We start from the raw sequence: 55,275 nt of genomic DNA, 5'->3' as shown, positions 1-55,275 counted from the left end.
TGACCGTTTGTTCCCTGGCGCGGTAGCGCTTCTAATTCATGGGCGCGCCCAGACGTCCCATGATCGCGCGCTGATCCTCGGCGTAGTCCTGAACGACTTGGTGGGATTCCTGCCGTCGCCGTTCGTCCAGGGTCGGGACGGTGCAGATGCGCGCGGCGCGGCGCGCCAGTTCATCGTAATTTTCCGCCACCTTGCGCAGCACTTCCCGCGTCTCGGCGTACTCGCAATTGTCCGCCTTGGTGCGGAATTCTTCCGCCCGCATTCGCCAGTACCGCGGAGGGTGCATCCTTTCGGCGCCCATGGGCCACTCCTAGGTTGGGTCCAGCCAATTCCTGTTCGTTAATGGACCGCGCGTCCAGATGTTCCCGTCCCGAATCAAACGTAGACAGCGCAGCAAACTGCAACCAATGGCGGCAACGTCTCGCGGGACTGATCGACTTTAGTTCAAATGCAGCAAGGCACATTCGGCAGGATGCAATTCGTTCGCGCCATGCTGGAACGTGTCCCTTGCGAAAGACGCAATCGGGAAAGCTTCGGAGAGATCGTCGATGTATTACGTCGCCGCTGCATTGCTGGTGCTGTCGGGACTGTTCTATTCCGCAAGCCATCACGAGATCGGCTCGTTCGGCGTCACCATGTGCACCTATGGGAGCGCGTTCTGCGACAATCCGCTGATCGTCTTTTCCGGCGCCGCGCTGGCCGGCGCCTGGGGCATGTTCGTCAGCATCAAATAGTCCCGAAGCGTACTCGCTCAGGGGACAAACACCTCGCTGCTCTCCATGCGCACGTTGCGACGCGCGACAGCCGTCCGTGGTCGCCGGTTGCGCTACGGATGCGGGCAAAAGCGCGCACCGAGTGTTCTTCGATGATGCACTTATACAGGTGTTCTGCCCGACGAGTCAAAAGTCGATTAGCTTTAACAGAAATGAGCGAGAAGCCCGCTCATGCGCCGCTCGGAACCTTGTTCCCTCATTAGCATTTGCTAAGGACGCCCCCCGACCGAGGTCCCTCCTGCCATGACCGACAGTGCCCTCACTCCCCCGAAATCGGCGCCGACGCTGTTGCAAAGGCTCGGGCCGGGTCTCGTCACCGGGGCGGCCGACGACGATCCGTCCGGCATCGCCACCTATTCGCAGGCCGGCGCGCAATTCGGCTATGGCTTGCTCTGGACGGTGTTTCTCACCACACCGTTCATGATCGCCATCCAACTCGTCAGCGCCCGGATCGGCCGCGTCACCGGCAAGGGGCTGGCCGCCAACGTGATGCAGATCGCGCCGCGCTGGGCGGTGCTGACGCTCGTCGCCATGCTCGTCGCCGCCAACACCTTCAACATCGCCGCCGACATCGCCGCGATGGCTGAGGCGCTCTCGCTGGTGATCGGCGGCCTCAACCACGAGCACGCGCTGATCTTCGCGGCGGGCTCGACCCTGCTGCAGGTGTTTCTGCCCTATCGGCGCTATTCGCCGGTGCTGAAATTCCTCACTTTGGCGCTGTTCGCCTATGTCGCGACGGCCTTCACCGTGAATATCCCGTGGAGCACGGCGCTGCTCGCGGCGGTGTGGCCGAAGGCCAATGTCAGCACCGACTACCTCATGATGGTGGTCGCCGTGCTCGGCACCACCATCAGCCCCTATCTGTTCTTCTGGCAGGCTTCGCAGGAGGTCGAAGAGATGAATCAGGGCAAGCGCGACAAGCCGCTTCGCGCACTGAAGCGCGGCGGCAATCCCGAACTCGCGCGCATCAGGGTCGACACCCTCGCCGGCATGCTGCTCTCCAACGGCATCGCCTTCTTCATCATCCTAACCACCGCGTCGGTCCTGCACGCACATGGCGTCACCAACATCAACTCGGCGACCCAGGCCGCCGAAGCGCTGCGGCCGCTCGCCGGCGACTTCACCTTCGCCTTGTTCGCGACCGGCATCATCGGCACGGGCCTGCTCGCAATTCCGGTGCTGGCGGGTTCGGCCGCTTACGGCGTGGCGGAGATCTTCGGCTGGCGCGCGACGCTGGAGGCCAAGCCGGACGAGGCGGTCGGCTTCTACACCATCATCGCCGCGGCGACCATTATGGGCTTCGGGCTCGGCTTCACCGGGATCGGCTCAATTCAAATGCTGGTGTGGAGCGCCGTGCTCAACGGCATCGTCGCCGTTCCGATCATGGCGATGATGATGCTGATCGTCTCGAGCAAGGCGATCATGGGCCGCTTCAAGGCCCGGTCATGGCTCGTCGTACTGGGCTGGCTCGGCACCGCGTTGATGGCGCTGGCCGTGCTTGCTCTGCTCGGCTCTTCCGCGATCGGCTGACTAACCTTGCGACAATGGCCGTAAAACGTCTAGGGCCAGGCCCGCTGCGGGCTTCACGCCGATCCGTGGTTGGCCTAACAATTGCGACCAGGGCCGGGGCTTGCGACCGGGCCTCAAGAAAAAGCAAAGCCCGGCCGGGCGACGGGGAGCGACATGACCAAATCATCAAAAGCAACAAGTCTCGAAATTCTCGCCTGCGATGCCGGTTGGAGAAACTACCACTTCGTCAAGCTGACGACCGAAGACGGTATCGTCGGCTGGAGCGAGTTCGACGAGTGCTTCGGCTCGCCCGGCGTCGGCGCTGCGATCCAGCGCCTCTCCGCCCGCGTCATCGGGCAAAACGTTTTCCGGCACGAGCGAATCTACGCCGAGCTGTTCGCGGCCACACGTCCCGCCGCCGGCGGCGTGGTGGCGCAGGCGCTCGGCGCGATCGAGAACGCACTGCTCGATGCCAAGGCGAAGTGTCTCGGCGTGCCCTGCTACGAACTGCTCGGCGGCAAGATCCGCGACCGCGTCAGGGTCTATTGGTCGCATTGCGCGACATGGCGGATCAATCATCCGTCCTGGTACAAGCCGCCGATCGAGAACCTCGACGGCGTCAAGGCAATGGGACGCGAGGTGCGCGAGAAGAAGTTCACCGCGCTCAAGACCAACATCTTTTCCTACGACGACGGCAAGCCGACCGGTTGGCGGCCGGGATTCGGCTCTCCCTTCGCCCCCGAGATCAACGTCGACCGCAAAATCCTGCGCAACCTGCGCATGCATCTGGAAGCGATCCGCGACGGTGCAGGCCCCGACGTCGACATCCTGCTCGACTGCAACTTCAACGCCAAGACCGAGGGCTATCTGAAGATCCTGCGTACCATCGCGGACCTCGACATGTTCTGGATCGAGATCGACAGCTTCAACCCGGAAGCGCTCGGTTACATCCGCAGGCAAAGCCCGCATCCGATCTCGTCCTGCGAGACGCTATTGGGCCTGCGGGAATTCCTGCCCTATTTCCACGAGCAGGCGATGGACGTCGCGATCATCGACACGCCCTGGAACGGCGTCTGGCAGTCGATGAAAATCGCAGCCGCCGCGGAAGCGTTCGAAGTCAACGTCGCACCGCATAATTTCTACGGCCATCTCTGCTCGATGATGAATGCGCATTTCTGCGCCGCGGTGCCGAACCTGCGCATCATGGAGATCGACATCGATCGCTTGGCATGGGACCGCGAGCTGTTCACGCATGAGCCGGAGATTGCGAACGGGCATCTGGTTATTCCAGACCGGCCCGGCTGGGGCACCGAGCCGAACGAGGAAGCCCTTCGCGCGCATCCGCCAAAGGCCAGCGGCGGGCTCCTCAACTACGGTCGCAAGGATTGAGGCCGACTACGGCGTCACGGGGTTGATGGTCGGGGACGTGTTCGGCCCCGGCCGCTCCGGCTCGATCGGCGACTTCTGTTCGGTCGGGAGCACTGCCGCACCAGCGGCGCGCGCAGCTTCTCCCGTGGTCGCATACATCGCGACGTGAGCCGGCTGCGTCTTGGCGCGATTCCACGGCCCATGATCGACGATGAGCATCGCAGCAATCGTCACGCCGGCCACAATCAACGCAATCACGCCGGGATGGCGAAGCGCTGACAACATGGAGTTTGCGAAGCGATCAGTTGCCATCGTATGACCCATATTTTTTCCTCTCGCAGGTTAATTCAATGACGTCCCGCGAGTTCCACCATTCGCATAAGCAAGTTCCGAGCCACCGCGTGGAACCTGATCGCGACAAGGCCATCACTTTTTCACATCAGGCCGGGCATCGTCAACGAACCTGTCGCGGTTCGGCATGTTGACGGCCGCAAGCGATTTTGCATCGAGCGCCGCATCGGCTGCCACCAGCCCGTTCAGGTTCAGGATATAGGCGGACACCGCATAGACGTCCTCGTCACTCAGCGACTGCGGCGCGTTCTGCGGCATGGCGCGACGGATGTAGTCGAACAGCGTCGGCGCATAAGGCCAATAGCTGCCGACCGTTCGGATAGGCTTAGGAGTCCCGATCGTGCCCTGCCCTCCGACGAGCCGATCACCCAGTCCGCCCTCGCCTTGGTCGCCATGGCATGAAGCACATTGCTGGGCGAACACCTCGCGCCCGTGGCTGACTGAGCCACTTCCCTTCGGCAGATTGCTGCCGTCGCGCCCGATATCGATATTCCAGCCTGCGATCTCCGCAGCCGTCGCCGGGTGCCCGATGCCGTACAGGCTTTGCGCCTGCGCTTCGCTTGCAAAGACAGAGACCACGATTGCAACGGCGATGCTGCAAATCTCACGCCAGCGCATTGGTCACCTCACCGTCAGCCGCGATGCGCCAGGGCCAGATCGCATTGTTGTGGTAGAAATAGTTCTCGCCGCGCACCGCGAGCAGCTCGGACAGCATCGGCTGCACATAGCCGGTCTCATCGATGGCCCGGCTCTGGATCACGGCAGGTTTGCCGTCCCATCGCCACGGCAGACGGAAGCGCGTGAGAGCGCGCGTCAGCACCGGCTCCTGCAATCGCGCGTCCTGCCAGCTCTTGCCGTTATCGACGGATATCTCGACGCGCGCGATCTTGCCATGCCCGCTCCAGGCGATGCCGGTGATCTCGTGGAAGCCGGGCGCGTTCAGACGCTGGCCGCCCGAGGGCCGCGTGATGATCGACTTCGCCTCCATGAAGAACGAAAATTCACGTGCGGTGCCGTCCGGCAGGAGGTCGGTGTATTTCGAGGTCTCCTCGCGCGAATAGACCGGCTCCGCCGTCACATGCAGGCGGCGCAGCCACTTCACGCTCATATTGCCCTCGAAGCCAGGCAGGAACAGCCGCAGCGGATAGCCCTGCTGCGGACGTAGCCGCTCCCCGTTCTGGCTGTAAACCAACATTGCGTCCTCGAGGCATTTCTCGATCGGGATGCTGCGGGTCAGCGCAGCGGCGTCGGCGCCCTCGGCGACGACCCATTTGGCTTCCGGCTTCAACCCGGCCTCCTGGAGCACCAGCTTGAGACTGACGCCGGTCCATTCCGCACAACTCACCAGACCCACAAGGTCCGACGCTGTCTTGCCGTAAGGCTTGCTGTAGCCGGGATTGCCGGAGCATTCGAGAAAATGGACGCGCGATTCCGACGGGAAACGCCTGAGATCGTCCATTGTGAAGATCAGCGGACGCTCGACCAGCCCGTGCAGCATCAACCGGTGCTGAGCCGGATCGATGGTCGGAACGCCGCCATGATGCCGCTCGTAGAACAGTCCGTTCGGCGTGATGATGCCATCGAGCTCCTGCAATGGAGTCCGGCCGGAGGCCGATATGTACTGCTTAAGAGTCTTCGAGATGTTCTTGACGACGCCCTTCTCGAACGGTGACGGCGCGCCATAGGGCTGGCTTCCCATCGGTTCGCCCGGCGCCTTCATCCATTCGGGAATGTTGGGTGGAAGGTTGTCGGTCTCGGCGGCAGCCGATGCACCGGCGCCCATGACGGTGCCGCCCGCCACCGCAGCGCTGCCGCGCAGAAAGAGGCGGCGAGTCGTACCTGCGGATTTCTCGTCGGCGTCGAACGTGCTGCTCATTTGCGGATCCTCGGCTGAAGCGCCACCCGCATGAAACATTCTGCGACGTGCATTTGCAATTCGCAGCTGTTTCAAAAATAGGCGATTTCGACCTCGACTGATCTAAATAGCGCGGCGGCGACGGCAGTTCCCTTCTTCGCAACGCACAAACGGCTCGTGCGTCACTCACCCGGCGCGATTGCATTGCTTGGTGTCGGCCGGTCGGCGATCTGCTGGCCGAACAGGCTGCCGATCAGTTCAACCGCGGTCCGCGCGGTGCGGCCACGTTCGTCGAGGAACGGGTTGAGCTCGACGATGTCGACTGATCCGACCGCGCCGGAATCGTGCAGAAGCTCCATGATCAGATGCGCCTCACGATAGGTCGCTCCGCCCGGCACCGTCGTGCCGACACCCGGCGCGACGCAGGGGTCGAGAAAATCGACGTCGAAGCTGACATGCAGCACGCCGTTGCCGGCCCTGACGCGCTCGATGACGCGGCGGATCAGCACGGCGACGCCGAACTCGTCGATCTGTCGCATGTCGACAACCCTGATCCGGCGCGCGCGCATCAACTCCTTTTCGAGCTTGTCGATTGAGCGCGCGCCGAACAGGTCGAGCCTGTCGGGATCGATCGAGGCGCGCGGATCATCGCCGAGCAATCCGTCGAGGCCGGGTTCGCCGCACAGGAACGCTGCCGACATGCCGTGCATGTTGGCGGTAATCGTCGTCTCCGGCGTGTTGTAGTCGGCATGGGCATCGAGCCAGAGCACGAACAGCTCGCGTCCGCGCTCCTGCCAGTGACGGGCCATGGCGTTCACCGATCCCATCGACAAGGTGTGATCGCCTCCCAGGAAAATCGGCAGCGCACCGGTGTTCGCGATCTCGTAGCCTTTGCGGCTCAGCACGCGCGTCCAGCGCTGAATTTCGCGGTAGTGATTGGCTTTGTCGGGAGGCCTGTCCGCGAGGTCCCGGAGCTCGGCCACCGAGAGATCGCCGTAATCAGCGACGTCGAAATCCAGGCTTTCGAGCAGTGTCGCAAGGCCGGCGGTGCGGAGCGCCGCAGGACCCATCAGGGTGCCGCGTTGCGAAGCTCCCATGTCGATGGGAGCGCCCAGCAAGGCGATGCGCCGGGCTCGATCCGTCGGGGTCCGATCGGTCACAGCCGTCTCCTGAGATCAGCAAGATTGCACCAGCCTAACAGAGATTCGCACCCGTCGTTTCACGGGGAAGGTCCGCGTAGCGGCGTATCGACTCGGAACAAAACCCCGCGCGCCGAATTGCTCATCCACGGCCGGTACCCGCCGTAAAAACCACGGCGCCTGTCGCGGATAGCCAAAGGTCGTTTGACCCGCTGTTCAGAACGAGCGCTCGCGCGGATAGCCAAAGGTACCGGCCTCCGTCACATGATCAGCCTGGAGGTCGCGCGCTTGAGCACCGAGATTCCGCAGTCCACTTCCCATCCCGGCATGGCCGAGCGCGCCATCGATGCCGCGACGGACGTATCCCGCACCGTCGGTGAAGTCGCAGGCGGCTTGCATGCAGCTGTCGACCGCATGACCTCCGCAATCGATGAAGCGCGAAAGCCCGGACGGCCTCTCGCCACCGTCGCGGCAATCACGCGCGAAGCGCCGCTTGCGAGCCTGTTTGTTGCTTTCCTGTTCGGGGTCGCGGTGGCGCGTCGGCGCTAGAGCAGGGCCCGTTCAGGCGGCGTTGACGGCAGCGCACTCGACCGCGAGGAATTGCCGCTCGAATGCTTCCGCCGGCATCGGGCGGCCGAAGAAATAGCCCTGCCCTTCCTCGCATCCCATGCTCACCAGAAAATCGGCCGTAGCGCGATTCTCGATGCCTTCAGCTACGACCGTGAGTCCGAGTTGCTTGCTGAGGCCGATGGTCGACCCGACGATCGCGGCATCATCGGAATCCGCGAGCAGATCGAGCACGAACGACCTGTCGATCTTGAGCCCGTCGAGCGGAAATTTCTTCAGATAGCTCAGGCTCGCATAGCCAGTGCCGAAATCGTCGAACAGGACGCGGACGCCGAGCTGCTGGATGCGCTTGAACATGTCGAGCACGCGGCTTTCGTCGTGGAGCAGGATGTCCTCTGTGACCTCGATCTCGAGCAGCGACGGCGTGAGCCCCGTTGCGTCCAGAAGCGTCGCGACCGAATGCGCGAGATCGCCGGAGTGAAGCTGCGAGGGCGACAGGTTGATCGCGACGCGCACGCTGTTGCCGGACAGCTCCCAGGCGCGCGCCTGCCGGCAGGCGGTCTCCATGACCCCATTCGCGATCCGCTCGGATAGCGCCGAGGTGTTGACCACCGGCATGAACTCCCCGGGCGAAACGTAGCCGCGCACGGGATGCCGCCAACGGATCAGCGCTTCGGCCCCGATCAGGCTGGCGTCGATCAGGTGAACCTGAGGCTGGTAGAACAGCTCGAACTCGCCGCGATCCACGGCAAGCGCCAATTCACTCTCCAGCGTCAGCCGATTCTCCAGCTCCTGCCTGATCGCGCTCTCGAAGATCACATGGCCGCCCCGCCGCGTCAGCTTTGCCTTGCTCAGCGCGAGATGGCCATTGCTCAGGAGATCGTCCGCGTTGTGCCCGCCTTCCGGATAGACGGCGACGCCGATGCTGATCCTGACGCGATGCTGCCGTGTGCCAGTCGCAAGCGGTGCTTCGAATGCGCGCGCGATTCGCTCGGCGAACTCTGCGATCGGCTCGCCGCCATCAGAGCCTTCACGCGCAATGGCGAATTCGTCTCCGCTAAGCCGGGCAACGATAGCGCCATCCCCCGCCTGGCCCTTCAGGCGAATAGCGACCGCCTGCAGCACGAGATCTCCGGCGGAATGACCCAGCATGTCATTGATGCTCTGGAAACCGTCGAGCCCGATCACGAGCAACGCGACCTCGCAAGAGCGCTGCCCCGCGTCCGCGATCATGTCGACCAGTCCGGCATGCAGCGTGTTGCGGTTGGCAAGACCGGTCAGCGCGTCGTATTCGGCGAGATATCTGACGCGTTCGGCCTCGCGCTTGCGGAGCGAGATGTCGCGCAAGATGGCTCCGTACTGGAAACCGTCCGTTCCCTGCCAGCCCGAGAAGCTCGCCTCGACCGGGAAAGTGTCACCGTTCTTGCGCCGCCCTTCGAATTCGACGACGACCGCCCCGCCGGGCACGAGGAGCGCCTGGCGTGCGGCGTTGCGCATGGACGGCCTCGCGTCATCGTCCACCGGCACGGCGCAGAGCGTTTCAAACGGGCGGCCGATGATCTCGGCGGGCATATAGCCGAAGATCGCACTGGCGCCGGGATTCCACACCGTGATCAGTTGATCTTCGTCCGTGCAGACGAGGCCATCGCCGAGCGACATCGCGATCCGATGAAAGCGGCTTTCGGCGATGCGTCCCAGGAGACTACGGAAGTCGATTTCGTCCAGTGCGATCGCCGCCAGATAAGCGACAATCGCGATGTGGCACAGCGATGTGTCGATGATGAAGGGCCATCTTGCCTGCACGAGGATAGCGACCAGCTCGAAGGCCGCTCCGGCTGAGATCAAGATTGCGACGCGAACTCCCGGCGCGAAGCGGCGCCACGAATACATCATCAGCAGGCAGATCGCACTGAGGCCCAGGATCATGCCGATATCGGAGGTCCGGCGCACCATCCGGTTCTGGAGGATCGATTCTGCTGCCAGCGCCTGGAGGACGGGTCCCGAGACGATGCGCCCGTTAGGAACGCTGAACCGATCGCCGAGTTCGAGCGCCGTCGCACCAACGATGATTTTTTTATCTCTCAGCTTGTCGAGAGTGGCGGTATCGCCGCGGAGCACGTCGACATAGGAGACAGTCAGAATGGAAGCGCTTCGAATACCGAAATCGATCAGGAAAGGCGGCCGCCGATTGGCGTCATGCCCGGCCAGCACGACGGCCATCGACGGCATCAAGGCATCGCCGAGCTTCTCGCCGAACGGATAACGGCGCACGAGCCCGTCGGATTCGACCGCGACATTGACGACGGCGGGCCACGACTGGTTGCTGAACGGCTTCAGAGGCCGATTGATGTGAGCCCCGCCGCCATTCGGCGTCGGCTGCTTGAAGGACGGCAGGATCGTCGAGCCGCCGACTTCACGAAGCGCAGTGACCAACGCCTCGTCAGAGGCCGGATCAGATGGCGTGCTGAAATCGATGTCGAAGGCAACGTCCTGCGCCCCCGCCGCCTCGAGCCTGTGCAACAATTCCGCATGCAGCCGACGCGGCCAAGGCCATACCCCGATCTGGTCGATCGAGGGCGCGTCGATGGCGACCACGACGACGTTGCCGCTGGCGGCACGCGATTGCCATGCGAACCGCAGATCGGTCAGCGCGTTGCGAAGCGCACCGTGCCACCCCGTGGACAGCACCACCGCGAGTGCGGTCACGACAAGAATATGCGGCCGATAGCGTTTCACCCGATCCTCCTACACACCCGCTTCGGCGGGTGCGCCCCTCATCCCCTAGGAAATCGCCTCAGTGCTTGTTATGGCCGTAGGCATTGCCGTGACCATTGCTGCCATTGCCGTTACCGGTGGCGCCGTTGTTGCCGTTGCTTCCGTTTCCTGGACTTCCACCGGACACATTATCCGGCGGCCCAGCGGTGGTCGCAACGGTCGTCGCGCTTGCCGACGCCGATGTGGCACTGGCTGCGGATGAACTGCTGCTCACGCTGACTGCCGTTGTGTTGGAGCTATTGGCGGCTGCGGTCGTCGTGCTCGCCTTCGTATCACTCCAGACCGTCTCGGTACCGGCGCTGGCGCTGGCGTTCGCGTTGCGCACCTGCCCGGGAGCGACAGCGCCGTGGGCGAGTCCGTGCGTGACCTTGTGGACGTTCAGCTTGACCTCGCCGAGCGAAGTCGAGATGCGCACGACGCCAGCCTTGGGCGCGTGAACTCCGGCCGCCTGATGCGATTGCTTAGCTGCGCCGGCCGCCTTGGTGCCCTTGTCGAGCGGACCGCGCGCATGAATCGCATGGCCATTCGCTGCGTTGCGCGGAGCCGACAGGCCCGATTTCGGCACGGGGACGCGCTCGATCGTCGAGGCGCGCGGCTTGCCGTGCTCGATCGGATTGAAGGTGCCGGCACCGCTCAGGCTGATACCGGGCTTGCCGTGCTCGAAGGCGGTAGCCGCTTGTCCCGGCATGACCTGAGCGATCTGTCCTGTCTTGAAGTCGGAGACCTCGACTTGGCCGCGAAGCACGCCGACCTTGGTGCTGCCCGCATTCACAGTGACGCTGAACTGCGTTCCCTTGACCACGGCGGCGAGATAGGGCGTCTCGACCTCGAAATGCTTGACATTGCGCTTCTCGACCTCGAGCAGGATCGAACCTGCCTGCTGGATGATGGTGGTCGAGAGGCCCTCCTTCTTCTCGGCCGGCAAGCCGACCACCGAGTTGGGAGAGATCAGTATCGTTTCCTCGCCGCGGACGAGCAGCACGCGCCCGTTACGTCCGGTGCGAATGGTGTCGCCGGGCTTGAGCGCCTCCTGTTGGTTCAACGAAACCTGCTGAGCGCCGTTGGTGGCGACCCAGACGTCGCCGGTGGCCTTGCCGACCGACCAGACGCCATCGTCCGCGGCGGAGGCGCCGGAGGCCGTTCCCAGGATCAGCGCAGCCACCAAGGCGCACCGCATTCCAATTTTGACCAGCATGACGATCCTCAGTCCGCGTTACAGCCAGTCCTGGGGGGTATCCGAAATCACTCAAAATAGAATTAGCGGGAAGCGGCGAGCGGAGCGGTCGCGTTAACGATTCATTGACCATAAAAACTATGAAAAATCATGTGGCTAACGACCTCTTACCGCCTTAGGGGCACTTCTCCGTCAAACTACGGGAACAGGCTTGTTGCGCGCGTTGAGAAGCAGCATCTCCTTACCGCGCTAGCGCTGTTGGTACCGATTTTTGCGGGAGTTGCTCAGGCTTTCGCACAACAGGCGAGCCAGCCGGGTTTCGATCCGCGCCAACCTGAGAAATACTTTGAAAACCAAACCGAGCGGGAATCGCTGAGCCGTCCTCCGGTCAGGCTACCAACAGTCGGCCAGCCCAACACGGGCGGCGATACCAAGCCTCAGTTCGTGCTGCGCGGCGTGAACGTCAGCGGAGCCCAGGCCGTTTCCCCCGATCGCATCGCCGCGGTCTACCAGCCCTATGTCGGCAAGAAGGTTTCGCAGGCGGATCTCGCCGCGATCGCCGGCGCGATCAGCGATCTCTACCGCGCCGATGGATTTCACCTGAGCCGGGCGATCGTGCCGCCGCAGGACATTGCCGACGGACGTGTCCGGATCCAGGTGGTCGAAGGCGCCATCGTGCAGGCCGAGCTGAAAGGCGATGGCGCCGAGCAGTTCGGCGTGAGGCCGATGCTCGGGCCAATCCTGGCCGAGCAGCCCTCGCGCCTGGCAACGCTCGAACGCCAACTCTTCCTCGTCAACGGCAGGCCGGGCGTCCGCATCACCGATACCGCGCTGGAGGAGATCGGCGGTTCGACCGGCCGCTTTCGCCTCACCGTCTATTTGAAGACCTGGCACGTCTTCTCGTCGCTCGGTCTGGACAATCTCGGCTCGTCGTCAGTGGGCCCGTGGCAGACCTACGCGACCGGCGCGTTCAACTCCTACCTCACGCCCGGCGACACGCTGGCGGTCAACCTGTCGACCATTGCCAACGACCCCCGTGAGCTCGGCTTCGCACGACTGTCCTATGACGCGCCCGTCGGCGTCGACGGTGTGCGTCTCGGCGCCTCCGTCCTGTACAGCGCGGTGCGGCCGGGCGATGCCCGCCGCCTCGACAGCGACATCACCACGACCGAAGCTTTCGAGGTGCGGGCAAGCACTGTGCCCTTCCTGTCGCAAGCGTCGGGGCTGACGCTTACCGTGGCCGGGACATTCAGCAACGTATCCGAGCATGATCTTTATGGGCCTTGGTACAGCGACCACATCAGGACCGCGAGCCTGACCGCCGATTACCGGCTCCAGGATTATTTCGGCGGCACCAATTTCGCGACGCTGACCTATCGCCAGGGCCTCGACATCTTCGGTGCCTCGCATTTCGACGACGATCTGTTGTCGCGCGATGGCGCGGCATCGAACTTCTCGGTGCTGAACCTCTGGTTCACGCGCTACCAGACGCTCAACGACGCCTGGTCACTCAAGCTCTCCGCTGCGAACCAGACGGCGTCGCGGCCGCTGTTCACCTCGCAGCAATTCTATCTCGGCGGCGCTGCCTTCGGCCGCGGCTATGGCGCAGCCGAGATCAGCGGCGACAACGGTCTTGCCGGTTCACTCGAACTGCGCTTCGACCAGAAGCTCAATTTCCGCTACTGGACCGGCTATCAGCTCTATGCTTTTGGCGATGCTGGCGCAGTCTGGAACGACGGTTACCGCCTGAGCGACGGCCTGTCGTTGACCTCGGCCGGAGCTGGCGTGCGGTTCTTCCTGCCGGACGATTTCCAGGCCGATCTCGGCGTGGCGGTCCCCTTGAGCTACCGGGCGCCAGACAACGAGCGCCGCAGCCCGCGCTTCCTGTTCACTCTGTCGAGCGCGTTCCGGCTCTGCCCCGAACGCAGCAGGGACGGCTACCTCTAGCCGCACGACCCTCGTTGCCGCTGCCTTGATGCGGCCCTTTTGCGGCGTTCCTCACAGACTGTCCTAAATTTAATCCCGTAACCTGCTCACGATCGCTCGATCCGGCAGTTCACAATGGCCATGTTCAGTGAAAAGTGATTTGAGACGGAACCATGAAAAGGGTGTTTGCAGTTCTGGCGTTTCTCTGTGTCCTCGGCGTCGGCCAGTACTTCGTCGTCAGCCGGTTCGCGATCCGCCACGAGGTTTTGGCCCTGTTCGACGCCGCCCGCCAGCGGCCGATCGCGGTTGAAATCGCGGTGCGGCGCGATTACGAGACCAAGGCCAATCTCGGTCTCTGGAAGCTGCCGCTCGCCATCATCAGCAACGGCAATACCGTAAAGGCCACCGAGTATTCCTTTCTCGCCAACGTGCTCGCCGCCCGCGGTTATCTTGTCGCCAGCATCCAGCAGGACCTACCGAGCGATCCGCCGCTGATGACCCGGGTCGGCCAGGAATATGTCGGCCGGCGCGAGGTCTATATCCGCTGCGAGACCAACATCCTCTTCACCTTGGCTGAGTTGAAGAGGCGGCAGGAGAACGCCGACTTCGACCACATCACCCTCGTCGGACATTCGAACGGTGGCGACGTTTCGATGTATGTCGCTCATCAGCACCCGGAGTTGGTGTCGAAAGTGATCACGCTGGACAATCTGCGGGTGCCTTTCGTGCTCAGCGACAACATGAAGATCCTGTCGTTCCGCTCGAAGGATCCGCATTTCCAGACCGACCCGGGCGTGCTGCCGACGCCGGAAGAGGCCAAGGCGCTCGGCATCGACATTATCCACACCGGCGCACAGCATACCGAGATGAGCGACCGCGGTCCCGATGCGGTCAAGGAGAAAATCCAGGCGACGCTCGACCGCTTCCTGCGCGACAGCGCCAGCAGTGCGCTCGCGCCTGCCGATACGAAAAGTCCGATGATCATGAACCCCGGCGACTATTAGCCTGGCACCTTTGCGGCAGGTCAAGGCTGCCCCGGGCCGGGCACGATAGAAAGGGCCTCGCCATCTCGGAGAGGCACGTGTCGCACTCCATCAAAGCCTTGACACGAAAAATCTCGATACCACAAGCTTTGCCCTGCCCGTGGCAAGGACGCCGAGATTCGCGCGGCATCTCTATCGTTCGGCCCGCAGGCTGCTGCTGTCGGTCATTGCCCGCATCGGCCTCTCGCAATTTCCGGGTTCGTGTTGCGGAATGAGCACGGCGTTGCAAACTAACGCGTGCCCTAAAATGCAAATCGCTGCCGGAGGACCGGCAGGGATCAGCAGAGGATGATGGAGTCACACACCGAGATCAGGACTTGTCCTTTCCCGGTTGCATGAGACTGCCGGTCATCTGGCGCATGTGATCTCCGGCGCTGGTGAACTGGCTGCGCAGGAAATCCGATTGGATTCGCATCGCCTCCTGAAGGTCGGTGGCATGAACGAGCTTGCGAGCATGCTCGAACGCCGACTTCATGTTCTGCTCGGTGAAAGCGAGCGCCTGCTTCGACACCTCCGCCCCCGCGCCCGGAACGGTCGTCATCGATTTGGTGGCGGCTTCGAAAAACATGCCGAATGCCTTTTCCGCCTGGTCAATCGTCTTCTCCGCCAGGTCGCGCAGTTCGGCCGGAACTTCGATCTTCGGTTCGATCATGGTCGCACTCCTCCCTTTTTCAAACTGAATACCACATTTGCCGGATCGCCTTCCAGCGTCCAGCCCGGGGCAAACCTCGCCCGGCGACCGGTTCTGGCAGGAAAACGAAGGGCAAGGCGGAAGGCCGGCGCGCAGCCCGGCTTAGGACAGGGGGTGTTCGGAAACAGTTTCTTCGGTGGCGAGGTCTTCGACGAGCTTGATGACCTCGAAACGCTGCCGTGGCGCCAGCTTCAGAAACGCGCGGAGCAGACGCAGGCTTTCGACGGTGCCGCCTGCAGGCGCGCCGAGCTTGAGGTGCAGTTCAGCGGCGAAATTGAGGTTTTTCATCTCGCACCTATAACAAGCATCGGCTTTCGTGATCCGACATCGAGGTCCCAACTGAGAACCGAACGCCATAACCGAACGCATAACTGGATACCATGGCGACGGCGAGCTTTCGGCCGGAGCGGACCCTCGCGTGTTAGCACGCTGAGCTACATGTCCGAACGTTCGGGCTCAACCGAGCAGGTTGCACTTATGCCAAGGAACAACTCCTCCGGCAAGCCCAACAGTTGGCGTAGCAATGCTTCGTCTGCATCGCGCTACAGCAATTCCGGATAACAGGAATATGGCCCCCCGTCACCCACCTGCGTCAAGAAGCGGCATCAATTCGGCATACTGTCTCGATCGCTGACCTTGTCCTGCGGCTTGGACGAGGTCCTGATATCTCTCGCCTTGAAGGCAGCCTCTTTTCCCATCAGCCGCGCCTGCCCGGTGCTGTCAGGCTTGCGTTGCGGATCGGCCCATGGCGCGACGGCGGCGGCAGTCAATGTCCAGTTGCCTATATAGAACGGATCGGCAGCCACAGCGACGTCTGCTGCCCCAAGCGACATGAGAAGGCAAACTGCGCCGGAGAATTTCATCATACCCGCCGCCTCGAGCTGTCAGACTCGGACGCGGCTCTTCATTCGGGCCGTATTTGGTTGCTGGCCATGAACCGTTCTTGAGGAGCGAACGACAAAGCGGATGCGAAACAGTCACGCAGATCACGGGCGCCATAGCCGACGGACTGATCGATTCGGGCGCGCCCCAGCACCTAAGGACGACGGCATGCTTTCTCGCTGCGATTTCATCAAAGGCGCCGCGGTCGCGCTTCTCACCCTCTCGATACAAGGCGCATGGGCGCAGGAGACCAGGATGAACCTGTTCAAGGTCGTCACCATCAAGGACGAAATCGTCGTCGGATTGTCGGCGGAGGAGCTTCAAGCGCTCGGCGGCAATGATGCCAGCGCGATTGCGCATGCTCTTGCGCAGAAGGGCGATCTCACCGTGTGGCAATACAATGTGCATCGCGGTCCGAGCGGAGAATTGCAGCAGGCGCCGACCGCCAAGATCGGGCTTTTGGCCAACGCCTCGCTCCGCGTCGAGCCCTATACCACGCCCTACCAGATCCTGCCGCATCCCTAAGCAGCAGACTGGCACACCGGCGGCCGAGGCCGCAGGCGTGCCGTTGTCATCCGCGCTGCCCTGCACGCTGTCTCCCCGTTTCCGTCGCAAAGCCATAGATCAGCGCCAGCCGGTCCAGGCATTCCCGAAAGCGCCGCGAAAAATAGTCGTTCCAGCGCTGGGTACGGACGGCGCGACGCTGGCCGATCTCGTCCATGGTCAGGCCCAGTACCAACACATCGTGCACCAGCGCGGCGCCGTCGGTGCCGAGTTCGCGCTCGACCCCGTTCAGACGCAGCACCGCCTGACGCTGGCTCTCGGTGACGGGCTCGCGCGTGCGCGCGCCATCGACATATTCGCGGGTCGGGTCCATCGCCTGAAGACCTCGCTCGGCCCTCTCCCAATCGTTCTGGAAGGCACGCCCGCCGCGAAATTGCGCCTCGTCAATCTGATGGTGCGCGTGCAGCCTGCCGAGCGGATCGCTGCGGATCGACCGCACGGCCATGATCTTCTCTCCGGGGTCGAGCGCCAGCGGATTATCGACCTCGACGTCCGCCACCTCCGCATTGAACGGTACCTCGCGCGAGCGCCGGTCGTAGATCTTCGCCAATTTGTAGGACCTGTTGCGTCGGACACGTGCCACTCGGATACTCCTTTGCGAAATTGACGATTGAACGGGCGGTCGCCAGGTCAGGCTGCGGAGACCAGCCTCAGCACGACCGGACCGGCGGCGCGGCCGGACCCCGCTCCAGAGCGGCGGGTCAGGCGCGCGTGCGGCGCGCAATAGCTCGAGCCCGGCTGGCGCGAATGGCCGCAGAAGGTAATCGCCTCCCCGTCTCTGTCGCCGCCGTAGGGATAGCGACAGTCGTCGCGATCGAGTTCGGCCAACGGAACCAGACGCGGCTGGACGCCGACGCAGCGCAGCTTGACCGGGGCGGCGGGCTTCATCGCGGATTTCGGCGGCAGGTTCAGTAACGTGGGACGGTGCGGGAGGATAAGACAGGCTCCGGACGGCAAAACCGGCACGATCGACGGACTCCTCATCGGTACCTTCACGACCAGCCCGAGCCGCTTGGCGCGGCCGACCACCGCATTGCGCGTGTAAGCCGTTCCAAACCTTGCGTTAATCTCCCTTCCGATCTCCGCATAAGACATTCCCTTGAGAAAATATTCGCGAAGCGCGTCGGAGTGCTCCGACGGCCAATGGCCCGGTTCCATGCTGCTGTCCTGTGATGCACCTCCTCCGATCGCACGATCGCGAGGCCGAGCGTACATTCCGTTATTCCGAAGTAAGTGTCAAGCGATAATTCTGATATTCATAATTGCATCAATTCCGAATTTCGGATTACAAGAGGCGGGACGATGGACAATCGAGGGAATCACCATGTTGGACGCTGCAATGATCGAGCGGGGCCTGGAAAAGACAGGCAAGAGCAAGGGCGGCCTGGCGGCAGCCATGGGCGTTCGGCCCGGCGCGGTCTCGGAGATCCTCGGCGGCGAACGCCTGGTGAAGGCCTCGGAAATCGTTCCGATCATGGAGTATCTCGAGCTCAATCTCGCGCCAATCATGGGCCGCGTCGGCGCCGGTGCCGTGATCGAGCCGGATTATGAGCAGGTTCCCCCGGAGGGACTCGGCGACATCGCGCTGCCCTTCCCGATCATGGAGGAGACCATCGCGTTCGAGATCGTGGGCGATTCGATGCTGCCCAAATACGAGAGCGGCGACGTGATCGTGGTCTACAAGGACCAGCGCCATCCGCTGTCGAGCTTCTACGGCGAAGAGGCCGTGGTCCGGCTCAAGTCCGGCGAGCGCTATCTGAAGACCATCGAGCGGGGCAAATCCCCCTCCGTCGTCAATCTCAGCAGCTTCAATGCCAAGCAGATCGTCGGCGTGAAACTGGAGTGGGTCGGCGAGATCTGCCTGTCCATGCCCAAGGGCCAGCTCGAGCGGTTGCGCGCCAAGTCGGCGCGCCCTCGCAAGAAGAGCAGGTAGGCGCCGACTTCCGATTTCTCGAAATATAACTTGACTTGATTCCGTTTTTCGGAAATACTCTGCCGTGCCCCGGCCGTCGGGCACGGCAGGATCGTTTCATGCAGTATTTCGTCGTGATGATCGACTATGGGCGGCGCGGCCGCGAGGCGGTGGTCGATCCTGAAATCACCAGGCGCGAGGTCATTTCCCGCGTCGCGTCAGGCGAATATCAGAACATCTCGTTCATCCACGAGATCGTGGAGAGTTCGGTCGAGGACGTGACCGAGGCGATCCTCGCCGAGGCTGTCCTGCCCCGGATCCCTCCCCAAGATATCGACCTCCAGGCGATCCGGCTCGATCACGCCCGCGATCTGCGCAAGCACGAGCGGACGTGACGCAGGCCTAGGGCCGTTTCCGTTCCGATCGAAGCGGACCGGCCCTAGATTCTTATTTTGACGCGTTTTCTTTGCGCGAACCGGAATCCACTTCGCTCGAAAACGCTCTGCCAGTCTGCGTCACAGCCCGGTCGGAGACTACACTGTCAGGACGGTCGAGCCCGTGGTCTTGCGCGCGGCGAGATCGGCATGCGCTTTGCCGGCGTCCTTCAGTGGATAGGTCTGGCGCACCTCGATCTTGACCGCGCCGGACTTGACGACGTCGAACAGCTCGCCTGCCATCGCGACCAGGCTTTCACGCTTGGCGGCGTAGGTGAACAACGTCGGCCGGGTGACGTAGAGCGAGCCCTTCTGTGCGAGCAAGCCGAGATTGAGCGGCTCGACAGCGCCGGAGGATGCACCGAACAGCGCGGCGACGCCGAGCGGCGCGAGGCAGTCGAGTGACTTGAGGAACGTATCCTTGCCGACGGAGTCGTAAACCACCGGCACCTTCTTGCCGCCAGTGATCTCATCCACGCGCTTCACGAAATCCTCGCGCGTGTAGATGATGACATGATCGCAGCCATGCGCCTTGGCGAGCTTGGCCTTCTCGTCGTTGCTGACGGTGCCGATCACAGTCGCGCCGAGATGCTTGGCCCACTGGTTCAGGATCAGGCCGACGCCGCCGGCAGCCGCATGGAGCAGGATGGTGTCGCCGGCCTTCACGCGATAGGTCTGCCGGATCAGATATTGCGTGGTGAGCCCCTTCAGCATCATCGCCGCGGCGGTCTTGTCGTCGACGCCGTCGGGCAGCTTCAGCAGCCGGTCGGCGGGAATCAACCGCGCCTCCGAATAAGCCCCGAGCGGCGAGGCGCCATAGGCGACGCGATCGCCCGGCTTCAGATCGGTGACACCCGAGCCCACTTCCTCGACGACACCGGCCCCCTCGCTGCCGAGACCGCTCGGCAATTGCACGGGGTACACACCGGAGCGGTTGTAGATGTCGACAAAATTGAGACCGACCGCAGTGTGCCGGATGCGTGCTTCGCCAGGTCCGGGCTTGCCGACGCTGACTTCCTCCCAGACCAGGACTTCCGGACCACCAGTCTGGTGAAAGCGAATGGCATGTGTCATGGGCGTTGCTCCCTTATCGTTGAGGTAAAAGTCCGAATACCGGATCGGCCCTTTGAAATAGGCATTTAGTCCGCCCGTCACAGTACCGAGACGTAACAAGAATGTCACAGCGAACGACAAACCTCCGCCGTTCTGTCTCTGTTCGAAAGAGTTGATGTCAGCCTTGCGCCGACCAGCAGTAGCCTTTGCGCGGGTTTGGTGGTCGCCTGCGAAGGAGAGCCGAGATGCCAGCTTATGTACAGCATCATCAGGATATGGAAATCGCGCCTGTGATCTGCCCTGCTTGCATGGGGTTCCTGCCGATGTATGTGCGCGAGGTTGAACCGCATTGGAGCCTTGCCAAGATCGACTTCGTCTATGAATGCGCCGATTGCGGCGCCGAGGTCAGACAGACCATCCGCAAGCCGGAGTTGCTGCGGCACTGATCGCGCGGCCGGTGGGCCGTTCAACTATTTGCGTTGAGCGGAAAATACGTCCGTACGCGCGGGTCTGGCCCCTCCCAAACGAGGCTTGTTCTTTGCCGGGAACACAGGCAGAACAAGCCTCAAGCAAGACCTTTGGGAGCGCCTTTCGTGGCTGAACAGAAGGCCTCGACCGCGATCGAGGCAGTGGAGAGCGGCCTCGCCGCGCAAGGCTACATCGCGAGCCGGCAGATCGCGACCGCCGTCTATTTGTCGCAACAGATCGAAAAGCCGATTCTAGTCGAAGGCCCTGCAGGCGTCGGCAAGACCGAGCTGGCCAAGGCGATCGCGGCCTGGCGCGGCCTGAAGATGATCCGCTTGCAATGCTATGAAGGCCTCGACGAGGCCAAGGCGCTCTACGAGTGGAAATACGCCAAGCAGCTTCTTTACACACAGATCCTGAAGGACAAGCTCGGCGAAGTCCTCGGCGGCGCGCAGACGCTGCACGACGCGCTCGCCCAGCTTCACGATTTCGGAGACGTGTTCTTCTCCAAGGAATTCGTCGAACCGCGGCCGCTGCTGCAAGCGCTGGAGCAGCCCGGCGGCTGCGTGCTCCTGATCGACGAGATCGACAAGTCGGATGCGGAATTCGAATCGCTGCTGCTGGAGATCCTCTCCGACTTCCAGGTCACGATCCCCGAGCTCGGCACCGTCTCTGCGATCACGCCGCCGACGGTGATCCTCACCTCCAACAGCGAGCGGGATCTCGGCGACGCTCTCAAGCGGCGCTGCCTGCATCTGCATATCGGCTTCCCCGAGCAGCGGCTCGAGGAGCGCATCGTCGAGAGCCGCGTCCCCGGCATCTCGCAGACGCTGCGGCGGCAGATGGTCGGCTTCATCCACGAGATTCGCTCGCTCGACCTCAAGAAGCTGCCGTCGGTCAGTGAGACCATCGACTGGGCGCGCGTGCTGGTTCTGCTCCAGGCTTCCGAGCTCGACACCGACATAGTCAAGGACACGCTCAACGTGCTCCTGAAATACGAGGCCGACATCGAGGCGGCTCAGCCTCAGATAACGACCTTCATTGCCAAGGCAGCACGATCCAACGTCTTCGGTTGACGCCGATGCGCGAGAACCTCCATCGTTTCTTCCGTGCGGCACGCGGCGTCGGCGTCCATGTCTCGCCCGCCGAAAGCATCGATGCGATGCGCGCGGTCACGCAGGTCGGCGTTTCAGACCGGACCATCCTGCGCGACGCGCTGCTCCTGACGCTTGCCAAATCGCAGGACGAAAAGCTCGCGCTCGGCGACTGTTTTGATCTGTTCTTCAGCCAGCCGGAGCCGCGGCAGAATCAGCCCGAGGCCGACAGCGAGGACGCTTCGGAGGACACGGATCGATCGCCCTCCTCCAGCCCGGCCAGCGAAGCGGGCGAAGGTCAGCCTTCCGAGGGATTGGGACCGCTCGCGCAGATGCTGCTGTCGCAGGATCGCAACGCGATCGCAGCCGCGATCGCCAGCGCCTCAGGCGCGGCCTCTCTGTCCGAGATCCGCTACTCCACCCAGCGCGGCATCTTCTCCAGCCGCATCCTCGACGCCATGGGGCTCCAGCGGCTGCGCGACGATCTCGACGAGCTGACCGCGACCAACCCGGCGCTGGCAGAGCGACTTCGCTCCGCGCTCGACGCCCTGCGAGAAGCCGTCCGCGACACCGTCGCGCAGGGGCTTGCGCTCTATGCCCGCGAGGAGGCTGAAAACCTCCGCAACGAGATTCTGCGCAACGCGCCGCTTGCCCGCATTGAGCGGCGCCATGTCGCGGAGATGCGCGCTCTCATCCGCCAGATCGCGCGGCGTCTGCGCGAGCGCTATTCGAAACCGCGCAAGCGCCAGCGCCGCGGTCATCTCGACGTCCGCCGCACTCTGCGCCGCAACGCCGCCTGGGGCGGCATCCCCTTCCTCACGGCGTGGAAGCGCAAGCATCGCGACCGGCCGAAGATCGTGGCGCTCTGCGACGTCTCCGGCTCGGTCGCGCAAGTCTCCGATTTCTTCCTGCTCCTGATCCACTCGCTGCACGAGGTGGTCGACGACGTCCATTCCTTCGCCTTCTCTTCGCATCTGATCGAAGTCAGCGACATCCTGGAATCGAGATCGCCGGAAGAGGCAATGGCCGAGATCATGTCCAAGGTGGGCTTCGGCTCCTCCGACTACGGCTCGTCGCTGGTCGATTTCGAGAAGGAGTTCATGAGCACGTTGACACCGCAGACCACGGTGATCGTGCTCGGCGATGCCCGCAGCAATAATCTCGACCCACGCGCCGACATCCTGCGCCGCATCTCCGAACGATCCAAGCGCCTGGTGTGGCTCAATCCCGAAGGACGTCTCGCCTGGGGCTTTGGCGATTCCGAGATGCCGCGCTACGCGACCTTCTGCAGTGTGGTGCGCCAGTGCGCCACCGCGCAGCAGCTCGAGCGCGCGGTGTCCGATATCGTGGCGACTTATCAGTAGGCTTTACGCCACGGCCGACGTCAGTTTCGCGCAAACTCCGTCGGAGCCAAATTGCACTCCCGGAAATGATAGGCGATTTCATCAAGTGCGCGCTGCTCCCATTCCTGGGCTTGCGCAAGCCAGAAAACCCGGCGCTCGAAATCAAGGGCGGCGCGCTCCCGGCACAGGGATTCTTGACTGCGAATTTCGACCAGCCTGATCATGCACTCCACTCCTGCCGTGTGAAGCCGTTCCCCGCGAATCAGCGTAGCAGCATCTCGAGCGTTTCGTCTCATGATTTCCATGCATATCGCGACGCGGAATGGGACAGCAGCGCTTCCCGTGCAGCGCGGCATCTCCTCGCCACATCAAGCCCGCTTCATCAATATGTGATCGAGGCCCCGGGAAGATGTTCGTGATCGAGCGATCTTAATTCTTATGGCGCAACGACATGCGGCAATTTGTGAAGAGGAGTTCTAAACACCTCACCGAATTCCCGACTCATTGTCGTCGCACGGTCTTCACGCAGCGCCGCTAACAGGGTGAGCGAACGGTACTATCGCTTGAGGCAACATGAGCAACGACATCGACTTCGATCTTTCGCCGGACCAATGGGAAGTTCTGAAAGCGCTCCGCAATCCGCCGTCGCGCGGTCGCCTCACGAAGACCCATGTCGTCGAAGGCCTTATCAAGCTCGGCCTTGTCGCGATCAGGGACGGCGTTCCCGAGATGACATTGACAGGACGCAAGGTACTGGTGCGCGGATCATGCCGCCTGCTGGATCTCGTGGCGTAATATCGCGCGCGCAACGACGCGGCGCGAGGACGGCAAGCAGGCCGATGCGGGAGCTGATCAGGAACGGGTTTGGCGAGCTGAACAAATCGCCTGTCAACGAGACCGACGGCGCCTCGAACGGTTTCACGCTGCCGATCCGGCTGTTCGGTAGCTCCGCGAAAGCGGCGGGATAGTCCTCCTCCCAGCGAGACGCGCGACAATCTGGCACGGTTGTTGCTCCCTTTGACGTCGAAGACGCGTCAAACCGGGGAATCCAGCATGTCGACCATCACCGCAGCATCCGCCGCCGAGCCGAAGCCGCTCTACACATCGCTATTCGTCCAGGTCCTGGCGGCCTTGATCCTTGGCATGATCCTCGGCGTAGCCGTTCCCGACTTCGGTATCAGCCTCAAGATCCTGAGCGACGCCTTCCTGAAGCTGATCTCGATGATCGTGGCGCCGATCGTGTTCTGCGTCGTCGTGCACGGAATTGCCGGCGCCGGCGACCTCAAGAAGGTCGGCCGGGTCGGCGTCAAGGCGCTGCTCTATTTCGAGGTGATGACGACCGTCGCACTCGTCGTCGGCCTGCTGCTCGCTTACCTCTTCGGCCCCGGCCATGGCATGAACATCGACCCTTCGACGCTCGATGCCAAGGCGCTCAACACCTACGCCGACAACGCCCACAAGCTGCAGGGCGGCGGCATCGGGTCCTTCCTGCTCAACGTGATCCCGAGCACCTCGTTCGACGCCTTGTCGCGCAACGACGTGCTCCAGGTCCTCTTCTTCGCCGTGCTGTTCGGTGTCGGCCTCGCGCTGGTCGGCGGCGAGAAGGGCAAGCTCGTGACCTCCATCATCGATGCCGCCTCGACCGTGCTGTTCCGCGTCATGGGGCTCATCGTTCGTGTCGCCCCACTTGGCGTGCTCGGCGCGGTCGCCTACACCGTCGGAAAATACGGAATCGGCTCGCTGAAGCAGCTCGTCTCACTGGTGGCGCTGTTCTACGTCTCGGTCGGCATCTTCGTGCTGGGCGTGCTCGGTGGCGTCATGGCGCTCGCCGGCATCAACATCCTCAAATTCCTCGCCTACCTGCGCGAGGAGCTCATGATCGTGCTCGCCACCGCGTCCTCCGACGCCGTGCTGCCGCAGATCATGAAGAAGCTGGAGCGGATGGGCGTGAAGGATTCCGTCGTCGGCCTCGTCATCCCGACCGGATATTCCTTCAATCTCGACGCGTTCTCGATCTACCTGACGCTCGCGGTCGTCTTCATCGCGCAGGCGACCAACACGCCGCTGTCCTTCGGCGATCTGCTGCTGGTGCTCGGTGTCTCCCTGATCACGTCGAAAGGCGCGCACGGCGTGCCGGGCTCGGCGATCGTGATTCTGGCGGCGACGCTCAACGCGGTGCCGAGCATTCCGGCGATTGGCCTTGTGCTGGTGTTGTCAGTCGACTGGTTCATCGGCATGGCCCGCGCGGTAGGCAACCTCACCGGCAACTGCGTCGCCACCGTGGTGGTGGCCGCCTGGGAAGGCGACCTCGATCGCGCCAAGGCGGCCAAGGTGCTGGACGGCGGCGAGCTGGTGGACGTGACGGCGTGATAGCGCGGATCAATCATTCCAATGGAGGAGCGGCGTTCCATACGCCCTCCTCCAGACCGACAGGAACCGCGGAAACCAGGAGTGGGCCACCGCACCCTTGTAGGCCCAGGTGCGATATTTCAGGCCCTGCTCCGAGATCAGTTCCTGATAGCCGCCGTGGATTTCGGTCGCAGTGCGAATGTCCTTTAGAATTCACTGGGCGCAGGAACGGTAGATCTCGTCGCCGGAGAATTCATCGGAGTCCAGCATGCGATCCGCGAACTCGACGTTGAACGTCGGCCAGAAGGACCGTCCCTGGTAGGCGGGAGCCGCAATCTTGTGGATCATCTTGTTCCGCGGATTATCCGCGGACACCAGGAAATGGAACGTGCTGGGGATGCGAAAGCGCGGCTCCGCAATGATCAGATCCGCCGTGGCCGCGAACAGCGCGCGCTCGCCCGGCTCGCTCATATCCCAGAAGCCGCGATGGACACTGACGAAATCCAGCGCGACCGAAGCCACCGGTGAGCCCGTCGGGCCATCCAGGGAATGCCTGATATAGCCGCCCTTGCCGAACAGGCGGAGCAGGTCCCGCTTGTACTGCGCCAAGTCGCGCCCGAGCAGCCGCTTCAGTTCGTTCTCGTCGACGATTCCGAGCTGCACGCCCCATACGAACGTCGTGTAGACGCAGGCATTGGTGACAAAACGCCTGCGCTCGGCGCGCGTGTCCGTCGCGGCGGAACGAGGAGCGCTGGCGTCGCACAGCAAATAGCTGGTGCCGCCATCATTGAACGGCTCGAGCTCGCTTGCGAGCTGGAGGAGCGCGCGCTTCAAATCGCCGTAATATTCCTCCAGCAGCAGATGGCCGGCGTGCGCGCATTGTGACATCGCCAGATAGGATGACGCTCTCTTGTCGGCACTGATCATCTGCTGCAGGCCGGCCAAAATGCCGAGCAGCGTATCCGAGGGGCGCGAGAAATAATTCACGCCGAGATACCGGGCGCGCCCTGCCGGGACGATGGTGGTCGTGATGACGTTGGCGCGAACCGCCTCCAGTAGCAGGCGCACGCTCCTTTCGAGCAGACGTGCCCGCCGCACCGCGTCCTGCGGATCCATGATGGTTTCGGGGTCGAGAACGTCGGGATAGAACCAGGCGAAGTCGCGCGGATAGTACGCGGAGGCGTGCGGCGCGCCCGTGACGAGGAATGCTTCGGTCACCGCGAAGGCGCTGTCCATCGAGTGCCGGTAAAGGTCCTCGATGGCCGTGAACGGATGATGTGACTTTCGCAGGAATCGATCGCCGAGAAAATTCACGGCCTGAAGCGCGTTGGCGACGAAGGTCGCCGCCCGACCCTGATAAAATCGGTTCTCGCGACGGGATGGAAAAGAGATGTCGCTGTTCATATGCGGCGTGGAATGGTGTCTCGTGGTGGCGGCGGTAGGCCGTCACGCTTCCGGACCTGCCTGATTCGTGTCTCTATCCCGTGACTTGCGGCCTCAACTTACCCTTCCCGCGGCTGAAAATTCTCAATCACCCGCAGCAACACCCGCGCGCCGGCGTCGGCATCGGCGGGCTCGACATGCTCGTCCGGGTGATGGCTGATACCGCCGCGGCAGCGGACGAAGATCATGCCGACATCGGCAATGTCGATCATGGCCATGCCGTCGTGCCCCGCCCCGCTCGGGAGCTCGAACACGGAAAACCCTTCCGCATGGATCGCCTGCGCGATCTGGCCCTTGAGCCAGGGCGCGCAAGGCGCGGTGCGGTTCTCGTGGGTGACGTCGAGCTGAAGCGTCAGTTGGCGGCGCTTTGCGATCGCTTCGATCTGACGGACGATGTCGGCCACCGCGCGCTTGCGATGCATGTCGGTCGGCGCCCGCATGTCGATGGTGAAGGACACCTCGCCCGGAATGACGTTGGTCGCGCCGGGCCTCGCCTGGATGTCACCGACAGTGCCGACCAGGCCGCTCGCGTCGGTCCGGCAGAATTGCTCGATCGCGCCGATGCATTCGGCAGCACCAGTGAGCGCGTCACGGCGCAGCGCCATCGGCACGGTGCCCGCGTGACCGGCCATGCCGGTCAGGCGCGCGGCAAGCCGTGTCGCGCCCGCAATCGCGGTGACGACACCGACGGGCAGGTTTTGCGCTTCCAGCACGGGCCCCTGCTCGATGTGCAGCTCGAGATAGGCGAGCAGTTCGCGCCGTGCCCGCGCAGCCGCGCCGATGTGATCGGGATCGAGCCCGAACGAAACGAGCGCATCGCGCATCGACACGCCATCGCGGTCGCGTGTATTCAGAACATTCTCGTCAAATGTGCCAGCGACCGCACGGCTGCCGAGCAAGGTCGAAGCGAAGCGCACCCCCTCCTCATCCGCGAAACCGACGATTTCGATCGCGAATGGCAGGCGCCTGCCGCGGCGGTTGAGATCGGCGACGCAGGCGATCGCAGTGATTACGCCCAGCGGCCCGTCCCATTTGCCGGCATCGCGCACGGTATCGTAGTGCGAGCCAAGCATCAGACAAGGCGCGCCCGGCCGCTCCCCTTCGTAGCGCCCGCAGACATTGCCGATCGCATCGAGACGCGCACTCATGCCGGCCTCGCGCATCCAGCTTAGGATCAGATCCGCGGCCTTGCGCAGCTCGCTGGTCAGATAGATGCGGGTAAGTTTGTCGCCCTCTTCCGAGATCGCGGCGAGCTCGTTGATCCCTCGCACGATCGCTTTGCCGAACGATGCATTCTGAACGGCGTTACCAGCAGCCATCTCGGCGAGCTTTCCATCTCTTGGGACCGCGGCAACGGCGGTCCTGGCGGCAATCGATACAAGTTCGGTGCCAGCGAAAATCACGGGCGCAGTCCTGATCCGCGCGTGGGGTAGCATGAATGAGGGTAGCCGGCAGACCGTAGCTCCCGTCGTGCACACGCGCGAGCTGGTCGGTCTGCTTAACTCCATTGCATACAACAGACAGATATTGCCTATAAAGTAATCTGCCGATTTTCTCGGCAAGATCCTTCAAACTAAAAAATATTATATTTTTCCATAGCTTACGATAATTTGCCCGCTTCCCGACCTCTGGCATGAAGCTTGCGACATCTTGTTCCGGGCTCCGCCAACCCGGCGCAGCCGCGAGATCGAGGCGGTCAATCCGTCAAGGGGAGCAGGCAATGGAATTTGGCAGGATCTCACGACGTCATTTGTTGCAGGGCGGTGCGGCCCTCACCCTCGGGGCGGCGGCAGGCATCCGCCCGGCCTTCGCTGCCGAGACGACCATCGGCTTCATCTATGTCGGCTCGCGCGACGACTATGGCTACAATCAGGCGCATGCCCAGGGCGCTGCGGCATTGAAGAAGATTCCCGGCCTCAAGGTCGTGGAAGAAGAGAAGGTGCCTGAGACCGACGCGGTCGAGAAGACGCTCGAGTCCATGATCAATCTCGACGGCGCCACCCTGCTCTTCCCGACCTCGTTCGGCTATTACAATCCGCACACGGTCAAGATGGCCAACAAGTTCCCGAAGCTTCGCTTCGAGCACTGCGGCGGCCTCTGGAGCGACAAGGACCCGAAGAACGCCGGCAGCTATTTCGGCTATATCGACGAAGCCCAGTACATCTCGGGCATCATCGCCGGCTATAGCTCCAAGAGCGGAAAGCTCGGCTTCGTCGCCGCAAAACCGATCCCGCAGGTGCTGCGCAACATCAACGCCTTCGCACTCGGCGCCAGGCTCGCCAACCCAAAGGCGACGACGCAGGTGATCTTTACCGGCGACTGGTCGATGCCGGTCAAGGAAGCCGAAGCCACCAACAGCCTGATCGACCAGGGCGTCGACGTACTGACCTGCCACGTCGACGGTCCCAAGACCATGGTCGAGAACGCCGCGCGCCGCGGCGCCATGGTCTGCGGCTACCACGTCAACCAGTCGCCGCTCGCGCCGAAGGCCTACCTGACCGGCGCCGAGTGGAACTGGGAGGCGCTCTATCCGAAGTTCGTCAAGATGATCGCCGCCGGCGAGAGCATCCCAAACTTCTATCGTGGCGGCCTCAAGGAAGAGATCGTCAAGACCTCGCCCTATGGCGAAGCGGTCTCCGCCGAAGCGCGCAAGCACGCCGACGAGGTCAAGGCCAAGTTCTTGTCCGGCGACGGCTACGCCATCTTCAAGGGAGGCCTGGTCGATAACAAGGGCAAGACGGTAATCGCGGCCGGCACCGATCGCGGCCAGAAGGATCCCGAGCTGGAGAAGATGGACTATCTCGTGGAGGGCGTGGTCGGAGCGACTTCGTGACAGCGGAGGCGGCGGATTCCACTGAAACGGTCGGGACTGTTGCCCCGGCCGCCGATCCGGGATTCCTCCAACGTCACGGCGGAGCGATCGAATATGTCCTGATCCCGGGCGCGGCGCTGGCCGGCGCGCTCGCGGTCTTCGGCATCTTCGTCGCGATGTTCGGCAAGAACCCGCTCGACCTCTATTTCTACATGTACTACGGCGCGTTCGGCACCTGGTTCTCATGGCAGAACACGTTGACGCGCGCGGCGCCGCTGATCCTCACCGCGCTCTGCACGGCGCTTCCCGCGCAGCTCGGCATGGTCATCATCGGCGGCGAAGGCGCGCTGCTGATCGGCGCGCTTTCGGCAACCAGCGCAGCACTGCTGTTTCAGGGCATGGCGCCGCTCATCGTGCAGATCGCCATGGTCATCGGCGGCGTCATCGGCGGTGGCTTGTGGATCATGCTGGCGGGCGCGCTACGGCAGTACCGCGGCGTCAACGAGACCATATCGAGCCTGCTGCTCGTTTACATCGCGCTCGCGGTCCTCAACCATCTCGTCGAAGGCGCGATGCGCGACCCCGCCAGCCTCAACAAGCCCTCGACCCGCGAGATCGGCGCGGCCAACATGATCGGCTCCATTCCCGGTACCGACGTGCATTGGGGCCTCGTGTTCGGCCTGATCGCCGCGGTCGCCGCCTACATCCTGATCTATCACACCGTGTTCGGCTTCGCCGCGCGCGTCGCCGGCGGCAACATCCGCGCCGCGAGGATCGTCGGCCTCAATGTCAGCAAGCTGATCCTGACTATCTGCTTCCTCGCCGGCGGCGCCGCGGGCCTTGCCGGCATGGTCGAGGTTGCCGCCGTGCAGGGACGCGCCAACGCCAATCTGGCCGCGGGCTACGGCTTCACCGGCATTCTCGTCGCCTTCCTGGCGCGGCAAAATCCGCTCGCCATCATCCCCGTCGCGATCCTGCTCGGTGGCATCAGCGCCAGCGGCGGGCTGTTGCAGCGCCGGCTCGGATTGCCGGATGCGTCCGTGCTGGTGCTGCAAGGCATCATCTTCGTCTTCGTGCTGGGCAGCGATGCGCTCTACGGCCGCATCGGATTTCTGAAGGGAAAGTCGTGAAATGGCAGACGGCTCGATCGGACTCTGGACCGTCCCGCTCGCCGTGCTCGGCGGCGCCATTCGCGTCTCGACGCCGTTCCTGTTCGTGAGCCTGGGCGAATGCATCACCGAGCGCTCCGGCCGCATCAATCTCGGCCTTGAGGGCACGCTGGTGATGGGTGCGATGAGCGCCTATGGCATTTCCTACCTCACGGGATCGCCGTGGCTGGGTGTGCTCGCCGCCGGCATCACCGGCGCATTGCTGGGAGCATTGCACGCCGGCATCTGCTCGCTGCCGCGCGTCAACGACATTGCCGTCGGCATCGCCTTGATGCTGTTCGGCACCGGGCTCGCCTTCTATCTCGGCAAGCCGCTGATCGAACCGACCGCGCCGCGGCTGCCAGCGATCGATTTCGGCTGGTGGAGCGATATCCCGCAGCTTCGCGCCGCGCTCCGCATCAATGTGATGTTCCTGATCGGCGTGGCGCTGGCCCCGATCCTATACTGGGCCTTCCGCACCACGCGCTGGGGTCTGTTGATCCGCACCGCCGGCGAAAGCTCGGATGCCGCACGTGCCATGGGCTACTCGGTGCTGCTGATCCGCCTGCGCGCGACGATGGTCGGCGGTTTCCTCGCCGGCATCGGCGGGTCATTCCTGTCATTGTTCTATCCCGGAAGCTGGAACGAGGGCCTGTCCTCGGGCCAGGGCATCACGGCCGTGGCGCTCGTGATCTTCGCGCGGTGGGACCCCTTGCTGTGTCTCTGGGCCTCGCTCGCCTTCGGCGGCGCCGCGGCGCTGGGACCGGCGTTGCAATCGGTCGGCGTTACCTCCGGCTATCACCTCTTCAACGCAGCACCCTACATCCTGACACTGGCGATCATGATCATCACCTGCTCGCCGAAGCGAACGCTGACCGGAGTCCCGGCCGAATTGTCGATCACCCGCTAGGAAGCGAAATCATGCCCGAGCGCACCATCAAGTCCGAGCCCTATGCCTGGCCGTACAACGGCGATCTCCGCCCCGAGAACACCGCGCTCATCATCATCGACATGCAGACCGATTTCTGCGGCATCGGCGGTTATGTCGACAAGATGGGCTATGACCTCTCACTGACGCGGGCGCCGATCGAGCCGATCAAGAAGCTGCTCGCGGCGATGCGTGCCCAAGGCTTTCATATCATCCATACACGCGAAGGCCATCGTCCCGATCTCTCTGATCTTCCCGCCAACAAGCGCTGGCGCTCGCGCCAGATCGGCGCCGGCATCGGCGATCCCGGCCCCTGCGGCCGCATCCTGGTACGCGGTGAGCCCGGCTGGGACATCATCCCGGAGCTCGCGCCCCTCCCCGGAGAACCCATCATCGATAAGCCCGGCAAGGGCTCGTTCTGCGCCACCGACCTGGAGCTGATCCTGCGCGTGCGCGGCATCGAGAATATCGTGCTGACAGGGATTACCACCGACGTCTGCGTTCACACCACCATGCGCGAGGCCAACGACCGCGGCTTCGAATGCGTGCTGCTGCACGATTGCTGCGGTGCGACCGACAGGAGCAACCACGAGCACGCGCTGAAGATGATCAAGATGCAGGGCGGCGTGTTTGGCGCGGTCTCGACGTCAGACGCCTTCATAGGAACGATTTCGTGATCATCGGCGAAACGCCACCGCCGTCAGGCGCCTTCGGTGTCGACGCGATCGCCATGACCATGCGCTTCGGTGATTTCCTGGCGCTGGACAATGTCGCGCTGAAGGTCCGGCCGGGTTCGTTCCATGCGCTGCTGGGCGAGAACGGCGCCGGCAAGTCGACGCTCGTCAAATGCATCATGGGTTACTATCACGCCACCGAGGGCGACATCCTCGTCGGGGAGCGCGAGCAGGCGATCGGCAATCCGAAGGACGCCCACGCGCTCGGCCTCGGCATGGTCTACCAGCATTTTACGCTGGTGCCGGCGATGACGGTCGCCGAAAATCTGGTGCTGGCGCGCGACGACGTACCGGCCGTGGTGAACTGGCCGAAGGAAATGAAGGAGCTCGAGGCCTTTCTGGCCCGCATGCCGTTCAAGGTACCGCTCGGCGCAAAAGTCTCCGCCATCTCGGCCGGCGAACGCCAAAAATGCGAGATCCTCAAGCAGCTCTACCTGAAGCGCCGCTTCCTGATCCTGGACGAGCCGACCTCAGTGCTGACGCCCGCGGAAGCCGACGAAGTGCTCGGCATGCTCCGCGACATGGTCGTCAAGGGCGAGCTGACCATCCTGATGATCACGCACAAGTTCCGCGAGGTCATGGCCTTCGCCGACGACGTCACGATCCTGCGCCGCGGCAAACTCGCCGGAGCGGGCAAGGTTTCCGAGCTGACGCCGGACGCGATGGCGCGCACCATGATCGGCGCCGAGGAGCTGACGATACAGCCGCCGCGCACCGGTGAGGCCGGCAAGGCGAGGCTGGAACTGGCGGAGCTGCGCGCGCTCGACGACGCCGGCGCCATCGCTGTGCACGACGTCTCGCTCACGGTCCGTGCCGGCGAGATCGTCGGCATCGCCGGCGTCTCCGGCAACGGCCAGCGCCAGCTGGTCGAGGTGCTGGCCGGCCAGCGCGAAGCCGAGAACGGCGAGATCCGCGTCGCTGGCGATCCCTATCGCGCCAGCCGCGAGGAGATGCGCCGCCACAAGATGTCGCTCCTGCCCGAGGAGCCGCTGAAGAACGCCTGCGTCGGCGGCATGAGCGTCGCCGACAACATCGCTTTTCGCGAGTTCGACCGCGCGCCGTTCGCCAGCGGCGGCTGGTGGCTTAACCGCGGCGCCTTTCGCGACGACGCCAGGAAGAAGATAGCCCAGTACAAGATCAAGACCCGCACGCCGGAGACGCCGATCTCGGCGCTGTCGGGCGGCAACGTCCAGCGCGCCGTGCTGGCCCGCGAGCTCGGCAGCAAGGTCGAAGTACTGATAGCGGCCAATCCCTGTTTCGGGCTCGACTTCGCCGCGGTGGCGCAGATCCATGCCGAGATCATGGCCGCGCGCAATCGCGGCGCCGCTGTGCTGCTGGTCAGCGAGGATCTCGACGAACTGCTGGAACTCTCCGACCGGCTGGTGGTGATGTTCCACGGCGAATTCGTGTATGAAGCACGGACCAGCGAGGCCGATCTCACCGTAGTCGGCCGACACATGGCGGGGCATTGACCAGGGAAGAGCGATGAGCGGCGCATCCGAGCGCGACGAACATTTCCTCCGCCTTTCGTTTGCGGTCGCCCGCCGTTCCCTCACCCATGGCAACCATCCCTTCGGCTGCGTCGTCGTCGATGCCGACGGCAAGGTGCTGATCGAGACCGAGAACGGCTACATGCCGAATCACGATGGCACCACGCATGCCGAGCGTCTCGCGGCGACGCAGGCCTGCCGTACGCTCGGCCGCGAGGTGCTGGCGAAGGCCACGCTCTACTCCTCCGCAGAGCCCTGTGCGATGTGCGCCGGCGCGATCTACTGGGCCGGCATCAGCCGTGTGGTCTATGGCCTCAGCGAGCACCGCCTGCGCGGCATCACCGGCGACCATCCCGAGAACCCGACACTCGACCTGCCCTGCCGCGAGGTCTTTGCCAGCGGGCAACGGCCGACGGAGGTTGTGGGGCCACTGCTCGAAGACGAGGCCGAAGCGCTGCACGACGGCGTGTGGACGAAGTAGCAAACAAGAGTTCAACTTCGTTGGGGGCTTACGCCAGCGGACTGCGCTTCGCGCAGCCGCGTGCTAACTAATCCACCCTACTTGCCTTATCCACAAACGAAGATGACGCCGCGGAAGTTTGACGCGGCGTCATCGTCGTTCAGCCGAAGAGTGTCAGGTGGCTAGAACTTCACAGTGACACCGGAGTAGAGCGAGGACTCTGTGCAGGACCCGGTACTCACCTTTGCCCCGCCGGCCAGGGTGGTGCAGGCCACGGCGTTGTTGTGATCGAGGCCGAACTTGTTCTGCCAGTAGCGGTAGGCGACCCAGACGTCCACGAAGTGCGAATACTTCTCACCCCAGACCGCCTTCGAGGCATCGAGGGTCAGGCGGATCGGCTCGGAGTTGAACTCGACCTTGGTGGGATAGACGCCGTTGGCGACGCTGGCGGGAAGCGGCTCGGTGTCTGTTCCCTTCTTGCCGTACCAGCCCGCGCGGCCGCTGATCGAGAAATACTGCATGTTCGGCGGCAGGAAGCCGAGGTCCATATAATAATTGGTCTCGATCGCCCAGGTTGGCTTGAACGACGTGTTGCCGTCGGCAATACACGGCGCGGACCAACCGGCGCCGCACTGCGAGAAGGAGTTGTGGTTGGCAAACTCCCAGTACACCAGCGGCGCTACGTTGAAATAGCCCTTGTAGGGAAGGTCGAAGGCGAACTGCAGACCGGCGACGACGTCGCGCTTGGCGGCGCCGAAATACCGGTTCTCCGTATTGGCATCCATGCCAACCTCGAACGAGATGTTGTGCAGCGGTCCTTGCGTGAAGGCCTTGGTGTTGAAGATCTCGTTCCAACCGAAGGTCGAGCGGAAAAGGCCATAGATTTCGGTCGCGCCGGCACAGCTCGCCGGCGTCGCTGCGAAGCCCGCAGCCGGCGAAACGATCACGCCTGTGGCGGTGCAGGGGGCCGCCGGATCGTTGTGGTCCGACTTGAACATCGAGATGGTGAAGAAGTTGGTGCCGTAAGCCCAGGCATCGAAGTGGGTGAAGGAGTAGACCTGCTTCGTCGTCTTGGCGTTGATCGCGCCGTTGGTGTTGGTGAACGCACCGGGCTGCGAGGCATTGAAAATGTAGGAGAAGGTGACACGGTCGTCGATCACCAGGAAGAATGGGAGGTCCGCCGCCTTCTTGGCAGCCTTGACCGGCAGATCCGCTGCCTGAGCCAGGCCACCGGTAGCGAGCGTGGCAAGTGACAGCGCCCCTGCTGCAATTGCCTTGAAACGAAACGACATCCTGAATACCCCCAAATCTTGGACACGTAAAAATGAGCGTCCCTTGGTGCGACACTTGCGCCGATCTCCCGGAGTGAGAAGCCTCAACTTGTTTCAAGGCATGCCGCTTGTTTGCACAGGAGGCTGCGTTTCACCGGCGGATTTGGAGAGCCAATCTCACCGACACGCGGTCAGGCGAGAGCGGCCATTGCCGGATATTCCCATTTGATTTCGCTTGCCTTTCATGTCGAGCGGACAAGGCAGACACGATGGCGGGAGCTACTGTCGCGGTGTTCGCAAATGCATACGCGTGATGGCGCGTCTCTGCTCAAGTTCACGTCAAGCCTGCATAGCGGGTTCCGATTTGGTTTGATCCGTCACAAATTTGCAACAGGCGTCACACGCGAGCCGGCGCTGCAAAGGCTGTTCGGGAAGCATTTGAGGTCGATCGCCGCCCGGCGAAAGCAGCGACTCGCCGACACCACCTGCCTGCCGAAGCGTTGAGCAAGGGATGACGCTTTTTCACACCTTACGCGACGGTTCAAACTAGCCCACTATTGAGGCACTTCACCCCGTGCAAGTGCATCAGCGAATGTTGGATCCAACGACTAACGGCCTGCATTCCGGCGAAACCCCGCTCCTCAGGACGATCGGGCTTACCAAGCGCTATGGGGATTTCCTCGCCAACGATGCCATCGACATTGATATCTGGCCGAAAGAGATCCACGCGCTGCTGGGCGAGAACGGCGCCGGCAAGTCGACGCTGGTCAAGGCGATCTACGGGCTGATCCAGCCCAGCGCCGGCGATATTTTCTGGAACGGCAAGCCGGTCGCGCTGACCGGTCCCTCGGAAGCTCGCAGTCGCGGCATCGGCATGGTGTTCCAGCATTTCTCGCTGTTCGACAATCTCACCGTCGCCGAGAACGTCGCGCTCGGCCTCGATGGGAGAGAGTCTTTCAAGGACATCTCGGCACGGCTTGAGCAGGTGTCGAAGACTTATGGTCTGCCGCTCGATCCCAAACGCGAGGTCTGGCAATTGTCGGTCGGCGAACGCCAGCGCATCGAGATTGTCCGCGCGCTGATGCAGGATCCGCAATTCCTGATCCTGGACGAACCCACCGCGGTGCTGACCCCGCAGGAAGCCGACCAGCTCTTCATCGTGCTGGAGCGGCTCAAGGCCGAAGGCCGCGCCATCCTCTACATCAGCCATAAGCTCGAAGAGGTGAAGCGCCTGTGCGACACCGCGACGATCCTGCGCGGCGGCAAGAAGGTCGAGACCTGCAATCCCAGGCTTGAGACCGCCGCTTCGCTCGCGCGCATGATGGTCGGCGCCGAGGTCAAGCAAGTGAAAGCGGCCGCCGGCCGGAAGACCACCGTGCCGCGCCTCGTCGTCAACGACCTCACGCTCGCTCCTGGCGAGGCGCATGGCGTGCGGCTCGAGCATATCTCGTTCGAGCTGAAGGGTGGCGAAATCCTCGGCATTGCCGGAGTCGCGGGCAACGGCCAGGACGAATTGTTCGCTGCACTGTCCGGCGAGCGCTTGTCGAGGGACCCCGGCACGATCGTGATCGAAGGCCTTGCTGCCGGCCACCTCTCGATCACGCAGCGCCGCAAGCTCGGCGCGGCTTTCGTTCCCGAAGAGCGGCTCGGCCACGGCACTGCGCCGCGCATGAAGCTTTCGGAGAACGCGCTGCTCACCGGGCACGCCGCCAGCGGTATGGTCCATCACGGCTTCATCGACATCGCCGCGACGCTGAAGACCGTCGATCGCACGACCGAGACGTTCGACGTCCGCAAGGCCAAACGCGATCCGGAAGCCGCGAGCCTCTCCGGCGGCAATCTGCAAAAGTTCATCGTGGGACGCGAGATCCTGCGCAACCCCGCGGTGCTGGTGGTGAGCCAGCCGACCTGGGGCGTCGACGCCGGCGCTGCCGCCGTCATTCGCCAGGCGTTGCTTGATCTTGCAACCGCCGGCGCCGCCGTGCTCGTCACCAGTCAGGACCTCGACGAGCTCGCGGAAATCGCCGACCGCATCGCCGTGATGTTCCACGGCCATCTGTCCGCCCCGCTCGCCATCAGCGAGGCGACCCGCGAAAAACTCGGGCTGTTGATGGGCGGCAGCACGCTGGAGCCGGAGGAAGCCGTGCATGCAGTTGGTGCTTGAGAAGCGCGCGGAACGCTCCAACACGATCGCACTGATCTCTCCGCTGATCGCGATCGGCCTCACGATCGTGACGATGGTCATCCTGTTCGCGATTCTCGGCAAGAATCCGCTGCTCGCCCTGCACGCCTATTTCATCGCGCCTTTGACCGACAGCTATTCGCTCGAGGAAATCGCGGTGAAGGCGACGCCGCTGGTGATGATCGCGATCGGGCTGTCGCTCTGCTATCTCGCCAACGTCTGGAACATCGGCGCCGAAGGGCAGTTCCTGATCGGCGCGGTCGCCGGAAGCTGGATTGCAGTGAAGACGCAAGGCACCGACGCCGGCGCCTGGGTGCTGCCGGTCATGCTTGTGCTCGCCGCCGCAGCGGGCGCGCTCTACGCGCTGATCCCGGCGATCTGCAAGGTGAAGTTCGGCGCCAGCGAAATCTTGACCAGCCTGATGCTGGTCTATGTCGCCGACCTCTTCCTCGACTATCTCGTGCGCGGGCCATGGCGCGATCCGCACGGTTTCAACTTCCCGACTACGGCCGAGTTCGATCCGGTCGCAACGGTGCCGCTGCTGATCGAAGGCGGCCGGCTGCATCTCGGCTCCATCGTCGCGCTGTTGGTCGTCGCGGCAGCGGCCATATTGCTCGGACGCACCATCAAGGGATTCGAGATTCGCGTGGTCGGTGCAGCGCCCCGCGCCGCGCGGTTCGGCGGCTTCAATTCCAATCAGTTGGTCATCCTGACCTTCGCGGTCTCCGGCGCGCTCGCGGGCCTCGCCGGTATCATCGAGGTCGCAGGACCGGTCGGCCATCTTCAGCCCGGTATCTCGCCGGGCTACGGTTTTACCGCGATCATCGTTGCCTTCCTCGGCCGATTGAACCCGCTTGGAATATTAATTGCAGGCCTTTTTCTTGCGTTGACCTTTATCGGCGGCGAGCAGGCACAGATCACAATGAAGATTCCGTTGGACGTCACCAAGGTTTTCCAGGGCATCCTGCTGTTCTACGTGCTCGCCTGCGATTCCCTCATTCTATACCGCTTCAAGCTGGTGTTCCCGAACCGACAGGTGGCTCGTGGAGCTGGTTGAAGCCATCATCCTCGCGGTGCTCGCCGCCTCAACGCCGCTTTTGATCGCGGCGACCGGCGAGCTCGTGACTGAACGATCCGGCGTGCTCAATCTCGGGGTCGAGGGCATGATGATCGTTGGCGCCGCATGTGGCTTTGCAGGTGCGTGGCTGACCGGCTCGATATTCATTGGCGCACTGTTCGGCATCGTCGCCGGCACGATGATGTCGCTGGTGTTCGCGCTGATGGCGCTCGGGCTTGCGGTCAACCAAGTTGCGACAGGTCTCGCACTGACCATCCTCGGCGTCGGTCTGTCCGGCCTAATCGGCGCTGGCTTCGTCGGCGAGCGCATCACGCCGGCAGTGCATCTCTACGTCCCCGGTTTGACCGACATCCCGCTGATCGGCCGCGTGCTGTTCGGCGAGGACGCCTTCATCTATTTCTCGCTGGCGCTGGTCGTCGGCGTCTGGTGGTTCCTGTACCGCACGCGACCCGGCTTGATCCTGCGCGCCTGCGGCGACAACCACGTCTCCGCGCATGCGCTCGGCTATCCCGTGCTGCGCATTCGTACCTTGGCCGTGATGTTCGGCGGCGCCTGCGCCGGACTTGCCGGCGCTTATCTGCCGCTCGCCTATACGCCCTTCTTCATTCCCGGCATGACCGCAGGCCGCGGCTGGATCGCGCTGGCGCTGGTGGTGTTCTCGTCCTGGCGGCCCGGCCGACTCGTGGTCGGCGCCTACCTGTTCGGCGCGGTGACGATCCTGCAACTGCACGCGCAGGGTTGGGGCGTCGGCATTCCCTCGCAGTTCATGTCGGCGCTGCCTTACCTTGCGACCGTCATCGTGCTGGTCCTGCTCTCCCGCGCGCGCACCGGCGGATCGACCGCGCCGGCCGCACTCGGCACCGTGTTCGTGCCTGACCGCTAGCGTTTCATTTCTGCCGCGTGCGCGATGGGGCGCGCACGTTGCGGATCGTGGCTTTCCCCTGATGTTTGGAGATTGATGATGAGGAAATCACTTCTTGCGCTGGCTGCCGGGCTTTTGCTCGCCGGAAGCGTCAGTGCAGCCTCCGCCGCCGACAAGCTGAAAGTCGGCTTTATCTATTTGGGTCCGATCGGAGACCTCGGCTGGACCTATCAGCATGAGCTGGCACGCCAGGCGCTGGTGAAGGAGCTCGGCGACAAGATCGAGACCACCTATCTGGAAAACGTGCCTGAAGGTCCCGACGCCGAGCGGGCCATCGAGCAGCTCGTCCGCGCCGGCAACAAGCTGATCTTCACGACGTCGTTCGGCTATATGGATCCGACGCTGAAGGTCGCGAAGAAATACCCGAACGTGCATTTCGAGCACTCTACCGGCTACAAGCGCAATCCGAACATGTCGACCTACTCGGCCAAATGGTACCAGGGCCGCTACATCCAGGGCCTGATCGCGGCCAAGATGTCGAAGTCCGGCGTGCTCGGCTATATCGGCTCGTTCCCGATTCCGGAGGTCGTCTCAGGCATCAATGCGACGATCCTGGCGGCGCAGACCATCAACCCGAACATCAAGGTGAAGATCATCTGGGCCAACACCTGGTTCGATCCGGGCAAGGAGGCGGACGCTGCCAAGGCGCTGATCGACCAGGGCGCTGACGTCATCATGCAGCACACGGATTCGCCGGCGGCGATGCAGATCGCCAGCGAACGCGGCAAGCTCGCCTTCGGCCAGGATTCCGAGATGATCAAGTTCGGGCCGAAGACCCAGCTGACCTCGATCCTCGACACCTGGGGTCCCTACTACATCGCCCGCGTCAAGGCGGAACTCGACGGCACCTGGAAATCCGAGGACACCTGGGGCGGCCTCGACAGCCACATGTTCGCGATGGCGCCCTACACCAACATGCCCGACGACGTGAAGAAGATCGCCGAGGATGCCCAGGCCGCGATCACCGCGGGCAAGCTGCATCCGTTCAAATGCCCGGTCGTTGGGCAGGACGGCAAGCCGGTCGAGTGCAAGGGCGGCGCAAATCTCGACGACGGCCAGATCCTCGGCATGAATTTCTACGTCAAGGGCATCGACGACAAGCTGCCGGGCAAGTAGCACGCTTCTTGCATTGCCTAAATCACCTGCTCCTCCCGGAGGAGGTTCGGAGGGGGTGGCCAGAAGCACCCGGCACTTGTGGTCGCCCCCTCTTTTTATTTTCGCCGGGATGTTATCCCGCCTGCATAGTCCGCGCCGCCGAACTGTGGCGGCGGATGAGGTCAGGGACGTCCAGCCCCGGGATCGCGCCGTCGATCACGGCCCATTTTCCCGCCACCATCACCCGGTCGGCCCGATGCGCCCCGCACAGCACCAGTGCGGCCAGCGGATCGCCGTGGCCGGAGAAGCGCAATTCGTCGAGCCTGAACAACGCGACATCGGCAGACTTGCCGACCGCGATCTCGCCGAGTTCCGGCCGGCCCACACACGCCGCCGACCCCTTGGTAGCCCAGCGCAGCGCATCCTTGTGGCTGACCTTCGTCACCCCGTAGCGCGCCCGTTGCAGCAGGAAGGCGGTCCGCACCTCCTGCATCAGGTTCGATCCATCGTTCGAGGCCGAGCCGTCGACACCGATGCCGATGCCGACACCGGCCTCCTCCATCTCGCAGACAGGGCAGCCGCCGGACGCCAGAATCTGGTTGCTGCACGCGCAATGGCTGATGGTCGTCTTTGCCTTGCCGAGCCGCTTCATCTCCTCGGCGTTGAAGAAGATGCCATGGGCGAGCCACGTCCGCGCATTGAGCCAGCCGCATTGCTCGAGATAATCGAGCGGACGGCAACCATACATCTCCTGGCAGAATTTGTTCTCGTCCTCGGTCTCGGCGAGATGGGTATGCAGGCGCACGTCGAGCTTGCCGGCGAGATCGGCGGTGGCGCGCATCAGGGACGTCGTCACCGAGAAGGGCGAGCACGGTGCGAGCGCGATCTGTACCATCGCATCCGCGCCGCGCTGGTGGTGCCTGGCGACCACGCGCGCGCTGTCCGCGAGGATGGTGTCCTCATCCTGCACGACGCTATCGGGCGGCAGGCCGCCGTCGCGCTGCGACAGGTTCATCGAGCCGCGCGTGAGCAGTACCCGCACGCCGAGCCGTTTTGCGACTCCGACTTCGATATCGACGGCGTCTTCGAGCCCCGCCGGAAACACGTAGTGATGATCCGTCGTGGTGGTGCAGCCGGAGAGCAGAAGCTCCGACATCGCCACCGTGACAGCGAGCTCGAGCGCATCCGGCGTCAGCTTCGCCCATACCGGATAGAGCGCCTGGAGCCAGGGAAACAGCTCGCGGTCCATCGCCGCCGGCAGCGCCCGTGTCAGCGTCTGGTAAAAATGGTGATGGGTGTTGATGAGTCCCGGCAGCACGACGTGGTCGCCAGCATCGAACACCGCAACATCCGCGGTTGCGGGTACACCGCCGGCCGGCACGAGTTCGACGATCCGACCGTCCTTCACCACGACCCCGCGCTCGGCCCCGTCGGCCAGGATAGCCAGGGGATCCCTGATCCAGATCGGCTTTGCATCGCTCATAATCCCGCTCCTCCTCACATCCGTAGACGGCGGCCGCCCCATGCGGAAGCCGCCCGAACGCCTTCCAGCTAGCTACTTGTTGTTGCGACTTGGCTCCGGTCTTGCAAGACTCTGTTGCATGATTCACGGGGCGGAAGCGTTGGCGCAGCCATGGATTTGAATACCATCACGACAGTGGCCCATCCGCAAACGCGCGCCCAGCTGCCGATTTGGAGGGCAGGTGATGCTTGGCTCGCGGGCGGCACCTGGCTGTTCTCGGAGCCGCAGGTCCACCTCACTCGGCTCATCGATCTGGCCGACCTGAAATGGCCGGCACTGACCGTCACCGAGAGCCATCTCGGCATCGCCGCCACGTGCACCGTTGCGCAGCTCGATGGACTCGTCTGCCCACCCGGCTGGTTCGCTGCGGCGCTGATCAACCAGTGCTGCCGCGCCTTCCTTGCATCGTTCAAGATCTGGAAGACTGCAACCGTCGGCGGCAATCTCTGCATGTCGCTTCCGGCGGGACCGATGATCTCGCTCACCGCCGCGCTCGACGGGGTCTGCACCATCTGGAAGGCAGACGGAGGCGAACGGAAGATACAAGTCACCGAATTCGTCACCGGCAACCAGCGCAATCGTCTCGCGACAGGGGACCTGCTCCGGCAGATCGATATCCCGATTGCCGCGTTGAAGCGTCGCGCGACCTTTCGCCAGATCTCGCTGGCGCCGGTCGGCCGCTCGGCGGCGCTTCTGATCGGCAGCCTGGATACCGACGGCACGCTGAAGCTCACGGTCACCGCATCCACGGTACGACCGATCCAGCTGTCCTTTCCCAAGCCGCCCAACGCGAGCGCGCTCCGCGATGCGATCGAGCAACACATCACCGACGAGCTTTACCACACCGACATCCACGGCAAGCCGCTCTGGCGCAAGCACATGACACTACGGCTTGCCGAAGAGATCCGTGACGAACTCCTGGGCGCGGCACCATCATGAGCTTCGAGGTCAACGGCAAACCGTTTTCGCAAGCACCGCGCGCCGGCCAGTGCCTGCGCACGTTCCTGCGCGAGCTCGGTCATTTCGGCGTGAAGAAGGGCTGCGACGCCGGCGATTGCGGCGCTTGCACCGTGCTGCTCGACGGCGAGCCGGTGCATAGCTGCCTGATCCCGGCCTTCCGCGCCGAGGGGCGCGCCGTCACCACGATCGAAGGTCTCGGCGGGGACAGCGGCGCACATCCGATGCAGCAGGCCTTCCTCGATGCGCAAGGCTTTCAATGCGGCTTCTGCACCGCCGGCATGATCCTGACCTGTGCCTCGCTCAACCAAGCGCAGCGCACCGATCTGGGCGTGGCGCTGAAGGGCAATATCTGCCGCTGCACCGGCTATCGTTCGATCGAGGATGCGCTGCTCGGCAAGTCCAATGTCGATGAGAACGTCGAGGCCGGCGCCGCATTCGGCCGCAGCCTGCCGGCGCCAGCTGGCCCTGACGTCGTGCGCGGCAAGGCGCGCTACACGTTCGACACGCAGATTGACGGCCTGCTGCATATCAAGCTGCTCCGTTCACCGCACGCCCACGCGAAGATCGTCGCGATCGACAAGTCTGCGGCGCTGAGCATTCCCGGCGTGCACGCGGTGCTGACGCATGAGGATGCGCCTACGGTGCTGATCTCGACCGCGCGGCACGAGAAGGACTGGATGGATCCCGAGGACACCCGGATCCTTGACGACGTTGTCCGCTTCATCGGACAGAAGGTCGCCGCCGTCGTCGCAGACAGCGAAGCCGCCGCCGAGGACGCCTGCCGCCGGCTGAAGGTCGATTACGAGCTTCTGCCTGCGCTGATCGACCCTGAAAAGGCGATGGCGCCGGGTGCACCTGTCATTCATCCTGACCGCACCACCGCGAACCGGATCGCCGACGCCCAGCGCAACGTCGCCGCGGAGACGCATGGCGAATTCGGCGATGTCGCAGCTGCGCTCGCGACGTCCGCCGTCACTTACGAGGCTACCTTCCACAGTCACCGTGTGCAGCATGCCGCATTGGAGACCCATGGCGGCCTGGCCTGGCTCGATGCTTCGGGCGTGCTCAATGTTCGCACCTCGACGCAGGTGCCGTTCCTGACCCGGCGCGCGCTGTCCGATATCTTCGAGCTTCCCATCGACAAGGTCCGCGTGTTCTGCGAGCGCGTCGGCGGCGGCTTTGGCGGCAAGCAGGAGATGTTCGTCGAGGACATTCTGGCGCTCGCGGTGCTCAAGACCGGGCGGCCGGTGAAGCTGGAGCTCACCCGCGAGGAGCAATTCATCGCGACCTCGACGCGACATCCGATGCGGGTCCACATCAAGGCCGGTGCGGACGCGGACGGCAGGCTCACCGCGCTCCAGCTCAACGTGCTCTCCAACACCGGCGCCTACGGCAATCACGCCGGCCCCGTGATGTTCCACTCGCTGTCCGAGTCCATCGCCGTCTACAATTGCCCGAACAAGAAGGTCGACGGCTACGCGGTCTACACCAATGCGGTGCCGGCAGGCGCGTTCCGCGGTTATGGCTTGCCGCAAACACTGATCGCGACCGAAGCCGCGATCGACGAGCTGGCAAGGCAGCTCGGCGTCAGCCCCTACGAGATGCGCCGGCGCAACGTCGTCAAGCCCGGCGATCCCATGCTGTCGCCGCCACCGTCGGAATTTCACGACGTGCTCTATGGCTCCTACGGGCTCGACCAGTGCCTCGATCTCGTCGAGCGCGCGATGCGGGCCGATGGTCCCCAACCGGACCTGTCGCCGGAGTGGCTGATCGGCGACGGCCTCGCGCTGACCATGATCGACACGGCGCCCCCGGCCGGCCATCTCGCGGATGCCATGGTCGCGCTCAACGATGAGGCCGGCTTCGACCTCACGGTCGGCACCGCCGAGTTCGGCAACGGCACCAGCACCGTGCACCGGCAGATCGCGGCGACAACGCTTGCGACCACCGTCGACCGGATTCGCCTGCGCCAGTCCGACACCGCCCACGGTGGCCACGATACCGGCGCCTATGGCAGCGCCGGCATGTTCGTCGCCGGCAAGGCGACGCATGCGGCAGCCATGCAGCTTGCGACCGAGCTGAAGACAGCCGCCGCCGGCGCATGGCTCTGCGACGTCGGGAGCTGTACGCTCGAAAGCGAGGCCGTTGTCAGTGGGGTGCGGCGCATGACCTTTGTGGAATTGGCAGAGCTCGCGCGCGAACGCGGCCAGCCTTTCGCCGGCACCGGCAATTCCAGCGGCACGCCGCGTTCGGTCGGCTTCAACGTGCAGGGGTTTCGCGTCGCCGTGAACAAGGGCACCGGCGAGCTCAATATTCTCAGGAGCGTGCATGCGGCTGATGCCGGTGTCGTCGCCAATCCCATGCAGTGCCGCGGTCAGGTCGAAGGCGGGGTCGCGCAGGCGCTCGGTGCCGCGCTCTACGAGGAGATGGTGATCGACGCGGACGGCCGCGTCACCAACCCGAAATTCCGCGACTACCACCTGCCCTCCTTTGCCGACGTGCCGCGCACCGAGGTTTTCTTCGCCGAGACATCCGACACGATCGGACCGTTGGGGGCGAAGTCGATGAGCGAGAGCCCGTACAATCCGGTCGCCGCCGCGCTCGGCAACGCGATTGCCGATGCCACCGGCATCCGCTTCACCGCGCCGCCCTTCAAGCCGGACCGGCTGTTTCCGGCGCTGCGCGAGAAGTTCGGTAATTAGCTGCCGCGATAGGTCGAATAGCTCCACGGCGTGACCAATAGCGGCACGTGATAGTGCCCCTCCGGCTCGCTGATCGCGAAGCGCAGCGGGATCTCGTCGAGGAACGGCGGATCGGCGAGCTGCACGTTGCGCTCGGCGTAATATTTGGCCACGCTGAATCGGAGTTCATAGCGGCCGATCGGCAACGGACGACCGCCGATCAGCGGCTGCTCGGTGCGGCCGTCCGCATTGGTGACGGTGCGCGCGATCACGCGGCTCTCGCCGAGCGCGGAGAGTTCAACGAGCTCCACCGGGATGCCCGACGCGGGCTTGCCGACGTGATTGTCCAATACATGGGTCGACAGCCGGCCATGTACCCTAAGCTTGTCATTGGCTGCGACGAGTTGATCGAGCCGCAACGCCGAGATACGGCCAATCTCCTCGATGGCACGTCGCGTCTCGGTCTTGGCGATATTGCGCAACCGCGTCTCGAAGTCGGCCAGCACGGAATCCTTGGTGTGACGACGCACGCAGACGATATAGGGAATGCCGAACTTGTCACGATAGGCGTTGTTGACACGCTCGAACGCTGCGTATTCGGCCTCTGACAGCCGGTCGAGCCCGGCGCTGTTCTGCTCGGCGGTCGATTCCTCCGTGAGCCCCGCCGCGCGCTGGGTCTTGTTGGCGAGGTCCGGATGCGCCCGGATCAGCGCCAATTGCACGTCGGGCTCGGCACTCTGGATCGCCGCCATTAGCGCGGCGTGCAATTGGTTGATGCCGGCGAACGGCCGCTTCGCGGCGAGTTGCCCGGCGATCCACGGCGAATGTTCGACGACGTTGGCAAGCGCGGCAACGAAACCGGCTTCGTCGGCCGCATTGAGATCAGACAGCGAGATCTGCGACATCGCCCCCCTCACCCGATCTCAAACGCGTCGGCCGCAAGATGCGCGTGCTTGTCGTGCCAATGCTGTGCGATCTGCAACCGCGTCGGCACCCAGACGCGCTCGTGCCTGCCGATGTAGTCGAGGAAGCGGATCAGCCCCGCGGCGCGGCCGGGTCGGCCGGCGAGTCGACAGTGCAGGCCGACCGACATCATCTTCGGCGCGCTCTCGCCTTCGGCATAAAGTACGTCGAAGGCATCCTTCAGATAGGTGAAGAACTGCTCGGCTTCGGCAAAGCCCTGCGGGTTGATGAACCGCATATCGTTGGCGTCAAGCGTATAGGGGATGACGAGCTGCTTGCCGCTCGCGCCCTTGACCCAATAGGGCAGATCGTCGGCGTAGGAGTCGCAGAGATAGAGGAAGCCGCCCTCCTCCATCAACAGACGGTTGGTGTTGTTCGAGGAGCGCCCGGTGTACCAGCCGAGCGGCCGCGATCCAGTCGCCTCGGTGTGGACGCGGATCGCTTCCGCAATCTCCGCGCGCTCCTGCGCCTCGGTCATGTCCTTGTGCTCGATCCATTTCAGGCTGTGGCTGGCGATGTCCCAGCCCGCCTCCTTCATGGCAGCCACGATTTCCGGATTGCGCTTCAGCGCGGTAGCGACACCGAACACGGTGGTCGGCCATTTGCGCTCATTGAACATTCGCCACAGCCGCCAGAAGCCGGCGCGCGAGCCATACTCGAACATCGATTCGATATTGGCGTGGCGCTGGCCGGGCCAAGGCTGCGCGCCGAGCACGTCGGACAAAAACGCTTCCGAGGCGCGATCGCCGTGCAGAATGCTGTTCTCGCCGCCCTCCTCGAAATTGACGACGAACTGCACCGCGACCCGCGCATCACCGGGCCATTGCGGGTGCGGCGGGTTGCGGCCGTAACCGCGGAGATCGCGCGGGTAGCGGGCGTCAGTCACTCAGACTTCCTCGAAGCGGATCGGCAGAGCGCCCTTCCACAGCACGCTCTTGCCGAGCGTTGCCAGGTTCTCCAGGCCAGAGGTCAGCGTGATGAAATGATTGCCGGCGAGCTGGCCCATCTTGCTTGCGAAGCTCACGCCGCCATAGGCCATCAGGATCTCGGTCTCGCTGATGCCGCCGGGATAGAGGATGATCTGGCCGGGCGCGGGATAGCTGGTGTGGTTCTCGTAGCCGACCCCGAAATCGAGGTCGCCGAGCGGCATCCACACGCCCTCGCCGCTCCAGCGCACATGGATGATGTGGCTTTCGAACGGCAGCGCCTTGCGGAACGCGGCGACAGTTTTGGGCGCCAGCTGCTCCTCGAAACGGGCATCGAAGGTGAAGTCGCCGGCGCGGATAACGAGTTTGCTCATCTCATCTCTCTGGATCGGGGCGGTGGCCTCCCGGGATACTCTCACCGGAAACTCTTGGGCAAAAAGCATTCCATCGAGCTTCGCGCAAGGGGCGAGGCCGCATCACCTGCGGTCGTAGGACCAGCCGAAAACGCCGCTCCGCCGCGCCCCCAGCTCCGGCTCGGCGGCAGGCTGCGGCGCCTCCCTCAGTTCCGCCTGCGGTGGCGGGGGCGGCACCGGCAGATTCTCGCATTTCATCGAGTAGACCAGTTTGCCGTCCGCGGTACGCCCGATCGGCACGCAGGGGTCCGGATGCGCCGCCGAGGTTTTTGGGGTCAGCTTGACCTGCGCCACGGCCGGCGAGGCGATCAGCAGAAGGACCAGCAGATATCTCGACATCATTGTCGCCTAAAAACCCAATTGGCCGTATTGAACCGGATTGCTGCGGGCAAGTCCATCGGCGCCGCAAGCACGATTGCCGAATATTTAGTCGGGACCCGGTGCTCACTCTCGTGTCCCGGGCAAGCTGCAACGCCTCTTAGCGTTGCGGCGCGGAGCCGGGACCCAGAAGCTGCGAATTCTCTGCAGCATGGGCCCCGGCTCTGCAGCGCACCGCAAGGCGCTGCGCGGCGTCCGGGGCACGAGAGCGGAATTCAACGTCGCATCCATTTCAAACGACAGACACACCTTCGCATCCTCGCGGCGCATTTCGCCCGAGCTTTGCTTGGTCGCTCCACCCTCTTGTCCAAGAGGGCGCAGGGAAGGCCGGGTGCCGGCTGGCACCCACGGTCCGCTGCGCGAAAGTGTAGCGCAAGGAAACCGCACAGCAGCATACAGGTGTAGCCAAATCACTCGGCCTTCCCTGCGCAGTGGCTTTACGGCTTATGCCGTGCTCTCCCGGGAGCCGAGTTCCTGTTGGCCTCCCTCGCCCCAGCGAAAGTCGCGGACACCGCGCCGGTTGACGCGAATGCCGCCTCCGCAAAGGCTTGACCGTAGCAACGACGGCCAGGACCACACGGTTTTGCCGTACGCACGGCCCGCCATTTCGCCACAGGGTCCGACGGCGTTGTGCACGTTGCCATCGAAATACTGGCGAGACGAACCTGACAGCGCCGCTCGTCGACACGAAGCCTCGGGCTCACGGAGAGCAATCCGCCCTGCCCGCACTTTCGCGCCCGACGCTGTCGCGTCCACCGCAAGCCCGGCTCTACGACCATCACGACACATGGTCGCCCCTCAAGGGTGAGCCGGGATGGGCGACACATACGCCAAAACCGAATTTCGGTAAAGCGGAATCTTTTTCTCGGAGAAGATTGACGCACCCGCAACACAGGTCGCGCAATGAGACGCCTCGCGCAGAAGCAACAAGGGGCGATGCAAAACACCGCCCCTTGGCGCGATAGAGATTGCGGCGAGGACAGGCGCCTAATACGGCTGATAATAGCCGCGCGGACCATAGTAGGGACCGCCGCCGTAATAGCCCTGGCCTCCGTAGTAAGGACCGGGGCCGTAATTATAGCGGTCCTCGTAGTACTCCTGGCGCCTGCTCTCTGCGATCGCGCCGCCGATCAGACCTGCCGCCACGCCCATGAAGGCGAGGCCTGCAGCGTTCGGACCTCGTCGATAATAGCGGTGGCGGCGAGCGGCGGCGCTGAAATCGGTGGCAGCCGGAGCGGCCGGGCCCGCGGCAGCGGCCTTGGTGGGCGCGGGCGAGTTGGCAGCCGAAGGCGTGATAGAGGCTGTAATCAGAACAAGACTTGCGAAAGCTGCCAACACAAGGTTGCGGCCGGCTGCAGAAATCATCGGTCCCTTATTCATCTTGACCTTCCTCTGTTCTCGCTCAAAGCGACATAATCAAACGAGACATAATGCGCAAACCACTGAAATGGTTTCCTGATCGCGGCAATCTGTCACGCTTTGAACGATTGTAAACCGACGACCAAATCCAGCTTGAACCATCCAACATGAGCGGATAATGAACAGCCGCGCCGTTTTTTTTCGGTCGCCGTAAGCGTTTTACGTGAACCAACGCATCAACCGACGCCGTCGGGATCGATGCCATTTTCAGGTTCACCGTGACTGACGCGTCCTATTCCAAAGAGAAATCAGATGATTGCGGTTCGCAAACTGCCGGCGCGCTATGCGCCGATCGTGATGCCATTCGTGCTGTCCATCCTCATGACAGCCGTGGTGTCGATCATTTCCACGCTTCGGAGCCTCGGCGCAACGCCGGCGTTCCTCGCGACGTGGCCGGGCGCCTGGGGGCTGTCATGGCTCGTCGCCTTTCCGACGCTGCTGATGGTGCAGCTACTGGTCCGCCGGATCGTGGCTAGCGTCGTCGCGGCTCCCTCCCAACCGGGCCGATAGAAGGCGCGGACGGCGGCGCATGACGCACGCCGTCCCGCTTTCGCGTGTCCTTACGATAGCGCGCCGAGCACGCCGCGCGTCGCCTTGTCGATCTCCTCGACATAGCGGCGGCGGACGAACGTCTCGGTCAGGAAGCCGACCACCTTGCGGCTGTCGGTGGAATCGACCACCGCGAGCATCTCGGCTTCCGCTTCGTCGAACACCGCCATTGCCGATTTCACGTTCATTTCCGGGATCAGCACGATCTCGGTCAGGCGGGCGAGCTCGATCACCTGGATCTCGTCGGCGATGGTGTCGAGGTCGCCGGAGAACAGATCGGGCAGCAGGACCAGCCCGACATATTCGTCTGCATTGTTGACGATGACGATACCGGGACGCGATCCCAGCGGGAATTCGCCGCGGACCGCCGCGATGGTCGTAGTCGACGGCACCTTGCCGACGTCGGAGCGCATCAGCCGCTCGACGGTGAGGTTGCGCAGCCAGCCGACATCGTTGGCGCTGCGGATCGTCTCGCCACGCAGATGCAGGCGCCAGGTCGAGAAGGAGTGTCCGAACATGAAGCGGACGCAGATCGAGGTGACGATGCAGCCGGCGAGCACCACGGCGGTGACGTCGACGTTGCGGGTCATCTCGAGCACGAGGAACGACATGGTCAAGGGACCGCCGACGATGGCGACGCCGAGCGTCGCCATGCCCGTCAGCATCGCGACCAGCGGGTCGATCACGAAGTTCGGGCTGATCAGCAACAGCACCGCGGAAAAGAACTTTCCGATCAGGCTGCCGACAAACAGCGAGGCAAAGAACAGCCCACCGCGGAAGCCCGAGGCGAGCGAGATCAGGCAGGCCGTCACCTTCAAGGCGATGATCAGCGCGATCAGGCCGATCGTCATGTCGTGAAAGAGATCGAGCACCATGGCGCCGTGGCCGGCCGCCAGCACCTGCGGTGTGACGATCGCAAAGCCGCCGACGATGAGGCCGCCGATCACCGGGCGCAGCCAGATCGGCATCCATTTGAACAGGCGCTCGAACATCGAGGACGAGCGCATCACGGCGATGCCGACGCCGCTGGTGACGAGTGCAAGCCCGATCAACGCGATATATTGCTCGACGCCGACAGCGCTGACCTTCGGTATTTCGAGCGAGTACGGTGCGCCGCCGAGCCATTGCGCGGTCAAGGCGCCGGCGAGCGAGGCCGCCAGGATCGGGGCGGCGCTGCCGACCGAATAGACGCCGACAATCAGCTCGCAGGCGTAGAAGGCCCCGGTGATCGGTGCACCGAACGCCGCCGCGATCGCAGCGGCAGCGCCGCAGCCGACGATCAGGCGCAGATCGTTGCGGCGCAGATTAAAGAACTTGCCGAACAGCGAGGCGATACCCGAGCCGATCTGGGTATAGCCGGCCTCGAGACCGACGGATGCGCCGCAGCCGTTCGAGATCAGCGTCTGGCTCGACACCACCAGGCTGTCGCGCATCGACAGATTGCCGCCGCGCAGCGCGTTCGCCTCGATCGGGTCGACCGCGTTGGAGATCTTCCACCGCCGCCGCCACCACTCCATGATACCGAGCGCCAGCCCGCCCAGCGCAGGCGCGATCAGCGCGGCCCAGGGGCTGACGCGCGCGTTGGCGGAAAGGCGGACGTCGATGGGAATGCCGTAGATCACCATATGAGCAATCTGCGCAATCTCGGCCATCAGCGTCACGACGGCGCCGGCAAGCGTGCCGATCACGAGGGCGAGCGGGATCAGATAGAATTCGTTGCTGCGCAGCAGCGCCCGCAGCCGAACCATGACGCGGTTCGTCCCCTTGCGATCGGTGAGATGTCTGATCCGCAGGAACACTCTGCCCGCCCTACTCTTCCGACATGCCGTAACCGGACATGCGCTGGCGGACCCGCTCGATCTCGGCGCTCGAAAGCAGCGGCGGCTCTCCGATCTGGAGGCAGCCGTGATATTGCCGCGCCAGTGTCTCGACCTCGACCGCGAGCCACATCGCCTTTTCCAGCGACTTGCCGACCGCGATCATGCCGTGATGGTCGAGCAGGCAGGCGAGCCGGTCCTCCAGCGCCCGCACCGCATGTTCCGACAGCTCGACCGTTCCGAAGGTGGCATAGGGCGCGCAGCGGATGCTGTCTCCGCCGGCGGCTGCGATCATGTAGTGCACGGGCGCGATCTCCATGCCCATGATCGCGAGGATGGTGCAATAGGTCGGATGAGCGTGGACGACGGCGTTGACGTCCTGCCGGGCCTTCAGGATGTCGAGGTGGAAGCGCCACTCGCTGGACGGCTTCTGACTGGGCGCATGTGAGCCGTCCATCGCCATGAAGACGATCTGGTCCGGCGTCATGGCGTCATAGGGCACGCTGGTCGGTGTGATCAGAAGCCCGTCCACATGTCGGACGCTGATATTGCCCGAGGTGCCCTGGTTGATGCCGAGCGCATTCATGCGGCGGCAGGCGCCGATGATGGCCTGTCTCTTGTCGAGCTCGTCCGCTGTCATCGAGATATCGAATTCCTGACGATGGGCGCTTGTCAGACGGGGAGTACGTCAAAGCAATGTGGCAGCGCAAGAGAAAGCAGACCGGATCGCCCGCGATCGCGCCGGCGCTCTCGCCGCATCGTGAAATAATCATGAAAATCAACGCATTAACAGATTGTCGCAGCCCTACGGCAAGCTCGCCCGGACGGCCGCGATCCCGTTGATCACGAACTGCACCGAATAGGCCGCGAGCAGCATGCCGAGCACCCGCGAAAGCACGGCGTTGCCGGTGCGCCCAAGGGTGCGCGCGATCATGTTCGCGGAGGCAAAGCAGAGCATGCAGATGAGGCAGACGCAGAGCACGACCGCGATGATGATCGCGAGCCTCGCCCCGTAGCCGGCATCGCCCGAAAGCAGCAGCGTGGTCGCGATCGCGCCCGGACCGGCCATCATCGGGATCGCCAGCGGGAATACCGCGACGTCGGAGGCATGCTCTGACGTCGCCTTGTCGGCCTCGCGGGCCTCGCGATGCGGACGGTCGCCGAAGATCATCTGGTAAGACACGCCGAACAGCAGCAGCCCGCCGGCGATCTGGAAGGCGGGGATGCCGATCCCGAGCTGGCGCAGGAGCCAGTTTCCGATCAGCGCGATCACCACCAGGATCGACGCCGCAATCAGCGGCGCGCGCAGCGCGATGGTGCGTTTGGTCTTGTCGGGCATGCCGCCGGTCGCGGCGAGGAAAGCCGGCGCAAGGCCCACGGGATCGACCACGAGCAACAGCGTCACGAAGGCCGACAGGGTGAAGTCGATCATGTCTCGGTGGGCTCCCTGGACGCAGGAACGATGGCTGGCGGACTGACTTAGCCCGGCAGAACCGCTTTGAAAATCACCGGAGATGCACAATGAGTGACAGTGGAATTGGAATGTTGCTGGGCCACCTCTCGGCCAATTTGCTCTGGCTTTGGTTCATCGGAGCCTTCCTGCTCGGTGCGGTGCTCGTCTATGGCGTGTCGAAATCGGGACGCCTGCGGCGCAGCGAGCGCGCACGGCTCGACCGCAACACCGAGGCGCGGCAGCGACAGGAAGATCCTCATAAGCGCCCGACCTGAACGATCGCCGTGAGCGCAGGTTGCAGTTTGGAACTTTCGTTCTCGAAAAGGTTTTGATCGCCTGAGGATTGAGGAAGGCGATGCCTTCCCGTGTCACCCTCAAGAGGAGGATCTATGGCCAAACGAGCAAAGAAACGTACAACCAAGAAGACCGCGGCGCGGCGCCCGCGTCAGGCGCCGAAGATGTTGAGCGATCTGTTTCTGGAGACGCTGAAGGACATCTATTTCGCCGAGAACAAGATCATCAAGACGTTGCCCAAGATGGCCAAGGCTGCAAACTCGAAGCAGCTCGCGGCGGCTTTCAACAAGCATCTACGCGAGACGCAGGGCCAGGTCAAACGTCTGGACCAGATCTTCAAGATGCTGGGCAAGCCGGCCCGCGGCAAGCCTTGCGAAGCGATCAACGGCATCACCGACGAAGGCGCCGAGATCATGAAGGAGTTCAAGAACGCTCCTGCGCTCGACGCCGGCCTGCTCGCAGCTGCGCAGGCGGTCGAGCACTATGAAATCTCCCGCTACGGCACCTTGCGCACCTGGGCCGAGGAGCTCGGCATGCAGGACGCAGCAAGATTGCTGCAGGCGACGCTGGACGAGGAAGAGGCGACCGACCACGCCCTGACCGAGCTCGCCACTTCCGTGATCAACCTCGAAGCGGAAGAGGAATACCGCAAAGCGGCCTGAGCCGCTCACGCCTGACAACGCAACGCCGCGGCCCGGAAGGCCGCGGCGCTTGTCTTTTCGGATCGCACGATCCGCATGGCACGTCCGCGCCGCCGGGCTGGAATTCCCGGGAACCAGCCCCATATGCAGCATTCCCCACCGCCGAGCCTGCATCATGCAACCCAAAAATCCCCTCGACTGGATGCTGTCCGAAGCGCTGGACCAGCTGACCCGCGCCGAACGGCTGCGTCAGCAGTTCGGCCGCCAGGAGGCCTGCTGGGAGCCGCCGATCGACGTGCTCGAAACCGAGCATGAGCTGCTGATCCTGGTCGCGCTTCCCGGCGTCAATCCCGACAATGTCGAGACTGTCATCCATGACGGCGTGCTCGTCATCTCCGGCCAGCGCACCCTTCCGCCGGAGCTTCGCAA

At 63.6% G+C, this 55,275-nt stretch carries 56 protein-coding genes and 1 pseudogene (1 of these 57 cut by a window edge); 31 read left to right on the top strand and 26 right to left on the bottom strand.

The window, feature by feature from the left end; translation table 11 throughout:
• Positions 1-31 precede the first annotated feature (31 nt).
• Positions 32-301 (bottom strand): hypothetical protein, encoded by a 270-nt coding sequence (locus ABIB06_RS07950; protein ID WP_354045143.1) that lies wholly within the window; start codon positions 299-301, stop codon positions 32-34.
• A 247-nt stretch (positions 302-548) separates the two neighbouring features.
• Between ABIB06_RS07950 and ABIB06_RS07945 the strand changes: the two genes are divergently transcribed.
• The 3 genes from ABIB06_RS07945 (at position 549) to ABIB06_RS07935 (ending at position 3,671) form a co-directional block, all read left to right on the top strand.
• Positions 549-734 carry a hypothetical protein gene (locus ABIB06_RS07945; RefSeq protein WP_211398252.1) on the top strand — a complete coding sequence of 62 codons (186 nt, stop codon included), beginning with the start codon at positions 549-551 and terminating at the stop codon, positions 732-734.
• Positions 735-1,016: 282 nt separating this feature from the next.
• Positions 1,017-2,303 (top strand): NRAMP family divalent metal transporter, encoded by a 1,287-nt coding sequence (locus ABIB06_RS07940; protein WP_354045145.1) that lies wholly within the window; start codon positions 1,017-1,019, stop codon positions 2,301-2,303.
• 153 nt (positions 2,304-2,456) lie between these two features.
• The gene (locus ABIB06_RS07935) at positions 2,457-3,671 is read left to right on the top strand and encodes a mandelate racemase/muconate lactonizing enzyme family protein (RefSeq protein WP_354045147.1); all 1,215 of its coding nucleotides are present in this window, start codon (positions 2,457-2,459) and stop codon (positions 3,669-3,671) included.
• A gap of 6 nt (positions 3,672-3,677) precedes the next feature.
• Here the strand turns inward: ABIB06_RS07935 and ABIB06_RS07930 are convergent, their stop codons facing one another.
• From ABIB06_RS07930 to rocF, 4 genes are all read right to left on the bottom strand, one after another.
• Positions 3,678-3,974, bottom strand: a complete 297-nt coding sequence (locus ABIB06_RS07930; RefSeq protein WP_247350657.1) for a hypothetical protein — start codon at positions 3,972-3,974, stop codon at positions 3,678-3,680.
• Between the two features lie 102 nt (positions 3,975-4,076).
• Complete coding sequence (locus ABIB06_RS07925) at positions 4,077-4,619, bottom strand: c-type cytochrome (protein WP_354045149.1); 543 nt, start codon at positions 4,617-4,619, stop codon at positions 4,077-4,079.
• Positions 4,606-5,877 carry a sulfite dehydrogenase gene (gene soxC, locus ABIB06_RS07920; protein ID WP_354045151.1) on the bottom strand — a complete coding sequence of 424 codons (1,272 nt, stop codon included), beginning with the start codon at positions 5,875-5,877 and terminating at the stop codon, positions 4,606-4,608. Before soxC ends, ABIB06_RS07925 begins: the two co-directional genes overlap by 14 nt.
• A gap of 161 nt (positions 5,878-6,038) precedes the next feature.
• Positions 6,039-7,016, bottom strand: coding sequence for an arginase (gene rocF / locus ABIB06_RS07915; protein ID WP_354045153.1), 978 nt, complete (start codon positions 7,014-7,016; stop codon positions 6,039-6,041).
• A 243-nt stretch (positions 7,017-7,259) separates the two neighbouring features.
• Here rocF and ABIB06_RS07910 point away from each other — a divergent pair, with 243 nt between their 5' ends.
• Positions 7,260-7,544 carry a hypothetical protein gene (locus ABIB06_RS07910; RefSeq protein WP_354045155.1) on the top strand — a complete coding sequence of 95 codons (285 nt, stop codon included), beginning with the start codon at positions 7,260-7,262 and terminating at the stop codon, positions 7,542-7,544.
• 12 nt (positions 7,545-7,556) lie between these two features.
• On the opposite strand, the gene ABIB06_RS07905 is transcribed toward ABIB06_RS07910, so the two are convergent.
• Positions 7,557-10,298: an EAL domain-containing protein gene (locus ABIB06_RS07905; RefSeq protein ID WP_354045157.1), complete on the bottom strand. Its 2,742-nt coding sequence runs from the start codon at positions 10,296-10,298 to the stop codon at positions 7,557-7,559.
• Between the two features lie 58 nt (positions 10,299-10,356).
• Positions 10,357-11,532 (bottom strand): FecR family protein, encoded by a 1,176-nt coding sequence (locus tag ABIB06_RS07900; protein ID WP_354045159.1) that lies wholly within the window; start codon positions 11,530-11,532, stop codon positions 10,357-10,359.
• A 129-nt stretch (positions 11,533-11,661) separates the two neighbouring features.
• Here ABIB06_RS07900 and ABIB06_RS07895 point away from each other — a divergent pair, with 129 nt between their 5' ends.
• Entirely contained in the window at positions 11,662-13,458 is a 1,797-nt protein-coding gene (locus ABIB06_RS07895) for a ShlB/FhaC/HecB family hemolysin secretion/activation protein (RefSeq protein ID WP_354045161.1), read from the top strand.
• A gap of 152 nt (positions 13,459-13,610) precedes the next feature.
• Entirely contained in the window at positions 13,611-14,441 is an 831-nt protein-coding gene (locus tag ABIB06_RS07890) for an alpha/beta hydrolase (RefSeq protein WP_247443850.1), read from the top strand.
• A gap of 349 nt (positions 14,442-14,790) precedes the next feature.
• Here the strand turns inward: ABIB06_RS07890 and ABIB06_RS07885 are convergent, their stop codons facing one another.
• The 3 genes from ABIB06_RS07885 to ABIB06_RS07875 all read right to left on the bottom strand — a co-directional run bounded on the left by ABIB06_RS07885 (position 14,791) and on the right by ABIB06_RS07875 (position 16,037).
• Positions 14,791-15,132, bottom strand: coding sequence for a phasin (locus ABIB06_RS07885; RefSeq protein WP_247348308.1), 342 nt, complete (start codon positions 15,130-15,132; stop codon positions 14,791-14,793).
• Between the two features lie 141 nt (positions 15,133-15,273).
• Entirely contained in the window at positions 15,274-15,459 is a 186-nt protein-coding gene (locus ABIB06_RS07880; protein ID WP_247348309.1) for a hypothetical protein, read from the bottom strand.
• A 317-nt stretch (positions 15,460-15,776) separates the two neighbouring features.
• Positions 15,777-16,037 carry a hypothetical protein gene (locus ABIB06_RS07875; RefSeq protein ID WP_354045164.1) on the bottom strand — a complete coding sequence of 87 codons (261 nt, stop codon included), beginning with the start codon at positions 16,035-16,037 and terminating at the stop codon, positions 15,777-15,779.
• A 184-nt stretch (positions 16,038-16,221) separates the two neighbouring features.
• On the opposite strand from ABIB06_RS07875, the gene ABIB06_RS07870 reads away from it, so the two are divergent.
• Entirely contained in the window at positions 16,222-16,578 is a 357-nt protein-coding gene (locus tag ABIB06_RS07870) for a hypothetical protein (RefSeq protein ID WP_354045166.1), read from the top strand.
• A gap of 46 nt (positions 16,579-16,624) precedes the next feature.
• Here ABIB06_RS07870 and ABIB06_RS07865 read toward each other — a convergent pair whose 3' ends face one another.
• Positions 16,625-17,200: a hypothetical protein gene (locus ABIB06_RS07865; protein ID WP_247348312.1), complete on the bottom strand. Its 576-nt coding sequence runs from the start codon at positions 17,198-17,200 to the stop codon at positions 16,625-16,627.
• 47 nt (positions 17,201-17,247) lie between these two features.
• Positions 17,248-17,775 carry a GcrA family cell cycle regulator gene (locus tag ABIB06_RS07860; protein ID WP_354045167.1) on the bottom strand — a complete coding sequence of 176 codons (528 nt, stop codon included), beginning with the start codon at positions 17,773-17,775 and terminating at the stop codon, positions 17,248-17,250.
• A gap of 166 nt (positions 17,776-17,941) precedes the next feature.
• Here ABIB06_RS07860 and ABIB06_RS07855 point away from each other — a divergent pair, with 166 nt between their 5' ends.
• A complete protein-coding gene (locus ABIB06_RS07855) occupies positions 17,942-18,550 on the top strand; it encodes a S24 family peptidase (RefSeq protein WP_247348314.1) in 609 nt (202 codons plus the stop codon).
• A 98-nt stretch (positions 18,551-18,648) separates the two neighbouring features.
• Positions 18,649-18,924 carry a hypothetical protein gene (locus ABIB06_RS07850; RefSeq protein WP_247348315.1) on the top strand — a complete coding sequence of 92 codons (276 nt, stop codon included), beginning with the start codon at positions 18,649-18,651 and terminating at the stop codon, positions 18,922-18,924.
• 138 nt (positions 18,925-19,062) lie between these two features.
• On the opposite strand, the gene ABIB06_RS07845 is transcribed toward ABIB06_RS07850, so the two are convergent.
• On the bottom strand, positions 19,063-20,037 hold the full coding sequence (locus tag ABIB06_RS07845; RefSeq protein ID WP_354068672.1) for a quinone oxidoreductase family protein: 975 nt from the start codon (positions 20,035-20,037) through the stop codon (positions 19,063-19,065).
• Positions 20,038-20,261: 224 nt separating this feature from the next.
• On the opposite strand from ABIB06_RS07845, the gene ABIB06_RS07840 reads away from it, so the two are divergent.
• The 3 genes from ABIB06_RS07840 to ABIB06_RS07830 all read left to right on the top strand — a co-directional run bounded on the left by ABIB06_RS07840 (position 20,262) and on the right by ABIB06_RS07830 (position 22,939).
• Positions 20,262-20,462 (top strand): hypothetical protein, encoded by a 201-nt coding sequence (locus tag ABIB06_RS07840; protein ID WP_247443856.1) that lies wholly within the window; start codon positions 20,262-20,264, stop codon positions 20,460-20,462.
• 147 nt (positions 20,463-20,609) lie between these two features.
• Positions 20,610-21,557 (top strand): AAA family ATPase, encoded by a 948-nt coding sequence (locus ABIB06_RS07835; protein ID WP_247348318.1) that lies wholly within the window; start codon positions 20,610-20,612, stop codon positions 21,555-21,557.
• 5 nt (positions 21,558-21,562) lie between these two features.
• The gene (locus ABIB06_RS07830; protein ID WP_354045172.1) at positions 21,563-22,939 is read left to right on the top strand and encodes a vWA domain-containing protein; all 1,377 of its coding nucleotides are present in this window, start codon (positions 21,563-21,565) and stop codon (positions 22,937-22,939) included.
• A gap of 20 nt (positions 22,940-22,959) precedes the next feature.
• On the opposite strand, the gene ABIB06_RS07825 is transcribed toward ABIB06_RS07830, so the two are convergent.
• A complete protein-coding gene (locus ABIB06_RS07825; RefSeq protein ID WP_247348323.1) occupies positions 22,960-23,142 on the bottom strand; it encodes a hypothetical protein in 183 nt (60 codons plus the stop codon).
• A 349-nt stretch (positions 23,143-23,491) separates the two neighbouring features.
• Here ABIB06_RS07825 and ABIB06_RS07820 point away from each other — a divergent pair, with 349 nt between their 5' ends.
• The 3 genes from ABIB06_RS07820 (at position 23,492) to ABIB06_RS07810 (ending at position 25,288) form a co-directional block, all read left to right on the top strand.
• Entirely contained in the window at positions 23,492-23,713 is a 222-nt protein-coding gene (locus tag ABIB06_RS07820; RefSeq protein WP_354045174.1) for a hypothetical protein, read from the top strand.
• 44 nt (positions 23,714-23,757) lie between these two features.
• Positions 23,758-23,886: a hypothetical protein gene (locus ABIB06_RS07815; protein WP_354045176.1), complete on the top strand. Its 129-nt coding sequence runs from the start codon at positions 23,758-23,760 to the stop codon at positions 23,884-23,886.
• An 85-nt stretch (positions 23,887-23,971) separates the two neighbouring features.
• Positions 23,972-25,288 carry a dicarboxylate/amino acid:cation symporter gene (locus tag ABIB06_RS07810; RefSeq protein WP_354045178.1) on the top strand — a complete coding sequence of 439 codons (1,317 nt, stop codon included), beginning with the start codon at positions 23,972-23,974 and terminating at the stop codon, positions 25,286-25,288.
• 9 nt (positions 25,289-25,297) lie between these two features.
• Here ABIB06_RS07810 and ABIB06_RS07805 read toward each other — a convergent pair.
• Together ABIB06_RS07805 and ABIB06_RS07800 are read right to left on the bottom strand one after the other, a co-directional pair.
• A pseudogene (locus tag ABIB06_RS07805) lies at positions 25,298-26,671 on the bottom strand (hypothetical protein).
• Positions 26,672-26,769: 98 nt separating this feature from the next.
• Complete coding sequence (locus ABIB06_RS07800) at positions 26,770-28,029, bottom strand: allantoate amidohydrolase (RefSeq protein WP_354045594.1); 1,260 nt, start codon at positions 28,027-28,029, stop codon at positions 26,770-26,772.
• Positions 28,030-28,430: 401 nt separating this feature from the next.
• Here ABIB06_RS07800 and ABIB06_RS07795 point away from each other — a divergent pair, with 401 nt between their 5' ends.
• Genes ABIB06_RS07795 through ABIB06_RS07770 form a run of 6 tightly spaced genes read left to right on the top strand, consistent with a single transcriptional unit; the run spans position 28,431 to position 34,303 of the window.
• Positions 28,431-29,543 carry a BMP family ABC transporter substrate-binding protein gene (locus ABIB06_RS07795; protein WP_354045182.1) on the top strand — a complete coding sequence of 371 codons (1,113 nt, stop codon included), beginning with the start codon at positions 28,431-28,433 and terminating at the stop codon, positions 29,541-29,543.
• Positions 29,540-30,652 (top strand): ABC transporter permease, encoded by a 1,113-nt coding sequence (locus ABIB06_RS07790; protein WP_354045184.1) that lies wholly within the window; start codon positions 29,540-29,542, stop codon positions 30,650-30,652. Before ABIB06_RS07795 ends, ABIB06_RS07790 begins: the two co-directional genes overlap by 4 nt.
• A 1-nt stretch (position 30,653) precedes the next feature.
• The gene (locus ABIB06_RS07785) at positions 30,654-31,580 is read left to right on the top strand and encodes an ABC transporter permease (RefSeq protein WP_354045186.1); all 927 of its coding nucleotides are present in this window, start codon (positions 30,654-30,656) and stop codon (positions 31,578-31,580) included.
• An 11-nt stretch (positions 31,581-31,591) separates the two neighbouring features.
• Complete coding sequence (gene biuH / locus ABIB06_RS07780) at positions 31,592-32,275, top strand: biuret amidohydrolase (protein WP_354045188.1); 684 nt, start codon at positions 31,592-31,594, stop codon at positions 32,273-32,275.
• On the top strand, positions 32,272-33,804 hold the full coding sequence (locus ABIB06_RS07775; protein ID WP_354045190.1) for an ABC transporter ATP-binding protein: 1,533 nt from the start codon (positions 32,272-32,274) through the stop codon (positions 33,802-33,804). Before biuH ends, ABIB06_RS07775 begins: the two co-directional genes overlap by 4 nt.
• A gap of 13 nt (positions 33,805-33,817) precedes the next feature.
• Positions 33,818-34,303 carry a nucleoside deaminase gene (locus ABIB06_RS07770; protein WP_354045191.1) on the top strand — a complete coding sequence of 162 codons (486 nt, stop codon included), beginning with the start codon at positions 33,818-33,820 and terminating at the stop codon, positions 34,301-34,303.
• 161 nt (positions 34,304-34,464) lie between these two features.
• Here ABIB06_RS07770 and ABIB06_RS07765 read toward each other — a convergent pair whose 3' ends face one another.
• Entirely contained in the window at positions 34,465-35,574 is a 1,110-nt protein-coding gene (locus ABIB06_RS07765; protein WP_354045193.1) for a hypothetical protein, read from the bottom strand.
• A 571-nt stretch (positions 35,575-36,145) separates the two neighbouring features.
• Here ABIB06_RS07765 and ABIB06_RS07760 point away from each other — a divergent pair.
• The 4 genes from ABIB06_RS07760 (at position 36,146) to ABIB06_RS07745 (ending at position 40,851) form a co-directional block, all read left to right on the top strand.
• Complete coding sequence (locus ABIB06_RS07760; RefSeq protein WP_354045195.1) at positions 36,146-37,717, top strand: ABC transporter ATP-binding protein; 1,572 nt, start codon at positions 36,146-36,148, stop codon at positions 37,715-37,717.
• Positions 37,701-38,792 carry an ABC transporter permease gene (locus ABIB06_RS07755; RefSeq protein WP_354045197.1) on the top strand — a complete coding sequence of 364 codons (1,092 nt, stop codon included), beginning with the start codon at positions 37,701-37,703 and terminating at the stop codon, positions 38,790-38,792. The genes ABIB06_RS07760 and ABIB06_RS07755 overlap by 17 nt, the downstream gene beginning before the upstream one ends.
• On the top strand, positions 38,779-39,696 hold the full coding sequence (locus ABIB06_RS07750; RefSeq protein ID WP_247348357.1) for an ABC transporter permease: 918 nt from the start codon (positions 38,779-38,781) through the stop codon (positions 39,694-39,696). Before ABIB06_RS07755 ends, ABIB06_RS07750 begins: the two co-directional genes overlap by 14 nt.
• Before the next feature lie 78 nt (positions 39,697-39,774).
• Positions 39,775-40,851 carry a BMP family ABC transporter substrate-binding protein gene (locus ABIB06_RS07745; protein ID WP_354045199.1) on the top strand — a complete coding sequence of 359 codons (1,077 nt, stop codon included), beginning with the start codon at positions 39,775-39,777 and terminating at the stop codon, positions 40,849-40,851.
• Between the two features lie 112 nt (positions 40,852-40,963).
• On the opposite strand, the gene ABIB06_RS07740 is transcribed toward ABIB06_RS07745, so the two are convergent.
• Positions 40,964-42,313, bottom strand: a complete 1,350-nt coding sequence (locus ABIB06_RS07740) for an 8-oxoguanine deaminase (protein WP_354045201.1) — start codon at positions 42,311-42,313, stop codon at positions 40,964-40,966.
• 150 nt (positions 42,314-42,463) lie between these two features.
• Between ABIB06_RS07740 and ABIB06_RS07735 the strand changes: the two genes are divergently transcribed.
• Together ABIB06_RS07735 and ABIB06_RS07730 are read left to right on the top strand one after the other, a co-directional pair.
• Complete coding sequence (locus ABIB06_RS07735) at positions 42,464-43,291, top strand: FAD binding domain-containing protein (protein ID WP_354045203.1); 828 nt, start codon at positions 42,464-42,466, stop codon at positions 43,289-43,291.
• Positions 43,288-46,014, top strand: a complete 2,727-nt coding sequence (locus tag ABIB06_RS07730) for a molybdopterin-dependent oxidoreductase (RefSeq protein ID WP_354045204.1) — start codon at positions 43,288-43,290, stop codon at positions 46,012-46,014. Before ABIB06_RS07735 ends, ABIB06_RS07730 begins: the two co-directional genes overlap by 4 nt.
• Here ABIB06_RS07730 and uraD read toward each other — a convergent pair.
• From uraD to ABIB06_RS07705, 5 genes are all read right to left on the bottom strand, one after another.
• Positions 46,011-46,898 (bottom strand): 2-oxo-4-hydroxy-4-carboxy-5-ureidoimidazoline decarboxylase, encoded by an 888-nt coding sequence (gene uraD, locus ABIB06_RS07725; protein WP_354045205.1) that lies wholly within the window; start codon positions 46,896-46,898, stop codon positions 46,011-46,013. The two genes, ABIB06_RS07730 and uraD, sit on opposite strands and share 4 nt — an antisense overlap.
• Before the next feature lie 8 nt (positions 46,899-46,906).
• Positions 46,907-47,842, bottom strand: a complete 936-nt coding sequence (gene puuE, locus ABIB06_RS07720) for an allantoinase PuuE (RefSeq protein WP_247443875.1) — start codon at positions 47,840-47,842, stop codon at positions 46,907-46,909.
• Positions 47,843-48,256, bottom strand: a complete 414-nt coding sequence (locus tag ABIB06_RS07715; protein WP_247348369.1) for a DUF3830 family protein — start codon at positions 48,254-48,256, stop codon at positions 47,843-47,845.
• A gap of 102 nt (positions 48,257-48,358) precedes the next feature.
• On the bottom strand, positions 48,359-48,637 hold the full coding sequence (locus ABIB06_RS07710) for a hypothetical protein (RefSeq protein WP_354045206.1): 279 nt from the start codon (positions 48,635-48,637) through the stop codon (positions 48,359-48,361).
• Positions 48,638-49,660: 1,023 nt separating this feature from the next.
• Entirely contained in the window at positions 49,661-50,053 is a 393-nt protein-coding gene (locus tag ABIB06_RS07705) for a hypothetical protein (protein WP_354045207.1), read from the bottom strand.
• Positions 50,054-50,344: 291 nt separating this feature from the next.
• Between ABIB06_RS07705 and ABIB06_RS07700 the strand changes: the two genes are divergently transcribed.
• The gene (locus ABIB06_RS07700; protein WP_354045209.1) at positions 50,345-50,602 is read left to right on the top strand and encodes a DUF2798 domain-containing protein; all 258 of its coding nucleotides are present in this window, start codon (positions 50,345-50,347) and stop codon (positions 50,600-50,602) included.
• 50 nt (positions 50,603-50,652) lie between these two features.
• Here the strand turns inward: ABIB06_RS07700 and ABIB06_RS07695 are convergent, their stop codons facing one another.
• From ABIB06_RS07695 to ABIB06_RS07685, 3 genes are all read right to left on the bottom strand, one after another.
• Complete coding sequence (locus tag ABIB06_RS07695) at positions 50,653-52,440, bottom strand: chloride channel protein (protein ID WP_247443879.1); 1,788 nt, start codon at positions 52,438-52,440, stop codon at positions 50,653-50,655.
• A 10-nt stretch (positions 52,441-52,450) separates the two neighbouring features.
• A complete protein-coding gene (locus ABIB06_RS07690) occupies positions 52,451-53,098 on the bottom strand; it encodes a class II aldolase/adducin family protein (protein ID WP_354045212.1) in 648 nt (215 codons plus the stop codon).
• 165 nt (positions 53,099-53,263) lie between these two features.
• Positions 53,264-53,890 carry a MarC family protein gene (locus tag ABIB06_RS07685; RefSeq protein ID WP_354045214.1) on the bottom strand — a complete coding sequence of 209 codons (627 nt, stop codon included), beginning with the start codon at positions 53,888-53,890 and terminating at the stop codon, positions 53,264-53,266.
• A gap of 89 nt (positions 53,891-53,979) precedes the next feature.
• Here ABIB06_RS07685 and ABIB06_RS07680 point away from each other — a divergent pair, with 89 nt between their 5' ends.
• The 3 genes from ABIB06_RS07680 to ABIB06_RS07670 all read left to right on the top strand — a co-directional run.
• Positions 53,980-54,186, top strand: a complete 207-nt coding sequence (locus ABIB06_RS07680) for a hypothetical protein (protein WP_354045216.1) — start codon at positions 53,980-53,982, stop codon at positions 54,184-54,186.
• 114 nt (positions 54,187-54,300) lie between these two features.
• A complete protein-coding gene (locus tag ABIB06_RS07675) occupies positions 54,301-54,867 on the top strand; it encodes a YciE/YciF ferroxidase family protein (protein ID WP_354045218.1) in 567 nt (188 codons plus the stop codon).
• Positions 54,868-55,021: 154 nt separating this feature from the next.
• Positions 55,022-55,275, top strand: partial view of an Hsp20/alpha crystallin family protein gene (locus ABIB06_RS07670; RefSeq protein WP_354045220.1) — the 5' portion only. 130 nt of this gene lie beyond the right edge of the window; the window shows 254 of its 384 coding nt (coding positions 1-254); the start codon lies at positions 55,022-55,024; its stop codon lies off the right edge, out of view.

Source organism: Bradyrhizobium sp. LB8.2 (assembly GCF_040548035.1).
Lineage (GTDB): Bacteria > Pseudomonadota > Alphaproteobacteria > Rhizobiales > Xanthobacteraceae > Bradyrhizobium.
This window is presented reverse-complemented; position numbering and strand designations above follow the sequence as displayed.

Bases quoted from the DNA above. Each gene is read 5' to 3' on its own strand.
- ABIB06_RS07800 (WP_354045594.1), bottom strand. From the start codon at position 28,029: ATGGCTGCTGGTAACGCCGTTCAGAATGCATCGTTCGGCAAAGCGATC.
- ABIB06_RS07935 (WP_354045147.1), top strand. From the start codon at position 2,457: ATGACCAAATCATCAAAAGCAACAAGTCTCGAAATTCTCGCCTGCGAT.
- soxC (WP_354045151.1), bottom strand. From the start codon at position 5,877: ATGAGCAGCACGTTCGACGCCGACGAGAAATCCGCAGGTACGACTCGC.
- ABIB06_RS07785 (WP_354045186.1), top strand. From the start codon at position 30,654: ATGGCAGACGGCTCGATCGGACTCTGGACCGTCCCGCTCGCCGTGCTC.
- ABIB06_RS07675 (WP_354045218.1), top strand. From the start codon at position 54,301: ATGGCCAAACGAGCAAAGAAACGTACAACCAAGAAGACCGCGGCGCGG.
- ABIB06_RS07950 (WP_354045143.1), bottom strand. From the start codon at position 301: ATGGGCGCCGAAAGGATGCACCCTCCGCGGTACTGGCGAATGCGGGCG.
- ABIB06_RS07690 (WP_354045212.1), bottom strand. From the start codon at position 53,098: ATGACAGCGGACGAGCTCGACAAGAGACAGGCCATCATCGGCGCCTGC.
- ABIB06_RS07850 (WP_247348315.1), top strand. From the start codon at position 18,649: ATGCAGTATTTCGTCGTGATGATCGACTATGGGCGGCGCGGCCGCGAG.
- ABIB06_RS07705 (WP_354045207.1), bottom strand. From the start codon at position 50,053: ATGAATAAGGGACCGATGATTTCTGCAGCCGGCCGCAACCTTGTGTTG.
- ABIB06_RS07925 (WP_354045149.1), bottom strand. From the start codon at position 4,619: ATGCGCTGGCGTGAGATTTGCAGCATCGCCGTTGCAATCGTGGTCTCT.
- ABIB06_RS07910 (WP_354045155.1), top strand. From the start codon at position 7,260: ATGATCAGCCTGGAGGTCGCGCGCTTGAGCACCGAGATTCCGCAGTCC.
- ABIB06_RS07815 (WP_354045176.1), top strand. From the start codon at position 23,758: ATGCGGGAGCTGATCAGGAACGGGTTTGGCGAGCTGAACAAATCGCCT.
- ABIB06_RS07745 (WP_354045199.1), top strand. From the start codon at position 39,775: ATGAGGAAATCACTTCTTGCGCTGGCTGCCGGGCTTTTGCTCGCCGGA.
- uraD (WP_354045205.1), bottom strand. From the start codon at position 46,898: ATGTCGCAGATCTCGCTGTCTGATCTCAATGCGGCCGACGAAGCCGGT.
- ABIB06_RS07795 (WP_354045182.1), top strand. From the start codon at position 28,431: ATGGAATTTGGCAGGATCTCACGACGTCATTTGTTGCAGGGCGGTGCG.
- ABIB06_RS07840 (WP_247443856.1), top strand. From the start codon at position 20,262: ATGCCAGCTTATGTACAGCATCATCAGGATATGGAAATCGCGCCTGTG.
- ABIB06_RS07680 (WP_354045216.1), top strand. From the start codon at position 53,980: ATGAGTGACAGTGGAATTGGAATGTTGCTGGGCCACCTCTCGGCCAAT.
- ABIB06_RS07685 (WP_354045214.1), bottom strand. From the start codon at position 53,890: ATGATCGACTTCACCCTGTCGGCCTTCGTGACGCTGTTGCTCGTGGTC.
- ABIB06_RS07700 (WP_354045209.1), top strand. From the start codon at position 50,345: ATGATTGCGGTTCGCAAACTGCCGGCGCGCTATGCGCCGATCGTGATG.
- ABIB06_RS07900 (WP_354045159.1), bottom strand. From the start codon at position 11,532: ATGCTGGTCAAAATTGGAATGCGGTGCGCCTTGGTGGCTGCGCTGATC.
- ABIB06_RS07890 (WP_247443850.1), top strand. From the start codon at position 13,611: ATGAAAAGGGTGTTTGCAGTTCTGGCGTTTCTCTGTGTCCTCGGCGTC.
- ABIB06_RS07875 (WP_354045164.1), bottom strand. From the start codon at position 16,037: ATGATGAAATTCTCCGGCGCAGTTTGCCTTCTCATGTCGCTTGGGGCA.
- ABIB06_RS07825 (WP_247348323.1), bottom strand. From the start codon at position 23,142: ATGATCAGGCTGGTCGAAATTCGCAGTCAAGAATCCCTGTGCCGGGAG.
- ABIB06_RS07845 (WP_354068672.1), bottom strand. From the start codon at position 20,037: ATGACACATGCCATTCGCTTTCACCAGACTGGTGGTCCGGAAGTCCTG.
- ABIB06_RS07765 (WP_354045193.1), bottom strand. From the start codon at position 35,574: ATGTCGTTTCGTTTCAAGGCAATTGCAGCAGGGGCGCTGTCACTTGCC.
- ABIB06_RS07880 (WP_247348309.1), bottom strand. From the start codon at position 15,459: ATGAAAAACCTCAATTTCGCCGCTGAACTGCACCTCAAGCTCGGCGCG.
- ABIB06_RS07715 (WP_247348369.1), bottom strand. From the start codon at position 48,256: ATGAGCAAACTCGTTATCCGCGCCGGCGACTTCACCTTCGATGCCCGT.
- ABIB06_RS07820 (WP_354045174.1), top strand. From the start codon at position 23,492: ATGAGCAACGACATCGACTTCGATCTTTCGCCGGACCAATGGGAAGTT.
- ABIB06_RS07830 (WP_354045172.1), top strand. From the start codon at position 21,563: ATGCGCGAGAACCTCCATCGTTTCTTCCGTGCGGCACGCGGCGTCGGC.
- ABIB06_RS07755 (WP_354045197.1), top strand. From the start codon at position 37,701: ATGCAGTTGGTGCTTGAGAAGCGCGCGGAACGCTCCAACACGATCGCA.
- biuH (WP_354045188.1), top strand. From the start codon at position 31,592: ATGCCCGAGCGCACCATCAAGTCCGAGCCCTATGCCTGGCCGTACAAC.
- ABIB06_RS07930 (WP_247350657.1), bottom strand. From the start codon at position 3,974: ATGGGTCATACGATGGCAACTGATCGCTTCGCAAACTCCATGTTGTCA.
- ABIB06_RS07730 (WP_354045204.1), top strand. From the start codon at position 43,288: ATGAGCTTCGAGGTCAACGGCAAACCGTTTTCGCAAGCACCGCGCGCC.
- ABIB06_RS07735 (WP_354045203.1), top strand. From the start codon at position 42,464: ATGGATTTGAATACCATCACGACAGTGGCCCATCCGCAAACGCGCGCC.
- ABIB06_RS07855 (WP_247348314.1), top strand. From the start codon at position 17,942: ATGTTGGACGCTGCAATGATCGAGCGGGGCCTGGAAAAGACAGGCAAG.
- ABIB06_RS07810 (WP_354045178.1), top strand. From the start codon at position 23,972: ATGTCGACCATCACCGCAGCATCCGCCGCCGAGCCGAAGCCGCTCTAC.
- ABIB06_RS07710 (WP_354045206.1), bottom strand. From the start codon at position 48,637: ATGATGTCGAGATATCTGCTGGTCCTTCTGCTGATCGCCTCGCCGGCC.
- ABIB06_RS07945 (WP_211398252.1), top strand. From the start codon at position 549: ATGTATTACGTCGCCGCTGCATTGCTGGTGCTGTCGGGACTGTTCTAT.
- ABIB06_RS07760 (WP_354045195.1), top strand. From the start codon at position 36,146: ATGTTGGATCCAACGACTAACGGCCTGCATTCCGGCGAAACCCCGCTC.
- ABIB06_RS07885 (WP_247348308.1), bottom strand. From the start codon at position 15,132: ATGATCGAACCGAAGATCGAAGTTCCGGCCGAACTGCGCGACCTGGCG.
- ABIB06_RS07870 (WP_354045166.1), top strand. From the start codon at position 16,222: ATGCTTTCTCGCTGCGATTTCATCAAAGGCGCCGCGGTCGCGCTTCTC.
- ABIB06_RS07770 (WP_354045191.1), top strand. From the start codon at position 33,818: ATGAGCGGCGCATCCGAGCGCGACGAACATTTCCTCCGCCTTTCGTTT.
- ABIB06_RS07895 (WP_354045161.1), top strand. From the start codon at position 11,662: ATGTGGCTAACGACCTCTTACCGCCTTAGGGGCACTTCTCCGTCAAAC.
- ABIB06_RS07940 (WP_354045145.1), top strand. From the start codon at position 1,017: ATGACCGACAGTGCCCTCACTCCCCCGAAATCGGCGCCGACGCTGTTG.
- ABIB06_RS07860 (WP_354045167.1), bottom strand. From the start codon at position 17,775: ATGGAACCGGGCCATTGGCCGTCGGAGCACTCCGACGCGCTTCGCGAA.
- ABIB06_RS07740 (WP_354045201.1), bottom strand. From the start codon at position 42,313: ATGAGCGATGCAAAGCCGATCTGGATCAGGGATCCCCTGGCTATCCTG.